Source organism: Dactylosporangium sp. NPDC005572 (assembly GCF_040605515.1).
Lineage (GTDB): Bacteria > Actinomycetota > Actinomycetes > Mycobacteriales > Micromonosporaceae > Dactylosporangium.
The window spans coordinates 54,761-109,544 of record NZ_JBEXCY010000012.1 but is presented as its reverse complement, the minus strand read 5'-3'; the positions used below and the strand labels follow the sequence as shown (position 1 = coordinate 109,544).

Sequence of the window (54,784 nt, the reverse complement as noted above, 5' to 3'; positions counted from 1 at the left end):
GGCAAGCCGGAAGCCCGAACGAGACGGCCGCAGTTCGCGGCGGTCGAACCTACGCGGAGGCGCACAGGGTGTCCGACACCAGCGGGTCCAACGGTTCGACACCGAGCGATGACGCGCTCGAAGCGATCGTGACGGCCTGGCGCGAGCCCGCCACCGGTGCTATCGCCGGCCGTGCCGTGGTCAGCGGTGGTGTGAACGGTGCCGCTGGATCGCGCGGCCGGGCCGAGGTGCGTTCGCCGTTCTCCGACATGCTGGCCCCGGTGAGCCCGCCCGTCTCGGCGCCGCCGCCCGTTCAGCCATCGACGTCGACCCTTCACTACGGTCATTACGGGCCGGACGGACAGGGTTGGCCGACGTCCACCCACGCGGGCGAGCCGCCGCAGGCCCTCCAGGCCGCCCCCGGCACCGTCTACGGCGCCCAGCCGCCCGCGGAGCCCCAGCGCCCGGTGTCCCCGGCGCCGTATGAGCAGCCGTACGAGCAGCCCCACCAGCAACAGCCCCACCAGGCCTACGAACAGCAGCCCCACCAGGCCTACGAGCAACAACCCCACCAGCCCCACCAGGCCTACGAACAGCACCAGCAACACCAGCAGCACCAGCAGGCCTACGAACAGCCGCATCAACAGGCCTACGAGCAGCCGCACCAGCCGGTCTATCAGCAGCCGTACCAGCACCAGGCCTACCACCCACAGGCGTACGAGCAGCAGGCCCGCGACGACTGGGCGGCCTACCAGGAGCAGCAGTACCAGGAGCAGCAGGCGCCCCAGCTCCAGCCGCAGTGGGGCCCGCCGCAGCAGCAGCCGCAGCAGCCCGAGGACTTCGACTGGGCCGCCGCCCCGTCCCAGCCGCTGCCGGCCCAGCGCGCGCCCGCCGACGACCCGCTGGTCGGCCCGCTGCCGGCGCAGCTGCTCGGCTCCGGCACGCAGATGGCGGCCGAGCCGGCGATGCCCAGCCTTGCCGACGCCCTGCCCACCCCGGCGTACGACCCGCCGGAGCTGCCGCAGCGCGTCCCTTCCCAGCCCGACGTCCCGCAGGTACCGGAGACTGAGCCCGTGATGTCCGAGGCGGGCGCGCCCGACCTGGCCCGCATCGCCACCTACCTGCGCGAGGACGAGGACGAGGAGCCGAGCCCCGACGGGCGGCCCGACGGCTTCGACATCCCGGCCGTGCTGCGGGCCGTGCAGGGCGTGTCCGGCGTCCGCGAGGCGACCGTGCGCAAGAACCCCGACGGCGTGCACACACTGCGCCTCGAGCTGCTCGACGAGGCCGACCCGGGCCAGGTCAGCCGGGCCGTCGCGCGCCTGCTCAACGAGCGGATGGGCCTGGCCGCCGAGCCCAACCTGCCGGGCTTGTTCGCGCCCGCGCCGGAGCCGGCGCCGCCGCGCCCGCCGGTGCGGAACACGACCAACGCGCCGCACAGCGCGCTGCCGGGGTACGGGCGGGAGGCCCGCCGCCGGCGTCCGGTCAGCGGCGTCCGTCGTGGGGCCGAGGTCGTCCCGGCCGAGCAGGCCCAGCCGGTCCTGGTCGGGCCGCAGCCGGCCTCCGCGATCTCGTCGGCGCGGGTCGTGATCGACTCGGTCGACGTCAACACGCAGGGCATCGACGCCATGGTGGAGGTCCGGCTCATCGCCGACGGCCAGCCCGCGGTCGGCGTCGCGAGCGGCCCCAACGTCGACGGCTACATGTTGCGGCTCGCCGCCGCGGCCGCCGGCTCCGCGGTCGACCAGCTCCTGATCGACGCCGACGGCACGGCGCGGGGGCGCTGTTACATCGAGCACGCCGCCGTTGTACCGATGGGTGGTTGCGAGGTCGCCGTCGTTGTGCTCCTGCTGATGTACGACGGCGCGGTCGAGCAGCTCACGGGCTCGGCGGTGGTCACCGGCGACCCCCGGCAGGCCGTCGTGCGGGGCACCCTGGCCGCGGTCAATCGCCGGCTGGAGGCCCTTCTCCCGTGACCCGCTGGGGCACACTGGGAGTATGAAGAGAGCTTCTCTTGTCCCGGAGTTCACCGTCCCGTCACCTGAGAAGCTCCCGGAACACTGGCCCGGCCGGGCCGTCGACCTCGACGGCCGGGTCGCCTATGTGCGCGACACCCCGGCGACGGCGCCCGGCGCCCAACCGGCGGTCTACGTCCACGGCCTGGGCGGCTCGTCGACCAACTGGACCGACCTGGCGGGCGTGCTCGCCCCGCGGCTCGACGGGCAGGCGATCGACCTGCCCGGCTTCGGCTACAGCGGGCGGGCCCGCAGCTACTCGCTGAGCGCGATGGCCGACCACGTCGTGCGCTGGATCGAGTTCAGCGAGCGCGGCCCGGTCCACCTGTTCGGCAACTCGATGGGTGGCGCCGCCGCGGTGAAGGTCGCCGCCACCCGGCCCGACCTGGTCCGCTCGCTGACGCTGATCTCGCCGGCGATGCCGTTCCTCGACCCGCGCCGCTCGCTGCAGGGCCGGGTGGTACCGCTGCTGCTCCTGCCCAACGCGGCCCGCCTGGCCCGCACGCGGATGTCGGCGATGGACCCCGAGGTGCTGGCCGACATGGTCATCGAGTCCTGCTACGCGGATCCGGCGCGCTACCCCGAGCAGCGCCGCACGGAGGCGATCGAGGAGGCGCGCCTGCGCCACACGGTGCCGTGGTACGCGGAGGCGTACGTCGGCAGCCTGCGCGGCCTGGTCGGCTCGTTCCTGCGGGCGTACCTGCCGGGCGAGGGCTCGATGTGGCGCGCGGCGGCGAAGATCACGGCGCCCACGCTCGTCATCGCCGGCCGGCAGGACCGGCTGGTCGACATCCGCACCGCGCCGCAGGTCGCCCAGCTCATCCCCGACAGCCGGCTGATGATGCTGGAGGGCGTCGGCCACGTGGCCCAGATGGAGGTGCCGCGCACCGTCGCCCGTGCCGTGCTCGGGCTGCTCGACGAGCTGGCGCAGACGGCGCAAGCGGCCACCGAGCCGGTTGCAGAACGGTTGCGGACCGGGGTCCGGGCAAAGCGGGCACAGGTGCGCATGGCAAGCTGAGCGTCGATGGCGAGCGAGCTGAGGTCACGCACCGACCGGCGCCGAGCCCCGGTGTCACTGCCCAGCGACCCCGGCGAGGCGCGCAACGTCGTCCGGGCCGCTCGCCACCGCCGCCGCCTCAAGGCCCGCCACCGCCGCTACGTGGTGGCCGGCGTCATGGCGTTCGCCGGCCTGCTCGCCCTGCTGGGCCTCGGCCGGCAGTTCCTCCTCGACGGCGACGACGCCCCGTCGCCCGTGGTCCGGGCGGCCGCGACGCCCATGCTCGCCCCGCCCTCCCAGCCGGCCAACCCGCCGCCCGACGCCGGCCCCGCCGCGGGCGAGGGCACGTTCACGTACGCGACGGCCGCCGGTCCGGTCGCGGGCGGCGCCGGGACGCTGAAGAAGTACCGCGTGGCCGCCGAGCGCGGCTCGGGCCAGGAGGCGGACCCGTTCGCCGCGGTGATCGAGCAGACGTTCGCCGACCCGCGCGGCTGGACGGCCGGCGGCCAGGTGCGCCTGCAGCGGGTCGCCGGCGAGGGCACCGCCGACTTCACGATCTTCCTGGCCACGCCCGCGACGTCCGAGAAGATGTGTGGTACCGCCGGGCTGCACACCGACGGCTACAGCTCCTGCCGGATCACGGGCAAGGTGATCATCAACCTGGCGCGCTGGCTCACCGCCGTCCCGAAGTACGGGGCGCCGGTCGCGGACTACCAGCAGTACGTCATCAACCACGAGGTCGGTCACGAGCTCGGCAACGGCCATGAGGCGTGCCCGGGGCCCGGCAAACCGGCACCTGTGATGCAGCAGCAGACCTACGGGCTGCAGGGCTGCGTGGCCAACTCCTGGCCGTACCTCGACGGTCAGCGGTACGCGGGGACCAAAGTGCCGTAGCTCACGCGGAATTGTCGGTCGGGCGCGGCAGAATGAGAACCATGTCGCTGCCTCCTCTGGTCGAGCCCGCCGCCGACCTGTCCGTCGACGAGGTCCGTCGCTACTCCCGGCACCTGATCATCCCCGACGTGGGTGTTGCCGGACAGAAGCGCCTCAAGAACGCCAGGGTGCTGTGTGTGGGCGCCGGCGGCCTCGGATCGCCGGCACTGATGTATCTCGCGGCCGCCGGTGTGGGCACGCTGGGCATCGTCGAGTTCGACACCGTCGACGAGTCCAACCTCCAGCGCCAGATCATCCACGGCCAGTCGGACATCGGCCGGCCGAAGGCGGAGTCCGCGCGCGACTCGGTGCTCGAGATCAACCCCTACGTCAACGTCGTGCTGCACAACGAGGCGCTGTCCAACGACAACGTCATGGAGATCTTCCAGCAGTACGACCTCATCATCGACGGCACCGACAACTTCGCCACGCGCTACATGGTCAACGACGCGGCGGTGCTGCTCGGCAAGCCCTACGTGTGGGGTTCGATCTACCGCTTCGACGGCCAGGCGTCGGTGTTCTGGGCCGAGCACGGCCCCTGCTACCGCTGCCTCTACCCGGAGCCGCCCCCGCCCGGTATGGTCCCGTCCTGCGCCGAGGGCGGCGTGCTCGGCGTGCTCTGCGCCTCGATCGGCGCGATCCAGGTGACCGAGGCGATCAAGCTGCTGACCGGCGTGGGCGACACCCTGCTGGGCCGACTGATGGTCTACGACGCCCTGGAGATGAGCTACCGCAAGATCAAGCTGCGCAAGGACCCGAACTGCGCGATCTGCGGCGAGAACCCGACGGTCACCGGCCTGATCGACTACGACGACTTCTGCGGCGCCGTCTCCGACGAGGCCCAGGCCGCGACGGTCGGCTCGACGATCACCGCGAGCGAGCTGAAGGACTGGATCGACTCGGGCAAGCCGATCGACCTCGTCGACGTGCGCGAGCCCGCCGAGTGGGAGATCGTCCGCGTGCCGGGCGCCCGCCTGGTGCCGAAGGGCGAGATCCTCAACGGCAACGCGCTCGCCGGGCTCCCCCAGGACCGCCAGATCGTCCTGTACTGCAAGAGCGGTGTCCGCTCCGCCGAGGCATTGGCCGCCGTCAAGGCCGCCGGCTTCAAGGACGCGGTCCACGTGCAGGGTGGGGTGGTTTCCTGGGTGAAAACCGTCGATCCCTCACTGCCGGTGTACTAGGTCAACACGCGGGGCGGTGGAGCGGGCGGTACCGTACGGCCCATGGTCGACCTTGATGCCGCGATCGGCTACGTCGTCGCACACGGCGACGCCGTGGACCGCGCTCGCCTCGCCCACCTGCGTACCGGGCAGGCGCCGCCGGCCGACGTGCTGGACAAGGCCGAGATCGGCCAGGTCACCGGCGGCGGCTGGCCCGCCTACTGGGGCGCCGACATCCCGTCGGTCGACGCGACCTGCTTCCGCCTGGCCGAGCTCGACGACCTGGGCGCGATCGGCCGCCCGGCGGCCCGCAAGGCCGTCGGGTGGCTCGGCCGTAGCCAGCGACCCGACGGGATGTGGGAAGAGGACGCCAAGCTTGCCGGCATCGCGCCGCCGTGGGCCCAGCCCGGCGACGCCGAGGCCCGCCTGTACCTGACCACCAACGCCGCGTACTGGCTCGTCGTCGGCGGCCCGCCGGACGGCGACGACGGCGAGCACGCGACCCGCATCGCCCGCGCCGCCGAGGCGTTCCGCGCCTCGCTGCGCCCCGACGGCTCCTGGCCGTCGTTCCTGGTCACCGGCTGGCTCGGCTGCGCCCTGCTGTACCACCTGGGCTGGTTCTACGAGTCGGCCCAGATCCAGGTGGCCCTGGCCGACCGCGTCCCGGAGATGACCGCGGCCGACACGGCGTCGCTGTTCTCCACCCTGCGCCGCATCGGCATGTCCACAGAGGACTGGCTGCTGACCGCCGCCCGCCGCCGCCTCGCCGAGACCCAGCGCAGCGACGGCGGCTGGGAGAGCGACGACGGCGACCAGTTCAACGTCCACACGACGCTGACCGCGATCCGCGCCCTCAGATAAGCCCGTCGAGCGCGTCGTCGAGCGCCACCCTGAGCGCCGTGGAGTCCCCGGTGGCCAGCAACAGCGCCACCCCTCCCTGCAACGCGGCGAGAATGATCATCGCTCGGTTGCGGGCGTCCTGGACGCCGGCCCTGCGCAGCCCGTCCTCGATCCGCTGCTGCCAGGTGGTCAGCAGCTGGGCGACGACGGGCCCGACCTCGGGGTGGCTCGGCGCGAGCCGCCTGGTGAGCGCGCTCATGGGACACCGCGTCCCCTGCCGCTCGTACTTCTCGACGACGACGTCGCGCCAGCCGGCCCACGATCCCGGCGGCCCGAGCTCACTGAGCTGGGGCTCCTGATCCAGCAGTACCTGTTGAGCCTCATGCTCCGCGACGGCGAGCAACAGCTGGGACCGCCCGTCGGGGAAGTAATGGAAGAGCTGGCTCTTGCTGGTGGCGGTCAGGTTCCGGATGTCGTCGAGCGAGACCTCGTCGATGCCCTGTTCACGCAGGAGTTGCGCCGCCCCGGCGACGATCCGCTCCCGGGTAGCGGCCCCCTTCTTGGTCAGGTTCCCCACCACGGCAACAACCCTACCGACCTGGACCGCCCAGTCCACCGGGCCGTTCCCATGATCAAGGGAACGATGTGGCTGTCCAGGCAGCCATATCCTTCCCACGATCATGGGAGCGCACCGTCAGAGGAGCACCAGGTCGTCGCGGTGGACGACCTCGCGTTCGTACGCCGGGCCCAGCGCCGCCGCAAGCTCGCCCGTCGAGCGGCCCAGCAGCGGTGGGAGCTCCGTCGCGTCGTAGTTCACCAGGCCCCGGGCCACCGGCACGCCCGCCAGATCCACCAGATCCACCGGGTCGCCGGCCGCGAACCGGCCGTCCACGGCCGTGATGCCCGCCGGTAGCAGGGACGCCTTGCGGCCCACCACCGCCTGCACCGCGCCCGCGTCCAGGTGCAGGCGGCCGCGCGGGGCGGTCGCGTGGGCCAGCCAGAACAGGCGCGCCTGCGGGCGCTCGCGCAGGCGGTGGAACAGGGTGCCGATCTCCTCGCCGGCCAGCACGCGAGGCGCCTGCGGGGCCGAGGCCAGGACCACCGGGATGCCGCTCGTGGTGGCGATCCGGGCCGCCTCCACCTTCGTCACCATGCCGCCGGTGCCGACGCCGGCCTTGCCGGGGCGGCGGATGTCGACGCCGGACAGGTCCTCGAGCGAGCGGACGTCCGTGATCGGGACGGACGTCGGCCGCGAGGGGTCGCCGGTGTACAGGCCGGGGACGTCCGAGAGCAGGACCAGCAGGTCGGCGTGGACCAGCGCGGCGACCAGGGCGGCCAGGCGGTCGTTGTCGCCGAAGCGGATCTCCTCGGTGGCCACGGTGTCGTTCTCGTTGACGATCGGGACGGCGTGCAGGTCGAGCAGGCGGCGCAGCGTCCGGTACGCATTGCGGTAGTGCGCGCGGCGGGTCACGTCGTCGACCGTGAGCAGGACCTGGCCGACCACGCGGCCGTGGCGGGCGAACGCGTCGTTGTACGCCCGCATCAGCAGGCCCTGGCCGACGCTCGCCGCCGCCTGCTGGGTCGCCAGGTCGCGCGGGCGGCGGGACAGGCCCAGCGGGGCCAGGCCGGCGGCGATCGCGCCCGAGGAGACCAGCACCACCTCGGCCCGGGTCGCGGCCAGCGCGTCCACCAGGGCGTCGACCCGGTCGGTGTCCAGGCCACCGGTCGCGGTGGTCAGCGACGACGACCCGACCTTGACGACGATCCGCCGAGCCTCGGTGACCTGTTCCCGCACGCCGACCATCTTGCCGCCTGCTCCCCGGGAAGAAGCGGTAGGTTCCCATATCGTGGCCGACGAGGACTACGCCGAACTGGTGCTCACGGTGGTCGAACGCATCCCGCCGGGGCGGGTCATGTCGTACGGCGCGATCGCCGAATATCTGGGCCAGGGCGGCCCGCGGCAGGTGGGGGCGGTGATGGCCCACTACGGCGGCGGCGTCCCCTGGCACCGGGTCGTCGCCGCGAACGGCCGGCTGGTGCCCGGTCACGAGCAGGAGGCCCTCCGGCGGCACCGCCAGGAGAACACCCCGCTGCGCGGTGACAAGGTCGACATGCGCCAGGCCGCCTGGTGGCCGGAGGACCAAGGCTGAAGCCTGTCCGGACGGTCGGTGGCAACGCCCGCAACGACCGTTTTTCGTGAGGAAATCTCGCGGTAGCATCCGTGGACCATGAGTCACCCGTCGGGATCACTGCCCGGCCGCGTGCGCGCGGGGTACGCACTCGGCTCTCTCGTCACCGGGGCCTTCGGCACCGTGCCGGGCCTGTTGCTGCTGCCCTACCTGACCGACACGCTCGGCGTGGCCGCCGGGCTCGCGGGGCTGCTGGTGCTCGCGCCGAAGGCGTGGGACGTGCTGATCAACCCGGTTGCCGGGCGGATCTCCGACCGCACCCGCACGTCGATGGGTGCCCGGCGACCGTTCCTGCTCTTCGGGGGCCTAGCGCTGGCCGTCCTCTTCGCGTTGATCTTCGCCGCGCCGGTGCGCTCGGGCGTCTACGTCGCGCTGGTCTTCCTGGCCGCCGCCACCGCGTTCGCCTTCTACCAGGTGCCCTACGTCGCGATGCCGGCCGAGATGACCGACGACTACGCCGAGCGGACCCGCCTGATGACCTGGCGGGTGGCGTTCCTGGCGTTGGCGATCCTGGTCTCCGGCGCGCTGTCGCCGATGGTCACGAAGCAGTTCGGTGACGGCATCCCGGGCCATCGAGCGATGGGCGTCTTCGTCGCCATTTTGATTCTCATCGGTACCGTCGGATCTTTCGTCGGCACCAGGAGCGCACCCACCGGCAGGGTCCTGCCGAGCGAGCCGTCGTTCGGCGCGCAGTTGCGGGTCGTGCGGGGCAACCGCCCGTTCCGGCTGCTGCTCGTGTGCTTCGTCGTCCAGGCGGCCGGCATCGGCACCATGCTGGCCGGCGTCAGCTACTTCGCGACCCAGATCCTGGAGTCGCCCGACACCGGCGCGACCGTGCTGTTCGCCTGCTTCGTCGGCCCGGCGCTGCTGGTGATGCCGATCTGGACCCGGGTCGGCCGGCGGGTCGGCAAGCTGCGGGCCTACGTGCTCGCCTCGGTCATCTTCGCCGTCGCCGCCGCGCTGCTCGCGCTGGCGCCGTTCCTGCCGGCCGTCGCCGTGTACGTGATCACCGGCCTGGTCGGCGGCGGGTACGCCGGCCAGCAGGTCTTCGGCCTGGCCATGCTGCCGGACTGCATCGCGTACGACGCCGAGCGCACCGGCCGCCGCCAGGCCGGCGTCTTCACCGGCCTGTGGACGGCCGGCGAGACACTCGGGCTCGCGCTCGGGCCGGGCGTCTTCGCCGTGCTGCTCGCGGTGTTCGGCTACGTCTCCAGCGAGACCGGCGAGGCGGCCCTGCAGACCGGCACGGCCAAGCTCGGCGTGCTGCTCGGCTTCACCGTCGTGCCCGCGGTCGTCGTCGCGGTCGCTCTGTTCGCTTTACGGGGATACGACCTGGACGAGCGGCGGCTCGTCGAGGTCAACGAGGGGGTACCAGCATGACAGCGCTGCCGGAGCACGGAGTGCCGGCCGAGGAGGTCCTGCGGGAGCTGGCGAAGCTGCGGGAACGCGACCTGCCGACCCACGGCGGGCGGCTCTTCGCCTACGTCTACGACCCGGGCTCAGCAGGCCCTGCCGGCCTCGACGAGCTGGCCACCGCCGCGCACGCCACGTCCGCGCACGTCAACGGCCTCGACCCGACCGCGTTCCCGTCGCTGCTGGCGATGGAGAACGACCTGGTGGCGGCCGCGGCGCGGGTGCTGTCCGGCCCGCCGTCCACGGTCGGCAGCGTCACCAGCGGCGGCACGGAGTCGCTGATCCTCGCGGTCAAGGCCGCCCGCGACGCCCGCCCGGACGTCGACCGGCCGCGACTGGTCATGCCGGTGACCGCGCACGCCGCGCTGGCGAAGGCGGCCTCCTACCTTCGGGTGGAGCTGGACACGGTACCGGTGGATCCGTCCACATTGCGGGTGGATCCCGCGGCGGTCGCGGCCGCGATCCGGCCCGAGACGGTGCTCGTGGCCTGTTCGGCGCCGTCCTACGCCCACGGCCTCATCGATCCGGTCGAGCCGATCGCCGCCGCCGCTGCCGCGGCCGGGGTCCGCTGCCACGTGGACGCCTGCTTCGGCGGCTGGACGCTGCCGTACCTGCGCCGCCTCGGCGAGCCCATCCCGCCGTTCGACTTCGCGGTGCCGGGCGTGACGAGCATGTCGGTCGATCTCCACAAGTACGCCTATGTACCGAAGGGCGTCTCTGTCCTGCTGCACCGCGACGAGGAGCTGCGGGCGCCGCAGTACTTCGGCTACGCGGACTGGCCGGGGTACACGATGGTCAACCCGGTCATCTCGTCGACCCGCTCCGGGGGGCCGATCGCGGCGGCCTGGGCGGTGATGCGGCACATCGGCGACGCCGGCTACCTGTCGCTGGCCGCCACCACGCTGCAGGCGACGCGGGGCCTGGCATCCGCGGTGGCCGCTGTCGACGGGCTTCAGCCGGTACCGGTGGAATCGACCGTCGTCGCCTTCATGTCCACCGACGTGAACCTCTTCGTGCTGGCCGACGAGCTGGCGGCGCGGGGCTGGCACACGCAGCCGCAGTTCCGGCACGGCTCGCTGCCGGCGTCGGTGCACCTGACGGTGACGGCCGCGGTCGCGCCGCGGGTCGCCGAGTTCGCGTCGGACCTGGTCTCCGCCGTCGCGGCGGCGCGCGCCTTCGGACCGGTCGCCCTCCCCGACGGGGTGCTCGACCTGGTGGGCTCGGCGTCGGCGGCCGACCTGGCCGGCTTCCTGGGCTTCTCTCCCGACGGCGGCCTGCCGGACCGGATGGCCGTGATCAACACGCTGCTCGACGCGGCCCCGCCGGCGGTCCGCGAGCGGCTGCTCGTGTCGTTCCTCAGCCTGCTCCAGCGCCCGTCCTGGTGAACCGCATCGGGGGACCGGGCTGATGCCCGGCCCCCCGATCCCCCGATATACCAGTCCGACGAACCAACGGGCTGGATATCGACAACACGCGCTGGACGCCCAGGACGTTGTGGCGGGAATCCGACAGACGATCCTGGGAGTAGGCTGAAGGTCATGTCGAGCGTGCTGGGTGAGCCGATCAAGTTCGTGCTCAACTGGGGTCGGCGCTACTCCCTGTGGGTGTTCAACTTCGGGCTGGCCTGCTGTGCCATCGAGTTCATCGCCACGTCCATGGGGCGGCACGACTTCATGCGGCTCGGCGTGATCCCGTTCGCCCACGGCCCCCGCCAGGCCGACCTCATGGTCGTCTCGGGCACCGTGACCGACAAGATGGCGCCGGCCGTGAAGCGGCTCTACGACCAGATGCCGGATCCGAAGTACGTGATCAGCTTCGGCGCCTGCTCGAACTGCGGCGGTCCGTATTGGGACTCGTACTCGGTCACCAAGGGCGTCGACCAGCTCATCCCGGTCGACGTGTACGTGCCCGGCTGCCCGCCGCGGCCCGAGGCGCTCCTGCACGGGATCATGCGGCTCCAGGAGAAGATCGCCGGCGAGCAGTCCGGCCTCGGCGGGGTGCCGCGCCCGGACGTGCGCGCACTGTCCGCGCCTCCGGTGCGCCCGTAGGATCGGCGCATGACGCCCGAGGAGATCGGCGCCCGCCTCGCCGATGAGCTGGGCGAGGGTGTGACGGCCGGCGAGTCCGCCGGGGGCCGCTTCAGCCGCGCCACCGTCGACGTGCCCGCTGCGCGCTGGGTCGATGCCGTGCGCGCGGCCCGGGACTCGCTGTCGTGCGACTTCTTCGACTGGCTCTCGGCGGTCGACGAGCTTCCTTCGGGTTTCACGGTGGTCACCCACGTGTGGTCTTCCACGGCCCGCCACGGCGTGCTGCTCCGCGCCGCGCTGCCGCGCACCGAATCGGTCATCTCGTCGATTGTCGGTGTCTATCCGGGTGCCGCGTGGCACGAGCGCGAGACCCACGAGATGTTCGACATCGACTTCGAGGGCCACCCGGGGCTGCAGCCCCTCCTGCTGCCGCCGGAGTTCGAGGGCCACCCACTGCGCAAGGAGTTCGTCCTCGCCTCCCGCGTCGCCAAGCCGTGGCCGGGCGCGAAGGAGCCGGGCGAGAGCGAGCACACGGTGAGCAAGCGCGCCCCGATGCGCCCGCCGGGCGTGCCCGACCCGAGCGAATGGCCGGGAGGACGCAGCTGATGCCGATCTGGCTGGAAGTGGCCCTGCGGGTCGTCCTGGTCGTGGTCGCGTTCCTCACCCTGCCGCTCATCGTCGGCCAGGCCGAGCACAAGGTGATGGCCCACATGCAGGGCCGCCTGGGCCCGATGTACGCCGGCGCCTTCCACGGCTGGGCCCAGCTCATCGCCGACGGCGTGAAGTTCGTGCAGAAAGAGGACATCACCCCGCGCGCGGCCGACCGCCCGGTCTTCCGCCTGGCGCCCGTCGTCGCCCTCCTGCCCTACCTGGCCGTCCTCCTGGTGATCCCGATCGGCCCGCACGGCCTGGTCGCCCAGCCGCTGGACATCGGCCTCTTCTTCGTCCTGGCGGTCGTCGGCATCGGCGTGGTGGCGGTCCTGATGGCCGCCTGGTCCTCGGCCAACAAGTACGCCCTCCTGGGCGGCCTGCGCGCGGCGGCCCAGCTGCTGGGCTACGAGCTCCCGTTCATCCTGGCCGCCCTCTCGGTCGCGATGGCCGCGGGCAGCCTGTCCCTCAGCGGCATCGTCGAGGCCTGGCGCCCGTGGTGGCTGCTCTGGCAGCTCCCCGCGCTGGTGGTCTTCTTCGTGGCCGGCCTGGCGGAGATCCGCCGCCCGCCCTTCGACATGCCGATCGCCGACTCCGAGCTGGTCTTCGGCTACATGACCGAGTACACGGGCCTGCGCTTCGCGTTCTTCCTCCTGGCCGAGTACGTCGGGATCGTGGTGATCGCGGCCCTGACCACGGTCCTGTTCCTGGGCGGCTGGAAGGGCCCGTTCGGGCTGGACGCGGAGCTGGGCTGGCTGTGGACCCTGATCAAGGTCTTCGCGGTGTCGTTCGTGGTGATCTGGCTCCGCGTCTCGTACCCCCGCCTGCGCGAGGACCAGCTCCAGCGCCTCTGCTGGCTGGTCCTGGTCCCGGTGGCCCTGGCCCAGCTGATCCTGACGGCAGGCGTCAAGATCGCCCTGTAGGCGCTCGCCGCTCCTCGAACGCGACGCAGGCTTTCAACTGACTGGTGTACTCGGTATGCAGCCACCCGTCGGTGGTGGCTCCACCTGGCAACACCAGCCGCACGAAGTAGGTCCGCCCGCTGCCGTCCATGGGGCTCCCGGAGTCCTGGGCCCGCTCGATCGCGAACTCGCTGACGGTCTCGAACCGCGCGTGCTCGACGTCTGCGTCGGCACACATGAGCCCCCGCGCCGTCGTGCTGTCACCCCGGCGCAGCGCCTCGAAGTACTCCCGCGCGACCCGGTCACTGCCTTCCCGCTGCCGCTCCCCGTTCCACCGCACAGCGAGCACCGCCCCACCACACACGGCGACCACACCGGCAAAGATGCCCACGCCGACGCCAACCCGCCTCAGCCACCCCACGCCAACGGATGATGCCGGTGGTTGCCGTCGCCCGGCAACCGCGTATTGCTAGTAGCGCGAACTGGTTTGTTGTGGAAACCTATTTGCATGACTTCCGATGCGGTTCCTGCCGGCGGTGATCCCCGCCGGCTGCTGGCCGACGTGCGCGACCTCGCGCGCCGGGTGCGTCTCGCGCAGCGGGTGACGTGGCTGCCGCTGCTGGTGTTCGCCACGGTGATCTTCGGGGCGATTCCGGTCTACCTGTTCGGCCACTGGAGCACCAGCGACTGCCGGCCGGTCGACGACGGTCAGGTGTGCAGGGCCTGGTTCCCGGCCGCGAACGTCTACTGGCTGGCGGCCGTGGTGCTGGCCTACGTGGTGATCGCCGGCGGGTACCTGCGGGTCGCCCGGGCCCGGGGACTGGGCGCGCGGGTGCTGCCGTACGTGCTCACCGGCGTCGCGCTCCTCGTGCTCTTCGCCGCCGTCCCGGCGGACTGGGTCCTCCCCGCCGCCGACGCGCGCACGCTCGTCCCCCCGCCCACCTTCGCCCAGGTCATGTTCCGGCTGCTCGCCCCGGCCGGCGCGATCGGGCTGGCCCTGCTGGTGCTGGCCTGGTTGGAGCGGCACGTCGCGCTGCTGTTGTTTGCCCTCGGGTATCTTGCGGTGGTGCTGGTCCCGATCAACTTCGGCTGGGGAGACCACTGGGGCAGCCAGTGGCAGTTCGTACCGATGCTGGTCATCACCGGCGGCGTGCTGCTGCTGGGCAGCGCCGGCTTCGCGCTGGCGCAACGGCTGCGGCGGTCCCGATGACCGGCTCCGACGCGCCGGCCGGGTCCCCGCATCCGGTCACCGGCCTCGATGACGTGGTGCACCAGCGGGTCCGGCTCGGCATCCTCACCCTCGCGCACGAGGCCCGCCGGGTGGAGTTCGGCTTCCTGCGCACCCAGCTGGAACTGACCGCCGGCAACCTCTCCCAGCACCTGGGCGTGCTGGAGACGGCCGGCCTGATCGAGGTCGAGAAGGGCTACGCCGGCCGGCGCGGCCGGACCTGGGTCACCCTCACCCCGGCGGGCAATGCCGCGCTGGCGGCGGAGATCACGCGACTCAAGCAGCTGATCGCCCGCGTCGAGACGCCGAACGAGCCAGCCGCGACACCAGCCGACCGCCGGCGCAGGCCGCCCGCCCGGCCGGCCATCGCGCACCCATCCTGACGCCGGACCGCTGTGGCTATCGCGCCGGACCTACCGCCCCAGCACCGTGGCGGACACGGCAAGGAAGCCCGCCACGCCGAGCAGCCATCCACCCAGCAGCCCGACGCCGATCCCGCGATCCAGATGCGGCCGGCTGACCCAGTTGGCGCCGACGATGAGGGAGCCGTACATCAGCCCGACCTGGAGGGGCAGTTCGATGATGATGTAGGTGCCCGGCGGGTTGAAGCGCTCGGATGTCATCCCGAACAGCCCCAGCCCAATGGCCACCGCCTGCCCGGCGAGGGCGATCCCGGCGCCAATCGCGACACTCGCCGGCCGGATCGGGCGCATCACATGCGCCGGACGCGGCAACGGCACGGTCCATTCGGACTCGAACGGCCCCCGCGGGGGCGGCCCATCGCTCACGAACAGATCCTCCAAGTACATCGCAGGGTCGGCGACGTTCCGCGTCCGAGCGGGTCGGTCTTGTCTCCTTGAGCTGCCGCGATGTTCGTCGTGGGCCAGTCCGTGGCTCCCGCGGCCTCGCCCTCCGCCGCTGGTTGCGCTCTTTACGTCCGGCGGGACGCTCCGGGAAGCCCGCTCCCGGACTCGTCGTCCAGGTCGAGCCCGGCAGACCGCCGCAGCCGCCCGGCCAGCTGGCGGCGGGCGGACACCTGGCTCAAGGTTCTCATGACCGGAGCCGCAGCTCCACGCAGCGCGGACAAGATCGACCTGCCCACAATCAGCCGTGACCGGCCGGATTCGACCGGACGGGGCCGGACATACGAAGAAGGCCCCCGTCCAGAGTCTCCCCTGGTCGAGGGCCTTCCTTCTTGCCGGTGGCGGGTAGAGGATTCGAACCTCTGTAGCTTTCGCGACGGATTTACAGTCCGCTCCCATTGGCCGCTCGGGCAACCCGCCTGGCGCAAGCAAGAATAGCGGTACGCCCCCGGGGCAACGCAAACGGGTACCCTCGCAACGCCCGGAACACGACATCACAAGGTTTACAGGGAGCATCCGCCATGGCTTCGGCACCCTCGTTCGACATCGTCAGCAAGGTCGACCGGCAGGAGGTCGACAACGCGCTCAACCAGGCCGAGAAGGAGCTGGCTCAGCGGTTCGACTTCCGCGGGACCGGGGCTGAGATCAAGTGGGCCGGGGAGGAGGCCGTCGCGCTCCAGGCCGAGACCGAGGAGCGGGTCCTGGCGGCGCTCGAAGTCTTCAAGGAGAAGCTGGTCAAGCGCAACATCTCGCTCAAGTCCCTCGACGCCGGCGAGCCGCGGGCGTCGGGCCGGACCTACAAGATCGACGCGAAGATCATCCAGGGCATCGAGGCGGACAAGGCCAAGGCCATCTCGAAGAAGATCCGCGACGAGGGGCCGAAGGGCGTTCAGGCCCAGATCCAGGGCGACCAGCTGCGCGTCACCGGCAAGAAGAAGGACGACCTCCAGGCGGTCATCACCCTGCTCAAGCAGGAGGACTTCGGTATCGCCCTGCAGTTCACCAACTACCGGTAGTCCCGCGGCGAGCGCCGTCCCGTCCGCGAGGGCGGGACGGCGCGGATGCGCACGAAGCTGTCGGCGTGGCGGATCTCGACGTCGTACCCCGCGGCGAGATCACCACGAAACGGGTCGGTCGGGACGAATGTCATGGGACCCTACACAACGGCCTTGAGCTCGTCGCCCGAGTGGGTGACGGCGGTGGCGCGCGCGATCGAGCCCCGTGGCAGCAGCGCCACGACCGCGCCGGCGGCCACGGCGGCGCCGCCCAGCAGGAACGCCCACATGACGCCGCCCGGGTGGTCGACGACCATGCCGGTCACCGCCACCCCGGTGGCGCTGGCGGCCACCGAGACGGTCACCAGCCAGGTGTACGCCTCGTTCAGCATCGAGCGCGGCACGATCGAGCCGACGAGCGAGTTCTGCACGGTCAGGGTGGGGGCGATCGTCGCCCCGCCGATGATGAGGGCGGCGCCCAGGGAGACCGCGTTCGGCATGGCGGCGAGGACGGCCAGGCTGGCGGCGACGCCGGCGAGCATCCAGCCGAGCCGTGCGCCGACCCGGTGGCGCGCGCCGAACCAGATGCCGCTGACGGCGCTGCCGATGCCCCACACGCCCAGCAGGATGCCGCCGACGCTCTCCGGATCGGTGGACACGTGGGCGGTGGCGTAGGCGGGGACGGCCACACCGGTACCGCCGAATGCAAAACCCAGCCCGAAGGCCGTGACCAGCAGGGCGGCGAAGCCGGGCACCCGCAGCGGGCCCAGGCCGCGGGCGGGTGCGTGGTCCTCGTGGCGGCGCCAGGAGCGGATGGCCCGGCCGCGGGCCACGATGAGCGTGCCGACGAGCGTGATCGCCGCCGCGGCGACGAGTGCGACCGCGGGCTGCCAGAGGGCGACGCACAGGGCGACCAGCATCGGCCCGGCGACGAAGACGATCTCGAAGAGCGCCGTCTCGGCGGCCAGCGCGGTCAGCCTGACCTGCGGCTGGTCGGCGGTCAGCGCGTTCCAGGTGCCGCGTATCGCGGCGGTCAGCGGCGGGAACGTCGCCCCGGCGAGGGTCGCGGCGGCCAGGATCAGCGGCAGCGATGCGTGCCGCAGGCCGGAGGCCAGCAGCAGGAGCAGCATGAGCGGGTGGGCGACGCCTGTGACGAGGAGCACCGGGGCCGGGCCGGCGCGGTCGGCCAGGCGGCCGACGACGGGGCTGGCGACGGCGGTGGCGATCGCGTACACCGAGCAGGCCAGCGCCGCCTCGGTGTACCGCCCGGTGGTCCGCTGCAGCAGGAGCAGCAGCGACAGCGAGATCATCCCGATGCCGAGCCGGGCGGCGACGCCCACGACGAGCAGGACAGGCGCTCCGGGGAGCCGCCAGACGGAGGCGTACTGCCGGAGCACCACTACCCCTTTCGGTAAGGACTGAAGGGCCCGCCGATACTAACGGCAGGCCCTTCGCGATCCGAAGGGGATTTAGCTGTACTGCACCCCGGCCATCTGCTCGAGACGCGCCACCCGCTGCTCCATCGGCGGGTGCGTCGAGAACAGGGACGCGAGCCCACCGCCCTTGAGCGGGTTGTCGATCATGAGGTGGGCCTGGCTGGCCAGCTGGCTGTCGGCCGGCAGCGGCAGCGCCTGGGTGCCGCGGTGGATCTTCCGCAGGGCGCTGGCCAGCGCGAGGGGGTCGTTGGTGAGCCGCGCGCCCGACTCGTCCGCCTGGTACTCGCGGTTGCGGCTGATCGCCATCTGGATGACCATCGCGGCCAGCGGGCCGAGGATGAGCATCATCAGCATGCCGACGATGCCGGGGCCGTCCTCGTCGTCGCTCGAGCCGAGCGGCAGGAAGATCGCCAGCTGGGCAAGCATGGTGATCATGCCGCCGAGGGCGCCGGCGACGCTGGAGATGAGGATGTCGCGGTTGTAGACGTGCGACAGCTCGTGGCCGATCACGCCGCGCAGCTCACGGGTCGTGAGCATGCCCAGGATGCCCTGGGTGACCGCGACGGCGGCGTTCTTCGGGTTGCGGCCCGTCGCGAACGCGTTGGGCTGCATCGTGGGGCTGATGTAGAGCCGAGGCATGGGCTGCCCGGCCTGGGTGGCGAGCTCGCGGACCATGGCGTACAGCTCGGGAGCCTGCGCCTCGGAGACCGGCTGCGCGTTCATGGCACGCAGGGCGATCTTGTCCGAGTAGAAGTAGCTGAACGCGTTCATTGCCAGCGACAGGAAGACGGCGATGACCAGACCGGTGCTACCGCCGAGCCAGTAGCCGACAAGCAGGATCAGTGAGGTCAGCAACCCGAGGAGGGCCGCTGTCTTCAGACCGTTGAAATGCCTGTGCTGCATGCCACCAATAACACCGCGACTGCCCGTGTGCCTTCCCGGTGCTAGCTGTGAGCTAGCTGAACGTCCCGGCCGCCCGCATGATGAGCTCCGGCGCGAAGCCGACGAGGACGGCCACGACGGCGGCCACCGCCACCGCGACGGCGACCGGCCAGCTCACCCGCGGTTTCACCAGTTCGGGTGAGGCGCCGTCGGTTGCAGCGCCTTCGGGCGTGGCGCCTTCGAGCGCAGCGCCTTCGAGCGCAGCGCCTTCGAGCGCGGGGCCTTCGGGCGGCGCGCCGAAGAACGTCGCGGCCGCGCGGACGTAGTACGCGAGGCCGATCACGGCGTTGAGCGCGACCACGACGGCCAACCAGACCGCGTCGCCGCCGAGCAGCGAGCGCACCACGGCGACCTTGGCGAACAGGCCCGCGAGCCCCGGCGGCAGCCCGGCCAGGCCGGTGAGCGAGATCACCAGGACGGCGGTCAGCCAGGGGGAGCGGCGGGCCAGGCCCCGGTAGTCGGCGACCTCGCCGCCGTCGCCGGCGCCCCGGACCGCGACGAGCGCCCCGAACGCGGAGAACTCCAGCACGACGTAGAAGAAGGCATAGGCGACGGTGGCGGCGACCAGCAGCTCGACGGCCGGCCCGGTGCGCCCGCCGGCGGCGAGCAGCGCACCGAGCGGGGCGAGCAGATAGCCGGCCTGGGCGACCGACGACCAGGCGAGCAGCCGCACCATGCGCCGCTGGCGCAGCGCGACCAGGTTGCCGACGGTCATGCTCAGCACCGCGAGCACGGCCAGGGTGAGGCCCGACGTGCCGAGCACCGGCCGGGCCGCGGACACGCCGACGAGCAGCAGCGCGACCACGCCACCGAGCTTGGACGCCGTCGACAGGTAGGCGGCGACGGGTAACGGCGCCCCGTCGTAGGTGGCCGGCGCCCAGGCGTGCGCGGGCACCGCGGCGACCTTGAACGCCAGGCCCGTGAGCAGCAGGATCACACCCACCTTGAGCAGCGGCTCGGCGGCCGGCGCGACCTGGGCGCCCGCGATGTCGGCGAAGTGGACGCCGCCGGTGGCGGTGAAGACGAGCGCGGCGCCGAGCAGGGCCACCGCCGTCGACACGACGCTGACCACGAAGAACGTGACCGCGGCGGCGCCGCCGGCCCGGTTGCCCCGGCGCAGGCCGACCAGGAGGTACAGCGGAAGCGTCAGCGTCTCGAGCGCCACCACCAGCGTGATCAGGTCGCGGGCGCCGCCGAGCACGACGGCGCCGGTCATCGAGCAGGCGAGGAGGAAGCAGTACTCCCCGGCCGGCACCTCGCCGGTGCGCAGCAGCGGCACCGACAGCGCCAGCGCGCCCAGGGCGAGCGCGGCGAACACCCCGGCGACGATCGCGGTCGCGGGGTCGAACACCAGCGAGCACTGGTCCGGGCCGAGGCAGAACGCGGTGCGCCGCCCGCCGTCGTCGAGCCCCTGGCCGACGGTGATCGCCGTCGCGATGGTGCCGAGCATGCCCAGCGCGGTGACCCCGGCGACCGCGCCCCGCCGCCCCGGGACCACCAGGTCGGCGAGCAGCGCGAGGACGGCGGTGGCGGCGGCGACATACGTCGGCAGGAGCGCGACCTGGTCGATCCTCATCGGCCGAACACCTCCGCGAGGGCCGCCACGGGATCGGCGGAGTACGACAGGACGAGCGGCGGCAGGATGCCCAGCGCCAGGGTCAGCACCACGAGCGGCGACCAGGCGACGAGCTCGCCCGGCCCGAGCCGGGCGTGCGCGCCGAGCCCGGCGACCGCCGAGGTGGCCGGGCCGTGGGTGACCCGGCGCAGCAGCCGCAGGAAGTACGCGGCGGCGAGGGCCGCGCCGACCGCCGCCAGGACGCCCAGGGTGATCCACAGCGGGCCGCCGCGCTCGAACGCGGCCACGACGGCGAACGCCTCGCCCCAGAAGCCGGCCAGGCCGGGCAGGCCGAGCGAGGCGATCGCGGCGTAGGCGAGCACGCCGCTGAGCGCCGGCGCGGTCTCCCGCAGCCCGCCCAGGCGGTCCAGTTCGCCGGTGTGCAGCCGGTCCTTGATCCCGCCGGCGATGAAGAACAGCAGGCCGGTGACGATGCCGTGGGCGATGTTGCCGATGAGGGCGGCCTGCAGGCCGGTGGCGGTCAGGGTCGCGATGCCGAGCAGCACGAAGCCCATGTGGCCGACCGACGAGTAGGCGATGAGCCGCTTGAGCTCGGTCTGGGCCAGGCAGATCAGGCCGCCGGCGATGATCGCGGCCGTGGCCAGGATCGCGAGGACCGGGGCGCTGCGCGCGGCGCCGTCGGGCGCCACCCCGACCGCGACCCGCAGCAGCCCATACGTGCCCATCTTCAGTAGCACGCCGGCCAGGATCACCGAGCCGACCGTCGGCGCCTCGGTGTGCGCGGCCGGCAGCCAGGTGTGCAGCGGCCACAGCGGGCTCTTCACCGCGAACGCGACGGCGAGCAGCACGAACGCCAGCAGTTGCATGCCGGCGGTCATCGGGCGGACGGCCGGGTCGCCGAGCGCGACCAGGTCGCCGGTGCCCGACGCCGACACGACCACGAAGACGCCCACGAGGAGCAGCACCGAGCCGAACAGCGTGTAGAGGACGAACTTGCGGGCCGCCCGCCGCCGGTCGGGGCCGCCCCAGACGGCGATCACCGCATACATCGGCAGGAGCACGACCTCGAAGAACACGAAGAAGAGCACCAGGTCGAGGGAGAGGAACACGCCCTGGATGCCGACCTGGAGGACGAGCAGGAGCGCCACCAGCAGCCGGCCGCGGCCCGGCTCCGGCACCCGCCAGAGGCAGTAGGCGCAGCACAGCATCGTCAGGAGAGCGGTGAGCACCACCAGCGGGTAGGAGATGCCGTCGATGCCCAGGTGGAACCGCAGGCTGAGGGCGGGCGCCCAGGGCAGGTCGAGCTCGGTCCACGGCGCGATCCGCGCGTCCGTCGCGGGTGCCGCGTCCGGCGGGCGGAACAGGAGCGTGACGCCGAAGGTGGCGGCGGCGAACACGGTGCCCGTCACCCGGCCGGCGCGGTCGAGCCGGGCCGGCAGGCCGGCGGCGGCCAGCGCGCCGATCGCCGGCAGCAGCAGGGTGGCCAGCAGCAGCGTCTGTCCGGTGGTCATCAGGCCACTCCCACGACGATCGCGACAACTGCGGCGATGACGACGGCGCCGCCGAGCACGGCGGTGGTCGCCCGGGGCAGCGCGGCCGCGTGGACCCGGGCGAGCAGCCCGCCCGCACCGCGAGCGCCGGAGCCGACCCCGTCGACCGCGCCGTCGACGAGCCGCTCGTCGGCCCGCCGCCCGGCCCGGGCCAGCGCCGCGACCGGCCGGGTGACGAGCGCGTCCTGCACCGCGTCGAGGTAGAAGGCGTTGGCGAACAGGCGGGTGGTCGCGGTGTCGGGCAGCGGTGCCGCCGGGTCGCGGCGCCAGGCGAGCCAGCCCCCGGCGACCAGCAGCGCCAGCGGGACGAGGGCGAGCCAGGTCAGGTGAGCGACCGGCGTGGCGGCCCGCAGCGGCATCGCCCCTTCCGCGTCGCCCCACCCGCCGCCAACCAGCCGGTCGCTGAAGCCCACGGCCAGCCCGGCGAAGCCCAGCAGCACGGTGGGCACGGCCAGCACCAGCAGCGGCCCGCGCATCGCCCACGGCGGCTCGTGCGCCGCCCGGGCCTCGGCCGAGCGGGGCTCGCCGCCGAACGTGCGCCGCCACAGCCGCACCACGTAGGCCGCGGTGACCGCGACGGTCAGGCAGGCGGAGACCAGCACCACGGCGGCCACGCCCCGCGGCAGCGGCCCGTGGCCGTCGCCGGTCGTCGCGTGCCAGGCGGCCTCCACGATCGCGTCCTTGCTCCAGAACCCGGCGAAGACCGGCACCCCGGCCAGCGCCGCGAGTGCGGCGGTCATGGTCCAGAACGTGGCCGGCATCCGCTCGCGCAGCCCGCCCATCGACGCCATGAGGTTGGTGCCGACGGCGTGGATCACCGCGCCCGCGGCGAGGAACAGCAGCGCCTTGAACGCGGCGTGGGTGAGCAGGTGGAACAGCGCGGCGGCGGGCGCGCCGACGGCGAGGGCGCCGGTCATGTAGCCCAGCTGGCTGACCGTCGACCAGGCCAGGACCCGCTTGATGTCGTCCTGGCCGAGGGCGGACAGCGCGCCGAGCAGCATCGTGACCGAGGCCATCAGGGCCAGCACGACCAGCGCGGGAGCGGACCGCTCGAACAGCGGGAACAGCCGGGCCACGACGTAGACCCCGGCCGCGACCATCGTCGCGGCGTGGATCAGGGCCGAGATCGGGGTCGGGCCGGCCATCGCGTCGGGCAACCAGGTGTGCAGCGGGAACTGCGCGCTCTTGCCGGCGACCCCGGCCAGCAGCAGCAGGCAGGCGGCCGTCACGGTGCCCGCGGACAGGTCGGCGGCGAACACGTCGGCGATGCGGAAGCTGCCGGCCCGCACCCCGAGCAGCACGATGCCGAGCAGGAAGCCGACGTCGCCGACGCGGGTGACCAGGAACGCCTTGACCGCCGCCCGCGGTGCCTCGGGCAGCCGCCGGTCGTGGCCGATGAGCAGATAGGAACAGATGCCCATGACCTCCCAGCCGACGAGCATCACGATCAGGTCGCCGGACGCGACGACCAGCAGCATCGCGCCGGTGAAGAGGCTGACCTGGGCGGCGTAGGGCGCGTAGCGGTCGTCGTCGTGCAGGTAGGCCACCGAGTAGACCTGGACGCAGAGGGCCACCACGGCGACGGCGACCGCCACCAGCCCGGCCGGGCCGTCGAGCCAGGTGCCGAACGTGACGGCCAGTCGGCCGAACTCGGCGATCACGTGACCGCTATCGGGCCCGTGCGGGCCCCGCGCGGCGGCGGCGATCGCGACGCCGAGCGCCGCGGTGGCGCCGCCGACGCCGAGCACCGCGGCCGGCACCCGCCTGTCCCCGCGCAGCAGCAGCCCGGCGAGGCCGAGGGCGAGGGGGATGGCCGGCAGGGCGGCGCCGAGGGGGTCGACGGTCACGCCGACACCTCCTCGTCGAGCTCCAGCTCGTCGACCACGACACTGCGGCGCAGCCGGTAGAGCTGGAGGATCAGCGCGAGTCCGACGCCGACCTCGGCCGCGGCGAGCACGATCACGAACAGCGTGAACGACTGCCCGGCGTGCGGCACCGCGGCCCGGATGGTCGCGTCGGCGGTGACGAAGATCAGGTTGACCGCGTTGAGCATCAGCTCGACGGCCATGAGCAGCAGCACGGCGTTGCGCCGGACGACCACGCCGTAGACCCCGATGCCGAAGAGCAGCGCGGCGATCGTGAACGGCAGCACGGGATGCATCAGCCCCGCCTCCTCGCGCCGATGTCGGGCCGGGAGACGACGATCGCCCCGACCAGCGCGGCCAGCAGCAGCACGGAGATCAGCTCGAACGGCAGCACCCAGGTGCGGAACAGGGCCGCGCCGAGCCGCTCGGCGGTGCCCGGCTCCGGCAGGTCGGTCCGCGTCCAGCGGAACGCGTCGATCAGCAGGGCCGCGAGCCCGGCGCCCGACCCGGCCCCGACCAGCAGCCCGGGCCAGCGAACCCGGTCGAGGTCGTCGCTCGCGCCGATCGGGGCCCGGGTGAGCATCACCGCGAAGAGCAGCAGCACGACGACGGCGCCGACGTAGAGCAGGACCTGGACCCAGGCGACCAGCTCGGCGGTGAGCACCAGGTAGAGCCCGGCGATCGCGCCCAGCGCCACGACCAGCCACAGCCCGGCCCGCACGACGTGCCGCGTCGTCACGACCAGCAGGCCGGAGCCCAGCGCCACCGCGCCGAGCGCGCCGATCAGCACATCGGCCGTGGTCATCGCTGAGCCAACCTCATGGCGACATCCTGCCACCAAGGTCCGACAGGAATCGACCACCGGGCCTAAGCGCGCTTGGCCGCTGCCGTCTGTTCCTTGGCCGGTTCGCCCCGGGGGTCGTGCGCGGGCGGGGCGGGCACGGTGGGCACCCACTCGTCCAGGCGCTCCTTCTCGTGGAGCAGGTCGCGGATGTCGTGCTCGGCGTACTCGAACTCGGGGGACCAGTGCAGCGCGTCGAAGGGGCACACCTCGATGCAGATCCCGCAGTACATGCAGAGCGAGAAGTCGATCCCGAAGCGGTCGAGGACGTTGCGCTGGCGCGGCCGGGCGGCGCCCGGGACCAGCACCTCCTCCTTGTGGGAGTCGATGTAGATGCACCAGTCGGGGCACTCCCGGGCGCACAGCATGCAGACCGTGCAGTTCTCCTCGACGAGCGCGATGACCCCCCGGGTGCGCGGCGGCAGCTCGGGCTCGACGTCCGGGTACTGCTGGGTGGTCGACCGGCGCGTCATCGTGCCCAGCGTGACGGCGAGACCCTTGGCGAGACCCTTCCCGGGGAACTCCATGAGTTCATCGTACGGCTCCGAGAATTGTCGTACACCAGTTCTAAGATGGAGGCATGAACGAGCGGCGGTGGTGGAACGGTCGTTGGTCCCGGCTGGTCCGGCGGGACGTCTTCGTGCGCAACGCGGCCGACGGCCGGTGGCAGGTCGAGCTCCTCCGGGGTGGGCCGGCGGGCCGGCGGCGGGTCCGCAGCTTCCTGTCCGAGGACGAGGCGGTCCGCTGGATCGAGTCGGCGGTCCTCGCGGACGAGGGCTGGCGGGAGATCTCCGACTCCCGACGGGCCGGAAAAGTTGCCCCGAAACTGCGTAGGGTGAGCTGATATAGCCGGTTCGCCAGAGTTGAAATCGGCCGAAAGGTCGATTCTTACGATCGAGCGAGTCATCCTGGGTGCCGCACTGTTGGTAACGACGTGGGCTGTGGCACGATCGTGGGTAACCAAACCGGACCTGGTGTCACTGCGATCGCATGGGAGCGACTGATGCGCGACAAGATGCTTGGCCGGTGGATGGTTCGTCTGGCGGTGACGATGGGGACTGGGGCCGTCGCTCTGGGCCTCTCGGGAACGACCGCACAAGCCGATATCGTCTCCGGCAGCGGGTTATCCGCTGTGCCCGGTGCTGTCACAGTCGTCGGCGTGCCCGCCGCGCCGCGGCCCGCACCGACCGAGGGCATGGCCGTCATCATGGACTGGGGTTGGACCTGAGTCGCACCAGCTGGCTCGTCCCCTCGACCGGCTGACGGCTCCATGCCTGTGTGATTGGGGAACGGGTGCCCGCTCCGAAGCCGCCGGTGAGCCGCGACGAGAAGCACGCGTGGTTGATCACCGGCCCGCTGTTCCTGCTGGGCATCCTCCTCTCGCTGCCGCTCGTCCTGTCTGACGAGACGCGGCCGTTCGACTACAACATCGGCTACGCCCCGGTCCTGTTCGCGCTGGCCGTCGTGGCCACGCACATGCAACTGCGCTTCGACGCCCGGCGGCAGGCGTTCGTCTTCTGGATGAACGACGTCCCGGTGCTGCTCACGCTGTTCTACCTGTCGCCCGAGCTCGCCATCATCATCCGGTTGGTGGCGGGTCTGGTCTGGAACACGTTCACCGGCCGGCTCGGGCCGCACAAGGCCGCGTTCAACGCCGCCGGTCACATTGCCGGCGTCGCGGCGGCCAATCTCGTCGTGTTCAAATTCGGGCTCGGCGAGGCCAGTGATCCGCGCACCTGGCTCGTTCTCGGCGCCGCGATCGTCGCCCTGAATGTCATTACTTTGGCGGGCATTTCCGGCGTAATGGTCCTGCTGCAGGGCATCGGCTGCCTGCCGCAGTTCCTGCGCAGTTCGGTGCCGGGCACCGCGGTGATGGGCGTCAACATTGTCCTCGGCCTGGTCATGCTGGTGACGCTGCAGGCCAGCGAGTGGGCCGCCGTGCTGCTGGTCGCCCTGACCGCCGTGCTCGGCCTCGTCTACCGGGCCTATGCGCAGTTCCTCCAGCAGCACAAGAGCCTGACCTCGATCTACTCCCTCACTCAGGACATCGCGGCCAGCAACCACACCGGCGCGCTGCCCGACGTGCTGCTCGGGCGGGTCCGGATGCTGCTCTCCGCCGACTCGGCCACCCTGTGGCTGCCCGACCAGGGCCGCTACGACGAGGTGCTGCTCTCTGCGCGGTACGACTACCAGGGGCTCCTCGACAGCGCACCGACCCCCGACCGGTTCCGCCAGCTCGCGATGCGCACCGGCGAGACGATCGCGGTCGGCCCGAAGGTCGGCGACCCCGAGCTGCGGTCCGTCCTGCAGAACGTCGGCGTGAAGGACATCATCGTGGTGCCCCTCCGCTCGGGCGGTGTGACGATCGGCACCCTGGAGGTCGCCGGGCGTCTCGGCGAGCGCACGGCGTTCGGGACCGACGACGTGCAGGTGCTCGAGACGCTGTCCGCCCACGCGGGCGTCGCGGTCGAGAACAGCCGCCTCGTCGACCGCCTCCAGTTCGACGCCAACCACGACACGCTCACCGGCCTCGCCAACCGCCGCCGCATGCTGGAGGCCCTCGGCGAGGCGATGAGCGGTCGCGCGCCCCGCGAGGTCGTGGCCGTCCTGCTCTTCGACGTCGTCGCGCTGCGCCAGGTCAACGACTCGCTCGGCTACGCCGCCGGCGACAAGGTGCTCATCGAGGTGGCCCGCCGGCTGCGCGACCTCGCCCCACAGGGCGCCCTGGTCGCCCGCGTCGGCGACGACGAGTTCGCGGTCGAGCTGCGCACCGCCGGTGCCGACGCGGCGGTCGCCGTGGCCGACACCCTGCGGTCCGGGCTGCGCGACCGGATGGTGATCGAGATGCTCACCATCGACATCGACACCAACGTCGGCGTCTCGATCTACCCCGACCACGGCTCCGAGCCCGAGGTGCTGCTCCAACGGGCGCACGTGGCCACGCACGTCGCCAAGTCCCGCGGGATCGTCCAGCTCTTCAACGCCGGGCTCCAGTCCCGCTCCGTCCGGCGGGTCGGGCTGGCCGCCGACCTGAAGGCCGCGCTGACGTCCGGGGAGCTGGAGGTGTACTTCCAGCCGAAGGTCGCCCTCAAGGACCGCCGGCTGGTCGGCGTCGAGTGCCTCGCCCGCTGGGAGCACCCCGTCCACGGGCAGGTCGCCCCGCCCGACTTCGTGGCCGTGGCCGAGCACACCGGCCAGCTCGCCCGCCTCAACGGCGTGGTCCTGCGGGAGGGCATCCGGCGGGCCCGTGAGTGGGCCGACGCGGGCCGGTCGCTGTCGGTCTCGGTCAACCTGTCGGCCCGAACGCTCAGCGACGCCGACTTCCCGTTGTACGTCGCCGAGATGCTCGACGAGTACGGGGTGCCGGTCGACCGGCTCATGCTGGAGATCTCCGAGGGGGACGAGCTGCTCGGCGGCGGGCGCAGCCTGCCGACCCTCAACCGGCTCCGCGACCTCGGCGTGCGGCTCTCCGTCGACGACTTCGGCGCCGGCCGCTCCTCGTTCGCCGACCTGAGCCGGCTGCCGGTCCAGGAGGTCAAGATCGACCGTACCTTCGTGCAGGGCATGGCGACGTCGCCGAGCGACCTCGCGATCGTGCGCACGATCGTCGACATGGCCCGCAACTTCGGCCTCGACGTGGTCGCCGAGGGCGTTGAGAGCGAGCTCACCCTCGGGCTGCTCGAGGACATGGAGTGCGGCATGGGGCAGGGCTTCCTGTTCAGCCGCGCGCTGCCGTACGAGCGGTTCGAATCCTGGCTCCAGGCACAGACCGACGCCGACCCGACGGTCGCCCCGGAGGGCGAAGTGCGCTGGTTGCGGGCGGTTCCGTAGAAACCGGGGAAGTCGATTTCGTGCCGGGGCGAGGGCCGTGTACGCTTAGCGAGCGCATGTGCGGGATCGCACGTGATGCGCCCCCTTAGCTCAGTCGGCAGAGCGTCTCCATGGTAAGGAGAAGGTCTACGGTTCGATTCCGTAAGGGGGCTCGAGACCGGGCTTGAGGCATCGAGTCCGCCGCGGCGGTGTAGCTCAGATGGCAGAGCAAGCGGCTCATAATCGCTGTGTCGCCGGTTCAAGTCCGGCCACCGCTACAGAAGCACCATAGGACGCCCGATTGGGCGTCCGTCTGTGTGAGCCGCTATGCTGGTTCGCTGGATCTGACTCCCGTTGAAGGAAGGCACTTCGCCATGGCCAAGGCGACCGACGTTCGTCCGAAGATCACGCTGGCGTGCACGGAGTGCAAAGAGCGCAACTACATCACCAAGAAGAACCGTCGCAACGACCCGGACCGCATCGAACTGAAGAAGTTCTGCCCCCGCGACGGCAAGCACACGGTGCACCGCGAGACGCGGTAGTAGTAGTAGCAGCGCGCCACCGACGTGTCACAGCGCCCCGGCCCACCGGCCGGGGCGCTGTTTGCTTCCAGGTAAGTTGCACTGCATGCCGCTCGATCAGTCGTACCTCGGCCGGGTGTTCCCGCCGACGCCGCCCTACGAGGTGGGCCGGGAGAAGATCCGCGAGTTCGCCGACGCGGTCTTCGCCGCCGACCCGGTGCACCGTGACCTCGCCGAGGCCCGCGCCAAGGGCTACCGCGACGTGATCGCGCCGCCCACCTTCGCGATCATCCTCAGCCAGCACGCGGGCCAGCAGCTCGTCGACGACGAGGCGTTCGGCATGGACTACAGCCGCGTCGTCCACGGCGGCCAGACGTTCCGCTACGAGCGGCCGATCGTCGCCGGCGACCACCTGGTCACCGTCATGACGGTGGAGGAGATCAGCAGCCGGGCCGGCCACGCGTTCCTCACCACCCGGCACGAGGTGTCCACCGTCGAGGGTGAGCCCGTGGTGACCATCTGGACCCGGCTCGTGATCCGAGGGGAAGGCTGAGATGCAGGTCGGCACCGAGTTCCCGCCGCAGACCTTCCGGGTCACCCGGGCGGACCTGGTCCGCTACGCCGGCGCCTCCGGCGACTTCAACCCGATCCACTGGAGCGACCGCCGGGCGACCGCCGTCGGGCTCCCGGGGGTCATCGCCCACGGCATGCTCACGATGGGCCTCGCGGGCCAGGCCGTGGCCTGCTGGGTGGGGGGGACCGCATCGATCGTGGAATATTCCACGCGCTTCGCCAACCCGGTCGTGGTGCCCGACGACGACAAGGGCACCGAGGTCGTCGTCGCCGGTGTGGTGAAGAAAGTCCTGGATGAAGGCCTGGTGCAGATCGACGTCACCGCCACCTGCCAGGGGGACAAAGTGCTCGGTGCGGCGAAGGCGATCGTTCGCCCGGACGTGTAGGAGGGGGGTGGTTGGGGAATCCCCGCCCGAACCCGTACACTGGTCCGCCGTGGGGTGAGCAACATGCGTGTTGCGATCGTCACGAAGGGGTGTGGCGCAATTGGTAGCGCAGCGGTCTCCAAAACCGCAGGTTGCAGGTTCGAGTCCTGTCGCCCCTGCGCCGAAGGCCTGACCTGGGTCTGGTGCGCCCGATCGACACGATCGGGACGACGACCGCAGCGGTCACGGTTGGTCAAACCGTGTGCCACCGGCTCTCCGCCGGTGGTCCGGCGGCACCAAGCCGAAACCGCACGAGGCCCCGGGTCTTGCTGACGGTCGTGCACGGACCGAGCACTCGCGAGATCACGGAAGAGGGCGAAAGTGGCCGAACGCAGGCGACGCGGGACCGACCCCGCCGACGATCGCCGTGAAGAGGAGCTCAGCGCCGAAGACGCCGCCATCGAGGAGGAGTTCGCCGACGAGCTGGACGACCTCGAGGTGACCGAGGACGACGAAGCCGACGGCGACGCCGACGAGGACGACGAAGAGCGCGCGAGCAAGAACGGCCGTGCCAAGGACACCAAGTCGAAGGACCTCAAGACCAAGGACTCGGACAAGAAGAAGACCAAGTCCAAAGAGGGACGTTCGAACAACATCTTCGCGCGGCTCATCAACTTCATCCGCGAGGTTGTCGCCGAGTTGCGTAAGGTTATCTGGCCGACCCGCAAAGAGCTGACCACCTACACGCTCGTCGTCGTCGTGTTCGTGATCGTCATGCTCGCGATCGTCGCCGGACTCGACTACGGCTTCGCCAAGGCGGTGCTCTGGGCCTTCGGGAACGGCAGCGCGGACGAGTAGCACCGAACCACGGGGCGAGGACAGACAGACGGAAGTGAGCAGCGTGCAGGATTTCGACGAGACGCCCGAGACCGACGACGAGCAGCGCGAGGAAACGTCGACGGTGCTGACGGCTGCCACCGCCAGCGTGGTGTCCGACAGCGAGGACCCCGTCGCCGAGCTGCGTGCCGCCCTGCGCTTCGCGCCCGGTGACTGGTATGTGGTGCACTCCTACGCCGGTTACGAGAACAAGGTCAAGACGAATCTCGAGACCCGCATCACGAGCCTCGACATGGAAGAGTTCATCTACCAGGTCGAGGTCCCGACTCGTGAAGAGGTCGAGATCAAGAACGGCAAGCGCACCCAGGTGCAGAACAAGGTCTTCCCCGGCTACATCCTTGTCCGGATGGAGCTGACCCCGGAGTCGTATTCCTGCGTCCGGAACACCCCCGGGGTGACCGGCTTCGTGGGCGCGACCGACCGTGCCGACCGCCCGGCCCCGCTCTCGCTCGACGAGGTGCTGAAGTGGCTGGCCCCGGCCGTGCAGCAGGAGGGCGGCAAGAAGGCCGGCAAGCCCGAGGTCAAGGTCCTCGACTTCGAGGTCGGCGACTCGGTCACCGTCACCGACGGCGCGTTCGCCTCGCTGCAGGCGACCATCAGTGAGATCAACGCCGACCAGCAGAAGCTGAAGGTGCTTGTCTCGATCTTCGGTCGCGAGACCCCGGTCGAGCTCAACTTCAACCAGGTCACGAAGATCTAGTTCGCCTGCGGTACGCTTGAGCGTCCGGCTCCGAAGCCGGACGCATCGGCGTGCCTGCGAAACGGCACGAACCAATCCAGCCCAGGAAGACGAAAGCAGCCATGCCTCCGAAGAAGAAGCTCGTCAAGACCTTCACGCTTCAGTTGCCGGCAGGCCAGGCCACCCCGGCGCCGCCGGTCGGCCCCGCCCTCGGTCAGCACGGTGTGAACATCATGGAGTTCGTCAAGGCGTACAACGCCCAGACGGAGTCCTCGCGCGGCGACATCATCCCGGCGCAGATCAGCGTCTACGAGGACCGGACGTTCACGTTCATCCTCAAGACCCCGCCGGCCGCCCGCCTGCTGCTCAAGGCCGCCGGCGTGCCGAAGGGCTCCGGCGTCCCGCAGAAGGACAAGGTCGGCTCGATCACCAAGGCCCAGCTGCGTGAGGTCGCCGAGAAGAAGATGGCCGACCTCAACGCGAACGACATCGAAGAGGCCGAGAAGATCATTGCCGGCACCGCCCGCTCCATGGGCATCGTCGTCAAGGACTGAAGCACCGTCGACTAAGTGGGAGGACGCCCTGACGGCGTCCGCACTGAGACCACAGGAGTAATCAGCGACATGTCGCAGCACGGCAAGAACTACCGCAAGGTCGTCGAACTCGTCGACCGCAACGCGCTCTACAGCCCCGCCGCCGCCGTCAAGCTGGCCAAGCAGACGTCGACCGTGAAGTTCGACCCGACGGTCGAGGTGGCCATGCGCCTGGGCGTCGACCCGCGCAAGGCCGACCAGATGGTCCGTGGCACGGTCAACCTGCCGCACGGCACCGGCAAGACCGCCCGCGTCATCGTCTTCGCGCAGGGCCCCAAGGCCGCCGAGGCCGAGGCCGCCGGCGCCGACGCGGTGGGCACCGACGACCTCGTCGCCCGGATCCAGGAAGGCTGGCTGGACTTCGACGCGGCGATCGCGACGCCCGACCAGATGGCCAAGATCGGCCGGATCGCGCGGATCCTGGGCCCGCGCGGCCTGATGCCGAACCCGAAGACGGGCACGGTCACGATGGACGTCACCAAGGCGGTCAACGAGATCAAGGGTGGCAAGATCACCTACCGCGTGGACAAGCACTCGAACCTGCACCTGATCATCGGCAAGCTCAGCTTCACCGAGCAGCAGCTGGTCGAGAACTACGCGGCGGTCCTCGACGAGATCAACCGGGCCAAGCCTTCGGCGGCCAAGGGCAAGTACCTCAGGAAGATCTTCCTCACCACCACCATGGGCCCGGGCATCCCGGTCGACCCGAACAAGATCCGCAACCTGCTCGAGGACGACTCGGTCACCACGAGCGCGGCCGAGTAGCACCGGCGAAACGGGTAACACCGGGACAGCGTGCCTGTGGCACGCTGTCCCGGTGCGTTTGCAGGACGTCTGGTTCCGATACGCGCGCGGTGCCGCGTGGACGCTCCGCGGTGTCAACCTGACCCTCCCGCCCGGCGAGGTCGCGGTGGTCGAGGGTCCCAACGGCGCCGGCAAGTCGACGCTCCTGCAGCTCGCTGCCGGGGTCCTGCGACCGGCCCGGGGCACCGTCGAGGCCCGCCCGCCGGTCGTCGGCTGGGTGCCCGAGCGCTTCCCGGCCGACCAGCCCTTCACCGCCCGCGCGTTGCTGCGCCACACCGCCCGGATCCGCGGCGGTGACGAGGCCCAGATCGAGCGGTGGGCCGAGCGCCTCGGCTTCACCGGCTTCCTCGACGTCCGGCTGAGCCGCCTCTCGAAGGGCTCCGCCCAGAAGATCGGCCTGGTCCAGGCCCTCCTCGTGCCACCCGGCCTGCTGGTGCTCGACGAGCCGTGGGAGGGCCTCGACGCGCAGACCCGTGAGCACGTCCCGCGGATCGTCGGCGAGGTGGTGGCCCGGGGTGGCGCGGTGCTGATCAGCGACCACCTGGGCGAGGTCGGCCGGCTCCCCGGCGCCCGCCGCTGGCACGTGCGCGACGGCGAGGTCCGCGAGGACGCCCGGCTCGAGGCCAGGCGGGTGATCGAGGTGGCCGTCGCGGCCGCCGACACGCCGGAGGCCCTGGAGCGGCTGCGCGCCGGCGGCTTCGAGATCCTCGCCGTGCGGGACGAGGTCGCACCCCGATGACCGCACTGATCCGGATGCGGCTGGCCGGCTTCGTGCAGACCGGCCGGGCCGCGGCGCCACTGTTCGCGGCGCTGGTGGTGCTGTCGATCCTCTACGGCGGAGGCCAGGCCCAGGCCGGCGAGGCCTATGGGGTGTCCGCCGCCGTGCTGTTCGGTGTCCTGGCCTGGCAGACGAAGATCCTGCTCGACGTCGAGCCCGACGTCCAGCGGCGGCTCAATCGCGTGGCGGTCGGCGGTGCCTTTCGCGAGACAGCGGCCGCCATCCTGGCGTCCCTCCTGGCCGGCCTGCCGGTTGTCCTGATCGCGTTGGTGCTGCCCTGGGTCGTCGGCGGGGTGACCGGCCCGCAGAAGCCGGGCGATCCGCCGCTCGGCACCGGTATCGCCCTCGGCGTCTGGGCCCACCTGCTGCTCCTGCTGCCGGCGGTGGCGCTCGGCGCCCTGGCCAGCCGCGCGGTGTCCGGCCAGGCGGCCCGCGGCCTGGCCGTGCTCGTCGGCGGGATCGTCCTGGCGATCGTCCTCGGGCTGAAGAGCTCACCGGCGCCGTGGCTCATGCCGCCCGTGATGGCGGCCGCCCGCGAGACGGTCGGCGGGGCCGACCTGGCGGCGATCGCGCTGGCGACCGGCTGGGGCGTCGCGTGGACCGCGATCGTGATCGTCTTCTACGCGAGACTGCGCCTGACCAGGCCCTGATTTGGTGCGCCCGGGCGGGCCGTGTATAAATGAGGTCGAAACCCGAAGACCGCTGGTCACGCCCTCCTGTCCAAAAACAGGCGGACGTCGAAGGTCCCGCATCAACGCGGGCGACCCGCGCAGGGCCGGACCAGCAAGACTCGGCGCCACCGTGCGCCGCATCGAGCCCCGTGCGCCCCTGCGCCGGGGCGTTTTTCGTTGCTGTGGGCGTTCCGATCGTGTGACCAGCACCGAAGCAAGGAGAGAGGAGGGACATGGCGGACAAGCCGGTTCGAGACGACAAGGCCACCGCGGTCGCGGAGCTCACCGAGCACTTCCGGGGCTCGACGGCCACCGTGCTGACCGAGTACCGCGGCCTGACCGTGGCGCAGCTCAAGACGCTGCGCCGCAGCCTGGGGCGCGAGACCACGTACGCCGTCGCGAAGAACACGCTCGCGAAGCGTGCCGCGACGGACGCTGGCATCAGCGGTCTCGACGATTTGTTTGCCGGTCCTACCGCGCTCGCCTTCGTCTCCGGCGACCCGGTCGAGGCGGCGAAGAGCATTCGCGAGTTCGCGAAGGCCAACCCGCTGCTCGTGATCAAGGGCGGCGTGTTCGAAGGCAAGGCCATCAGCGCGGACGAGGTCCGTCGCCTGGCTGACCTGGAGTCGCGTGAGGTGCTGCTGGCGAAGCTGGCCGGCGCCATGAAGGGCAACCTCAGCAAGGCCGCGGCGCTGTTCCAGGCGCCGCTGTCGAAGGCGGCCCGCACCGTGGCTGCTCTGCAGGAGAAGCGCGAGAAGGAATCCGGCGGCGCGGCCGAGTAGGCCGGTGCCCCACATCACACTTTCGGAAAGGAAACCGCCACCATGGCGAAGCTGAGCACCGACGAACTGCTCGACGCGTTCAAGGAGATGACCCTGATCGAGCTCTCCGAGTTCGTGAAGGAGTTCGAGAAGGTCTTCGAGGTCACCGCCGCGGCTCCCGTCGCGATCGCCCAGGCCGGCCCGGCCGCCGCGGTCGAGGAGAAGGAAGAGCAGAGCGAGTTCGACGTCATCCTTGAGGGTGACGGCGGCAAGAAGATCCAGGTCATCAAGGTCGTGCGCGAGCTGACCGGCCTGGGCCTGAAGGAGGCGAAGGACCTCGTCGAGGCCGCGCCGAAGGCCGTCCTCGAGAAGGCCAACAAGGACGCCGCCGACAAGGCCAAGGCGAAGCTCGAGGCCGAGGGCGCCAAGGTTACCCTCAAGTAACCTGCTGCAACGCGACAGGGACGGCCGCCGGTTCGCCGGCGGCCGTTCGTGTTTCCCCGGACCGCCCCGGCGGTCGCGGAGTGGTAAGGACCCAAGATCTAGGGGTCACCACCACAACACTTAGTGGTCGTACTGCGAGATATCTGTCACGGCGGTCCGACGCGCGTGGGAACCCTTGACGCGATGACCGGCGGGCAGGCACGCTAATCAGGCACTGCCCTTCCGCGGACGCGGCGGCCAGCGGCCCGACCGATGTGCCCCGGCCCTTCTTGGGTCCGGCTCTGAGCGCATCGACTGGTGAGCTGCAGGCCACGACCGACGCGAGCGGCTCGGCCGGTGGAGAAACGATCTTCGCGAAAGATCGTTTGAAACATCGTGCACGGGGCCGCTCGACAGCGGTTAGCCTTTCGGCTACACTGCTAGTTTGCGCTGTCTTCTGACTTCACCTCTGGCGTGAGGTGCCTCTTCGTGGGCACTCTTCACATCGGAGGTCGTCAGGCTGCACGCAAAACGGCCTGTCTGCACCACCGGTCCTCGGAAGGACGCATCTTGGCAGCTTCCCGCCCTGCGAAGACCAGTCAATCGAGCGCTTTCGCTCCCCGCCGGATCTCCTTCGGCAGGATCACCGAACACCTTGAGGTTCCCAACCTCCTTGCAATCCAAACCGACTCGTTCGACTGGTTGGTTGGCAACGAGAATTGGCAGAGCCGCTCGGCCGGTGATCAGCACGCCCGTTCCGGGCTGGCGGAGATCCTCGACGAGATCAGTCCCATTGAGGACTTCTCCGGCACGATGTCGCTGTCGTTCTCCGCTCCACGCTTCGACGAGGTCAAGGCCCCGATCGAGGAGTGCAAGGAGAAGGACCTCACCTACTGCGCGCCGCTGTTCGTGACCGCGGAGTTCACCAACCACACCACTGGCGAGATCAAGAGCCAGACGGTGTTCATGGGTGACTTCCCGATGATGACGCCGAAGGGCACGTTCATCATCAACGGCACCGAGCGCGTCGTGGTGAGCCAGCTCGTCCGTTCTCCGGGCGTCTACTTCGACAAGCAGCCGGACAAGACCTCCGACCGCGACCTCACCAGCGTCAAGGTGATCCCGAGCCGGGGCGCCTGGCTGGAGTTCGACATCGACAAGCGCGACACCGTCGGTGTCCGCATCGACCGCAAGCGCCGGCAGGCGGTCACCGTCCTGCTCAAGGCCATCGGCTGGTCCGCCGAGCGCATCCGTGAGAAGTTCGGCTGGTCCGAGCTCATGATGACGACGCTCGAGAAGGACCACATCGCCGGCCAGGACGAGGCGCTGCTGGACATCTACCGCAAGCTGCGGCCGGGTGAGCCGCCGACGCGGGAGAACGCCCAGAACCTGCTGGACAACCTCTTCTTCAACCCGAAGCGCTACGACGTCGCCAAGGTCGGTCGATACAAGTTCAACAAGAAGCTCGAGCTGGACGTCCCGATCAACCAGGGCGTGCTGACCGAGGAGGACGTCGTCGCCACGGTCGAGTATCTCTGCCGCCTGCACACGGGCGAAGAGGGCTACGAGGCCGACGACATCGACCACTTCGGCAACCGGCGCCTGCGCACGGTCGGCGAGCTCATCCAGAACCAGGTCCGCGTGGGCCTGTCCCGGATGGAGCGCGTCGTGCGCGAGCGCATGACGACCCAGGACGTCGAGGCGATCACGCCGCAGACCCTGATCAACATCCGTCCCGTCGTGGCGGCGATCAAGGAGTTCTTCGGCACCTCCCAGCTGTCGCAGTTCATGGACCAGACCAACCCGCTGGCGGGCCTGACCCACCGGCGCCGGCTGAGCGCGCTCGGCCCGGGTGGTCTGTCGCGTGAGCGGGCCGGCTTCGAGGTTCGTGACGTGCACCCGTCGCACTACGGCCGCATGTGCCCGATCGAGACCCCCGAGGGTCCCAACATCGGTCTCATCGGCGCGCTCTCGACGTTCGCGCGGGTCAACCCGTTCGGTTTCGTCGAGACGCCGTATCGCAAGGTCGTCGACGGCCGGGTGACGGACCAGATCGACTACCTGACCGCCGACGAGGAGGACCGGTTCGTCAAGGCGCAGGCCAACGCTCCGCTGAAGAGCGACGGCAACTTCGCCGAGGACCGCATCCTCGTCCGCCGGAAGGGCGGCGAGGTCGACAACGTCCCCGCCGACCAGGTCGACTACATGGACGTGTCGCCGCGGCAGATGACCTCGGTCGCCACCGCGATGATCCCGTTCCTCGAGCACGACGACGCCAACCGGGCACTGATGGGCGCCAACATGCAGCGCCAGGCCGTGCCGCTGGTCAAGGCCGAGTCCCCGCTCGTCGGCACCGGCATGGAGTACCGTGCCGCCGTCGACGCCGGTGACGTGGTCGTGGCCGAGGTGGGCGGCATGGTCGAGGACATGTGCGCCGACTACATCACGATCCACCAGGACGACGGCCACCGCCGGACCTACCTGCTGCACAAGTTCCGCCGCTCCAACTCCGGCTCCTGCGTCAACCAGAAGCCGGTGATCTTCGAGGGCGACCGGGTCGAGGCGGGGCAGGTCATCGCCGACGGTCCGTGCACCGACGAGGGCGAGATGGCGCTCGGGCGCAACCTGCTCGTGGCGTTCATGCCCTGGGAGGGTCACAACTACGAAGACGCCATCATCCTGTCCCAGAAGCTGGTGCAGAACGACGTCCTCACCTCGATCCACATCGAGGAGCACGAGGTCGACGCCCGCGACACCAAGCTGGGGCCGGAGGAGATCACCCGCGACATCCCGAACGTCAGCGAGGAAATGCTCGCCGACCTCGACGAGCGGGGGATCATCCGGATCGGCGCCGAGGTCGTGACCGGCGACATCCTGGTCGGCAAGGTCACCCCCAAGGGTGAGACCGAGCTGACCCCGGAGGAGCGACTCCTCCGGGCGATCTTCGGCGAGAAGGCCCGCGAGGTCCGCGACACCAGCCTCAAGGTGCCGCACGGCGAGACCGGCACGGTCATCGGCGTGCGGACGTTCAGCCGCGAGGACGGCGACGAGCTGTCCCCGGGCGTGAACGAGCTGGTGCGCGTCTACGTGGCCCAGAAGCGGAAGATCCAGGACGGCGACAAGCTCGCCGGCCGCCACGGCAACAAGGGTGTCATCTCCAAGATCCTGCCGGTCGAGGACATGCCGTTCCTGGAGGACGGCACCCCGGTCGACATCGTGCTCAACCCGCTCGGCGTGCCGAGCCGGATGAACATCGGCCAGGTCCTGGAGACCCACCTCGGGTGGGTCGCCAAGACGGGCTGGAAGATCGACGGCGACGACGCCGAGTGGAAGCGCGCGCTGAAGTCCATCAACGCGGGGGAGTCCGAGGCGGACACCAACGTGGCGACCCCGGTCTTCGACGGCGCGAAGGAAGAGGAAATTGCGGGCCTGCTGAGCAGCACGCTGCCCAACCGGGACGGCAAGCAGCTCATCGGGGCCAGTGGCAAGGCGCGGCTGTTCGACGGCCGCTCCGGTGAGCCGCTGCCCGACCCGATCGCGGTCGGCTACATCTACATCCTCAAGCTCAACCACCTGGTCGACGACAAGATTCACGCCCGGTCCACCGGTCCGTACTCGATGATCACCCAGCAGCCGCTGGGCGGTAAGGCGCAGTTCGGTGGCCAGCGCTTCGGTGAGATGGAGTGCTGGGCAATGCAGGCCTACGGCGCGGCCTACGCGCTGCAGGAGCTGCTGACGATCAAGTCCGACGACGTCCTCGGGCGTGTCAAGGTCTACGAGGCGATCGTCAAGGGCGAGAACATCCCCGAGCCGGGTATCCCGGAGTCCTTCAAGGTGCTCCTCAAGGAGCTGCAGTCGCTGTGCCTGAACGTCGAGGTGCTCTCCAGCGACGGCGTGGCGCTTGAGATGCGCGAGACGGACGACGAGGTGTTCCGCGCGGCCGAGGAGTTGGGTATCGACCTCTCGCGGCGCGAGCCGAGCAGCGTCGAGGAAGTGTGATTCGCGGGCGGCGCCGGTCTGACAGCCGGCGCCGCGCCCCGCGGCCTAGCAATTACCCGAGCAACTGAATCGTGAGGACATAGACGAAGTGCTCGACGTCAACTACTTCGACGAGCTCCGCATCGGCCTGGCCACGGCCGACGACATCCGCCAGTGGTCGCACGGCGAGGTCAAGAAGCCCGAGACGATCAACTACCGCACCCTGAAGCCGGAGAAGGACGGGCTCTTCTGCGAGAAGATCTTCGGCCCGACCCGCGACTGGGAGTGCTACTGCGGTAAGTACAAGCGGGTCCGCTTCAAGGGCATCATCTGCGAGCGCTGCGGCGTCGAGGTGACCCGGGCGAAGGTCCGCCGTGAGCGCATGGGCCACATCGAGCTCGCCGCGCCGGTCACGCACATCTGGTACTTCAAGGGCGTGCCCAGCCGGCTCGGCTACCTGCTCGACCTGGCGCCGAAGGATCTCGAGAAGATCATCTACTTCGCGTCGTACGTCATCACCAGCGTCGACAAGGAGGCCCGCCACCGCGACCTCGCCACCCTCGAGAACGAGGTGTCGGCGGAGAAGCGGCAGGCGGAGAACGCCCGCGACTCGGAGATCGAGAAGCGCGCCGCCAAGCTCGAGCAGGACCTGGCCGAGCTGGAGGCGGAGGGCGCGAAGGCCGACGTGCGCCGCAAGGTCAAGGAGGCCGGCGAGCGCGAGATGCGGCAGATCCGTGACCGCGCGCAGCGCGAGATCGACCGCCTCGACGAGGTCATGGACACGTTCCGCAAGCTGGAGCGCAAGAACCTCATCACCGACGAGCTGCTCTACCGCGAGCTGCGTGACCGGTTCGGTGAGTACTTCTCGGGCGCCATGGGCGCCGAGGCGATCAAGGCGCTGCTGGAGAACCTGGACCTGGACGACGAGGCCGAGCTGCTGCGCGAGACCATTCGCAGCGGCAAGGGCCAGCGCAAGATCCGGGCGCTCAAGCGACTCAAGGTCGTCGCCGCGTTCCTCAACACCAGCAACTCGCCGCTCGGCATGGTGCTGGACTGCGTCCCGGTCATCCCGCCGGACCTGCGCCCGATGGTGCAGCTCGACGGTGGCCGGTTCGCGACCAGCGACCTCAACGACCTGTACCGGCGGGTGATCAACCGGAACAACCGGCTCAAGCGCCTGATCGACCTGGGTGCCCCCGAGATCATCGTCAACAACGAGAAGCGGATGCTGCAGGAGGCCGTCGACGCGCTGTTCGACAACGGCCGCCGCGGTCGTCCGGTCACCGGCCCGGGCAACCGGCCGCTGAAGTCGCTGTCCGACATGCTCAAGGGCAAGCAGGGCCGCTTCCGGCAGAACCTGCTGGGCAAGCGCGTCGACTACTCCGGCCGTTCGGTCATCGTCGTCGGCCCGCAGCTCAAGCTGCACCAGTGCGGCCTGCCGAAGCAGATGGCGCTGGAGCTGTTCAAGCCGTTCGTGATGAAGCGCCTGGTGGATCTCAACCACGCGCAGAACATCAAGTCGGCCAAGCGCATGGTCGAGCGTCAGCGCCCGGTCGTGTGGGACGTGCTGGAGGAGGTCATCGCGGAGCACCCGGTGCTGCTCAACCGCGCGCCGACCCTGCACCGTCTGGGCATCCAGGCCTTCGAGCCGCAGCTGGTCGAGGGCAAGGCGATCCAGATCCACCCGCTCGTCTGCACCGCCTTCAACGCCGACTTCGACGGCGACCAGATGGCCGTGCACGTGCCGCTGTCCGCCGAGGCGCAGGCCGAGGCCCGCATCCTCATGCTGTCCAGCAACAACATCCTCAAGCCGGCCGACGGCAAGCCGGTCACCATGCCCACGCAGGACATGGTCATCGGCCTGTACCACCTCACCCACATCCAGAAGAACCTGCTGGGCGAGGGGCGCACGTTCAGCTCCGACGCCGAGGCGCGGATGGCGTTCGACCAGAGCGAGCTGCACCTGCAGGCCCCGGTCCGGATCCGCCTGAAGGGCATCGTCGGGGTCGACAACGGCGCCGGCGCCGCTCCGTGGGAGGCGCCGGAGGGCTGGCAGCCGGGCGAGACGGTGACCGTCGAGACGACCCTCGGCCGGGTGCTCTTCAACGAGACGCTCCCGGTGGGGTACCGCTTCGTCAACTACGAGATCCGCAAGGGTCAGCTGTCGGCGATCGTCAACGACCTCGCCGAGCGGTTCCCGAAGGTCTCCCTGGCGGCGACCCTCGACGCGCTCAAGCTGGCCGGCTTCCACTGGGCCACCTGGTCGGGCGTCACCATCGGCATGGAGGACGTCATCCAGCCGCCTCGCAAGCGCGAGATCCTCGAGCGCTACGAGAAGGAGGCCGAGCGGATCGACAAGCAGTACCAGCGCGGTCTCATGACGGCCGAGGAGCGCCGCGGTGAGCTGATCGAGATCTGGACCAAGGCGACCGGCGAGGTCGCCAAGGAGATGGAGAGCGCGCTGCCGCGCGAAAACCCGCTGTGGAAGATGATCAACTCGGGTGCCCGCGGTAACCTCCTCCAGCTCCGCCAGATCGCCGCGATCCGTGGCCTGGTGGCCAACCCGAAGGGCGAGATCATCCCGCGGCCGATCAAGGCCAGCTACCGGGAGGGTCTGTCCGTGCTGGAGTACTTCATCTCCACGCACGGTGCCCGCAAGGGTCTGGCCGACACCGCGCTGCGGACCGCCGACTCGGGTTACCTGACCCGTCGTCTGGTGGACGTCTCGCAGGACGTCATCATCCGCGAGGAGGACTGCGGCACCGACCGCGCCATCCCGATGGCGGTCGGCGAGCTCATCGACGGCGAGCTGCGGATCCACCAGCACGCGGAGACGGGCGTCCACGCCCGCACGCTGGCCGACGACGTGCGCGGCAAGGACGGCCAGCTCGTCGCCGAGCGCGGCACGGACATCAACTCGATCGTGGTCGACCTGCTGGTCGCCGGCGGGGTCGAGACCGTCCGGGTGCGCAGCGTGCTCACCTGCGAGTCGAAGCTGGGCGTCTGCGGCGCCTGCTACGGCCGGTCGCTGCCCACGGGCAAGACCGTCGACGTCGGCGAGGCGGTCGGCATCATCGCCGCCCAGTCGATCGGTGAGCCGGGCACGCAGCTGACGATGCGTACCTTCCACACCGGTGGCGTCGCGGGTGAGGACATCACCCAGGGTCTGCCCCGTGTCCAGGAGATCTTCGAGGCCCGTGTGCCGAAGGGTAAGGCGCCCATCGCCGACACCCCCGGTCGCGTCCGCATCGAGGACGGCGAGCGCATGCGGAAGATCATCATCGTGCCGGATGACGGCAGCGACGAGATCGTCCACGACAAGCTCAGCCGGCGCGTCAAGCTGCGGATCCAGGACGGCGAGCACGTCGAGGTCGGCGAGAAGCTCACCGAGGGCACGATCGACCCGCACGAGCTGCTGCGCATCATGGGCCCGCGGGCGGTCCAGGTCCACCTGACCTCCGAGGTCCAGGAGGTGTACCGCTCGCAGGGCGTGCTCATCCACGACAAGCACATCGAGATCATCATTCGCCAGATGCTCAAGCGGGTGACGGTCATCGACTCCGGCTCGACCGAGTTCCTGCCGGGCGTGCTCGTGGACCGGGCGATGTTCGAGGCGGAGAACCGCCGCGTCGTCGCCGAGGGCGGCGAGCCGGCGGCCGGCCGTCCCGTGCTGATGGGTATCACCAAGGCGTCGCTGGCGACGGAGTCGTGGCTGTCCGCGGCCTCGTTCCAGGAGACGACCCGGGTGCTGACCGACGCGGCGATCCACGCGCGCAGCGACTCGCTGATCGGTCTGAAGGAGAACGTCATCATCGGCAAGCTCATCCCGGCCGGTACGGGCATCAGCAAGTACCGCAGCATCCGGGTCGAGCCGACCGAGGAGGCGAAGGCGAAGGTCTACTCGATGACCGGCTACCCGGAGGCCGATTACGGCTTCGGCCCGGCCAGCGGGCAGGCGGTTCCGCTCGACGACTTCGACCTGGGCTCGTTCCGCTAGGCCAGCATCGAACGTCCGTGAAAGAGGGCGGGGGCCCCGTGCCCCCGCCCTCTTCGCGTCCCGCGGGATAAGGTCGTCTGGTGACATCTGCGACCCGGCACCCGCTCGACCCGGATCCGGTCCGCGCGACGAAGTCCTCGGCCGTGCTGGGCCTGGGGCTGCTCTCCGTCGTGACCGGGCCGTTCCTCGGCGGGGTGATTCCGGCGACGATCGCCCTGCTGATGGCCAGGGAATCGCGCGGTGAGCTGGTCGCGGCCGAGGGGTTCCTGCTCGGCGCGAAGCGGCTGCGCACCGGCGTCCGGCTGGCCTGGGCCGGCATCGTGCTCGCCATCGCCATGGTGGTCGTGCTGGCGATCGTCGGCCTGCTGACCTACGCGCGGCAGCGCGGCACCGACTTCGACCCGACGGTGAACTGACGTGGTCCACGGTCCCTCACAGCCGCCGATGCGCCCGTCCCATCCGCCACCCCCGGGTCACCCGGGCTACCCGGGGTACGCCATGGGATTCCCTCCGCCGCCTCCGCCGCCCGTCTCGCCCGTGCTCCCGGCCATGCGGGTCGATCTCGTTCAGGGGACCCCGTTCGGGGTTGCCTACCCGCTGGTCCAGTCGGCGCCGAGCGGCCCGTCGATCGGCGCCCTCGTGGCCGGCATCGCCTCGATCCTGGTCTCGCTGTTCGTGACCTGCCTCGGCGTGACCGGCGCGCAGGACGGCTGGGGCCCCGCGGCCGGCGGCGCGTTCACCGCCCTGTCGGTGTTCCTCGGGCTCGGCGCGATCGGGCTGGGCCTGTTCGGCATGCGGCAGATCCGGCTGGCCGGGCGGGGGATCAGCGGCAAGGGCATGGCGATCACCGGGCTGGTGCTCGGCTCGGTCGGCGCCGGGTTTGCCCTGCTGTCCCTCTTGATCGCGTTCCTGCTGGCGGCCTGATGGCCACTATCTCGGCCCCCGGGGACGCTTCGATCCGCGACCAGGTACTCTTAGCATGAAGAGTGTTCCGTCGTAGGGTCGGGTCCTCGTTTTGACCAGCGTCCTCACGGTGGGTACTCTTTCCCCTCGTGCCCGGCGTTGCCGGGCAACTCGTGCGTGCGCCCACATCGGCCCGCCTCCGCGGGAGTTGAGGGTGGGAGCGGACCACAACCCCGGGCTGGGATCAATCGGGCCGGGTCGCGGATTGGGCGACACGCCCGACCGCGGGTGCCGGTCCAAGCCGTGGAGACAGCGAAGAGAAGACGTGCGGCCGGGAGGCCGAAGGGAGATGCAGGCCCAGTGCCTACGATCCAGCAGCTGGTCCGCAAGGGCCGCCAGGCGAAGCTGAGCAAGACGAAGACGCCGGCGCTCAAGGGAAGCCCGCAGCGGCGGGGCGTCTGCACGCGTGTGTACACGACCACGCCGAAGAAGCCCAACTCGGCGCTGCGCAAGGTTGCCCGTGTCCGGCTGAGTAACAGCATCGAGGTCACGGCCTACATCCCGGGTGTCGGTCACAACCTCCAGGAGCACTCGATCGTCCTGGTGCGTGGCGGACGGGTGAAGGACCTCCCCGGCGTGCGCTACAAGATCATTCGCGGCTCGTTGGACACGCAGGGTGTCCGCAACCGCAAGCAGGCTCGCAGCCGTTACGGCGCGAAGAAGGAGAAGAGCTGACATGCCGCGTAAAGGCCCCGCGCCGCGTCGGCCGCTCGTGGCGGACCCGGTCTACAACTCCCTGCTCGTCACCCAGCTGATCAACAAGATCCTGGTCGAGGGCAAGCGCCAGCTCGCCGAGCGCATTGTGTACAGCGCGCTCGAAGGTGCGCGGGAGAAGACCGGCACCGACCCCGTCGTGACGCTGAAGCGTGCCATGGACAACGTGAAGCCGACCCTCGAGGTCCGCAGCCGCCGTGTCGGTGGCGCGACCTACCAGGTGCCGGTCGAGGTCCGCCCTCCCCGGGCCACCACGCTGGGCCTGCGCTGGCTCGTCACCTACTCGCGGGCCCGCCGTGAGAAGACCATGGTGGAGCGGCTCATGAACGAGCTGCTCGACGCGAGCAACGGTCTCGGTGCTTCGGTGAAGCGCCGCGAAGACACCCACAAGATGGCGGAGTCCAACAAGGCCTTCGCGCACTACCGCTGGTAAGCGACGCTTCCCCAGCATCCGACGAGAGACGAAGTAGGGATTCGAAGTGGCTGCCGCAGACGCCGCCCTCGCCAAGGTGCGCAACATCGGCATCATGGCGCACATCGACGCCGGTAAGACGACGACGACCGAGCGCATCCTCTTCTACACCGGCATCACGTACAAGATCGGCGAGGTCCACGAGGGCGCGGCGGTCATGGACTGGATGGAGCAGGAGCAGGAGCGGGGCATCACCATCACTTCCGCCGCGACCAAGTGCGAGTGGAAGGGCCACACGATCCAGATCATCGACACGCCCGGCCACGTCGACTTCACGGTCGAGGTTGAGCGGTCGCTGCGCGTTCTGGACGGCGCGGTGGCGGTCTACGACGGCGTGGCCGGCGTGGAGCCGCAGACCGAGAACGTCTGGCGTCAGGCGGACAAGTACAACGTCCCGCGTATGTGCTTCGTCAACAAGCTCGACCGCACCGGTGCCGACTTCTTCCGCTGCGTGCAGATGATGGTCGACCGGCTCAACGCCACCCCGCTGGTGCTGCAGATCCCGATCGGGCTCGAGGGCGACCACATCGGCGTCGTCGACCTGCTGGAGATGCGTGCGCTGACCTGGCGCGGCGAGACCCAGAAGGGTGAGGACTACGCGATCGAGGAGGTGCCCGCCGACCTGGTCGACCAGGCCAACGAGTGGCGGGAGAAGCTCCTCGAGACGCTGTCCGAGGCCGACGACGACATCATGGTCCGCTACCTCGACGGCGACGAGATCGACGTCAAGGACCTGAGGTCGGCGATCCGCCGGGCGACCATCGCCGGCAAGCTCAACCCGGTCGTGTGTGGCTCGGCGTTCAAGAACAAGGGCGTCCAGCCCATGCTCGACGCCGTCGTGGAGTTCCTGCCGTCGCCGCTGGACATCCCGGCGATCGAGGGCATCGCGACGGACGGCGAGACGCCGCTGCAGCGCAAGCCGTCGGTCAGCGAGCCGTTCTCCGGCCTGGCCTTCAAGATCCAGACGGACAAGCACCTCGGCAAGCTCACCTACGTGCGCATCTACTCCGGCACGCTCGACTCCGGCACCCAGGTGGTCAACTCCACCAAGGACCGCAAGGAGCGGATCGGCAAGATCTACCAGATGCACGCGAACAAGCGTGAGGAGCGCAGCAGCGCCGGCGCCGGCGACATTATCGCCGTGCAGGGTCTCAAGCAGACGACCACCGGTGACACGCTGTGCGACCCGGGCAACCCGGTCATCCTGGAGTCGATGACGTTCCCGGAGCCGGTCATCGAGGTCGCGATCGAGCCGAAGACCAAGGCCGACCAGGAGAAGCTGGGTGTCGCCATCCAGCGGCTGGCGGAGGAGGACCCGACCTTCCGCGTCAAGAACGACGAGGAGACCGGGCAGACGGTCATCGCCGGCATGGGCGAGCTGCACCTCGACATCCTCGTCGACCGCATGCGGCGCGAGTTCAACGTCGAGGCCAACATCGGCAAGCCGCAGGTTGCGTACCGCGAGACCGTGAAGTCGGTCGCGGACAAGGTCGAGTACACCCACAAGAAGCAGACGGGTGGCTCCGGCCAGTACGCGCGGGTCATCGTCCGGCTCGAGCCGCTGGAGCAGACGGCCGACGGCCCGACCTACGAGTTCGTCAACGCCGTCACCGGTGGTCGCATCCCGAAGGAGTTCATCCCCTCGGTCGACGCCGGTGCGCAGGACGCCATGCAGTACGGCGTGCTCGCGGGCTTCCCGCTGGTGGGCCTGAAGCTGACGCTCCTCGACGGCCAGTACCACGAGGTCGACTCCTCGGAAATGGCCTTCAAGATCGCCGGCTCCATGGTGCTCAAGGACGCGGCTCGCCGGGCCAACCCGGTGCTCCTCGAGCCGCTGATGGCCGTCGAGGTGACGACGCCCGAGGAGAACATGGGCGACGTCATCGGCGACCTCAACTCCCGGCGTGGCACCATCCAGGCGATGGAGGAGCGTGGCGGCGCCCGTGTCGTCCGCGCCACCGTGCCGTTGTCGGAAATGTTCGGCTACGTCGGCGACCTGCGGTCGAAGACTCAGGGCCGGGCGAGCTACTCGATGCAGTTCGACTCCTACGCCGAGGTTCCCGCGAACGTGGCGAAGGAGATCATCGCGAAGGCAACCGGGGAGTAAATCCCCCGGTAGTGGCCGTGAGGCTGTGTCAGCGGGCCTGAGGCTTCCGCCGCCAGACCCAAGTCGACAGGGTGCGTCGGCGCTTCCAGCGTCGGCGTACCGCGAACCAAGAAGTCCACAGGAGGACACCAGTGGCGAAGGCGAAGTTCGAGCGGACTAAGCCGCACGTCAACATCGGCACCATCGGTCACATCGACCACGGTAAGACGACGCTGACTGCGGCCATTACCAAGGTGCTGCACGACCAGTACCCGGACCTCAACCCGTACACGCCGTTCGACGAGATCGACAAGGCGCCGGAGGAGAAGGCCCGCGGTATCACGATCTCGATCGCGCACGTCGAGTACCAGACCGCGAACCGGCACTACGCGCACGTGGACTGCCCGGGTCACGCCGACTACATCAAGAACATGATCACCGGTGCCGCGCAGATGGACGGCGCGATCCTGGTGGTGGCGGCGACCGACGGCCCCATGCCGCAGACCCGTGAGCACGTGCTGCTGGCCCGCCAGGTCGGTGTGCCGTACATCGTCGTGGCGCTCAACAAGAGCGACATGGTCGATGACGAGGAGCTCCTGGAGCTCGTCGAGCTCGAGGTCCGTGAGCTGCTGTCGAGCCAGGAGTTCCCGGGCGACGACGCTCCGGTCGTGCGGGTCTCGGCGCTCAAGGCGCTCGAGGGTGACGCCAAGTGGTCCGAGGCGCTGCTGGAGCTGATGAACGCGGTCGACACCGCGATCCCGCAGCCCGAGCGCGAGACCGAGAAGCCGTTCCTCATGCCCGTCGAGGACGTCTTCACGATCACCGGTCGTGGCACCGTCGTCACCGGCCGGGTCGAGCGTGGCATCCTCAAGCCGAACGAGGAGGTCGAGATCGTTGGCATCAAGGCCAAGTCGATGAAGACCACCTGCACGGCGATCGAGATGTTCCGCAAGATCCTCGACGAGGCGCGCGCCGGCGAGAACGTCGGTCTGCTCCTGCGTGGTATCAAGCGCGAGGACGTCGAGCGCGGCATGGTCGTGGTGAAGCCGGGTAGCAACACCCCGCACACCGAGTTCGAGGCGACCGTCTACATCCTCTCCAAGGAGGAGGGTGGCCGGCACACCCCGTTCTTCCAGAACTACCGTCCGCAGTTCTACTTCCGCACCACCGACGTCACCGGCGTCGTGACGCTGCCGGAAGGCACCGAGATGGTCATGCCGGGTGACAACACCAGCATGTCCGTGCAGCTCATCCAGCCGATCGCGATGGAGGAGAACCTCCGCTTCGCGATCCGCGAGGGTGGCCGCACCGTCGGCGCCGGCCGTGTGACGAAGATCATCAAGTAATTCCCTGAAGGTACCCCGATTTCACTTTGTCGCAGTTGATGCGGCATAATGGTCGGGTTGCGTCGCGGGGCGGTCGAGACTGCTCAATCGGTCTCGGCCGCTTCCGCGCGGCGTCGGTCTTGCGGCTGGCGCGCATCTCCGCGTTCCGGGCGTGGCACGCCCTGGGGTAGGTCTCCGAAGCCACCGGCGGTCCCGCAGAGGACGACGATGGCGGAGCCTGGCCCTTGGCCGCGACACGCCCGACCGCGGGGGTCGGACAAACACCTATAGCGGCACCGGACCCTGCGGGGTTCGCGGGGTTGTGAAGCCCCGCATGAGAGAAGGAACTGAAGCCACCATGGCGGGACAGAAGATCCGCATCCGGCTCAAGGCCTACGACCACGAGGTCGTCGACTCCTCGGCGCGGAAGATCGTCGAGACGGTCACGCGCACCGGGGCTCAGGTCGCTGGGCCGGTGCCGCTGCCCACTGAGATCAACCGCTACTGCGTGATCCGCTCGCCGCACAAGTACAAGGACTCGCGCGAGCACTTCGAGATGCGCACGCACAAGCGTCTGATCGACATCATCGACCCGACCCCCAAGACGGTCGACTCGCTCATGCGCCTCGACCTGCCGGCTGGCGTCGACATCGAGATCAAGCTGTAGGGACTCGGACTTATGGACAGGCAAGTCAAGGGCATCCTGGGTGAGAAGCTCGGCATGACCCAGGTCTGGGACAACGGCAAGGTTGTCCCGGTGACCGTGGTGCAGGCCGGCCCGTGCGTCGTGACCCAGGTCCGCACGCCCGACAACGACGGCTACTCGGCGGTCCAGTTGGCGTGGGGTCAGATCGACCCCCGCAAGGTCAACAAGCCGCGCTCCGGCCACTTCGCCAAGGCTGACGTCGCGCCGCGCCGGCACATCGTCGAGCTGCGCACGACCGACGCCGGTGAGTACGCGCTGGGCCAGGAGATCACGGCCGACGCCTTCGCGGCGGGCCAGCGGATCGACGTCACCGGCCGCAGCAAGGGCAAGGGCTTCGCGGGTGTCATGAAGCGGCACGGCTTCCACGGCCTGCGGGCCAGCCACGGTGTCGAGCGCAAGCACCGCTCGCCCGGCTCGATCGGCGCCTGCGCGACCCCCGGTCGCGTCTTCAAGGGCGTCCGGATGGCCGGCCGCATGGGTGGCGTCCGCTTCACCGTGCAGAACGTGACCGTGCAGCGGGTCGACGCCGAAGAGGGTCTGATCCTCGTCAAGGGCGCGATCCCGGGCCCGAAGGGCAGCCTCGTGCTGCTGCGCACCGCGGCCAAGACCGAGACGAAGTCGCAGAAGGGTGGGATCACCAAGTGACCACCGTTGACATCAAGACGGTCGACGGCGCGACCAACGGCAGCGTCGAGCTGCCGGACGACATCTTCGACGCCCAGGCCAGCATCCCGCTGATGCACCAGGTCGTCGTGGCGCAGCTGGCCGCGGCCCGTCAGGGCACGCACAAGGCCAAGTCGCGCGGCGAGGTCGCCGGCGGCGGCAAGAAGCCGTACAAGCAGAAGGGCACCGGCCGCGCCCGTCAGGGCTCGATCCGGGCGCCGCAGTTCACCGGCGGTGGCGTCGTGCACGGCCCTGTGCCGCGCGACTACACCCAGCGGGTGAACAAGAAGATGAAGGCGGCCGCCCTGCGTGGCGCGCTCTCCGACCGCGCCCGCGACGGCCGCATCCACGTCGTGGAGACCTTCATCGAGGGCGAGACCCCGAAGACCAAGGAAGCGCTCAAGGTGCTGCGCGGCATCACCGAGGCGCGCCGGGTCCTGGTGGTCCTCGCGCGCGACGACGAGGCCAACTGGCTGAGCCTGCGCAACGAGCAGTCGGTGCACCTGCTGGTCGCCGACCAGCTCAACACCCACGACGTGCTCGTCTCGGACCAGGTGGTCTTCACGACCTCGGCGCTCAACGAGTTCCTCGGGGTGCCGGCCGAGTTCGGTGCGGACAGCGCCGACGCCGACAGCAACGAGGAGGGCTGAGCCATGGCGACGATCGCAGACCCGCGGGACGTGATCATCCAGCCGGTGGTCTCGGAGAAGAGCTATAGCGAGCTCAACCGCAACTGGTACACGTTCCTGGTGCACCCGGACGCCAACAAGACGGAAATCAAGATCGCTATCCAGCAGATCTTCAACGTCCGCGTCCTGACGGTCAACACCATCAACCGCGAAGGCAAGCGCAAGCGGACCCGCACGGGTTGGGGCAAGCGCAAGGACACGAAGCGGGCGATGGTCAAGCTCGCCGAGGGTGACCGGATCGAAGCCTTCGGCGGACCGGTCAGCTGAGGGGTATAGACGATGGCTATTCGTAAGTACAAGCCGACGACGCCCGGTCGTCGTGGTTCGAGCGTCGCCGACTTCGCCGAGGTCACCCGATCGACGCCGGAGAAGTCGCTCCTCGAGCCGCTGCCGAACAAGGGCGGTCGCAACGTCCACGGGCGGGTGACCGCGCGCCACCAGGGCGGCGGCCACAAGCGCCAGTACCGGCTGATCGACTTCCGCCGTGCGGACAAGGACGGGATCCCCGCCAAGGTCGCGCACATCGAGTACGACCCCAACCGGACCGCGCGCATCGCGCTGCTGCACTACGCAGACGGCGAGAAGCGCTACATCATCGCCCCGAAGGACCTCAAGCAGGGCGACCGGGTCGAGGCGGGTGCCGGCGCGGACATCAAGCCGGGCAACAACCTGCCGCTGCGCAACATCCCGGTCGGCACCACGGTCCACGCCGTGGAGCTGCGCCCGGGCGGTGGTGCCAAGCTGGCCCGCTCGGCCGGCGTCGGCATCCAGCTGCTGGGCCGCGAGGGCCAGTACGCCACGCTCCGCATGCCCTCGGGTGAGATCCGGCGCGTCGACGTGCACTGCCGGGCCACCGTCGGCGAGATCGGCAACGCCGACCAGTCGAACATCAACTGGGGCAAGGCCGGTCGCATGCGGTGGAAGGGCAAGCGCCCGACCGTCCGTGGTGTCGCGATGAACCCGATCGACCACCCGCACGGTGGTGGTGAGGGCAAGACCTCTGGTGGCCGCCACCCGGTCAACCCGAAGGGCAAGCCGGAGGGCCGCACGCGGCGCAAGGGCCAGCCGAGCGACCGTCTCATCGTCCGTCGGCGTTACGCCACCCGGAAGCGCGGCTAAGGAGCCTGAGCAATGCCTCGCAGCCTCAAGAAGGGCCCGTTCGTTGACGACCACCTCATCAAGAAGGTGGAAGTCCAGAACGCCAAGAACTCCAAGAACGTCATCAAGACCTGGTCGCGCCGGTCGACGATCGTCCCCGAGATGCTCGGTCACACGATCGCCGTCCACGACGGACGCAAGCACGTGCCCGTGTTCGTGACCGAGGCGATGGTCGGGCACAAGCTCGGCGAGTTCGCTTTGACCCGCACGTTCAAGGGTCACGAGAAGGACGACCGGAAGAGCCGCCGCCGCTAAGGCAGCCGATAGGAATCAAGAGGATTTCCCGATGCCAACGAAGAGCGAGGCGGCGCTGCCCGGTGCCCGGGCGATCGCGCGTCACGTGCGCGTGTCGCCGATGAAGGCGCGCCGTGTGGTGAACCTCGTGCGCGGCCTGCCCGCGCGCGAGGCGCTCACGGTGCTGCAGTTCGCGCCGCAGTCGGCGAGCGAGCCGGTCTACAAGGTGCTCGCGAGCGCGATCGCCAATGCAGAGAACAACGAGCGTCTCGACCCCGATTCGCTTCTGGTCGCCGAGGCCTACGTCGACGAGGGCCCGACGCTCAAGCGGTTCCGTCCGCGGGCGCAGGGCCGGGCGTACCGGATCCGCAAGCGGACCAGCCACATCACGATCGTGGTCGAGAGCGTCCCGGCCGCCCAGGCCCGCGCGGCGAAGGCCGGCGTGGCGAAGGCGACCAAGGCCGCCAAGGCCGTGACGCCGGAGGTCGACGAGGTCGACGAGGTCGACGAGGTCGAGGCGCCCCCGGCCAAGAAGGCCGCGGCGAAGAAGGCTCCGGCCAAGAAGGCGGCGGCCGACAAGGCTGACGCCGAGGAAGGGACCGAGTAATGGGTCAGAAGGTTCACCCGCACGGGTTCCGGCTCGGCATCAGCACCGACTGGAAGTCCCGCTGGTACGCCGACAAGCTCTACAAGGACTACATCGCCGAGGACGTCAAGATCCGTCGGATGATGTCCAAGGGCCTGGAGCGGGCCGGCATCGCCAAGGTCGACATCGAGCGCACCCGCGACCGGGTCCGCGTGGACATCCACACGGCCCGCCCGGGCATCGTCATCGGCCGCAAGGGCGCCGAGGCCGACCGCATCCGCGCCGAGCTGGAGAAGCTCACCGGCAAGCAGGTGCAGCTCAACATCCTCGAGGTGAAGAGCCCCGAGTCGGACGCGCAGCTCGTCGCCCAGGCGGTCGCCGAGCAGCTGTCCAGCCGGGTCAGCTTCCGCCGCGCGATGCGCAAGTCGATGCAGTCGGCGATGAAGAACACGCTGGTGCGCGGCATCCGGGTGCAGGTCTCCGGCCGCCTCGGCGGCGCCGAGATGAGCCGCACCGAGTTCTACCGCGAGGGTCGCGTGCCGCTGCACTCGCTGCGCGCGAACATCGAGTACGGCTTCTTCGAGGCCCGTACGACCTTCGGCCGCATCGGCGTGAAGGTCTGGATCTACAAGGGCGACGCCGTTCCGGGTCGCGAGGCGCCGGCCGAGGCCGCGCCTCCGCGTGGCCGTCGTGAGCGTGCCGACCGGCCCGAGCGGCCGCGTCGCGGACGTTCCGGCTCCTCCGGCACGACCGCCGGTGGTACCGAGGCGGGCCGGGCCGCCGCTGCGGCGCACGCCGCGGAGGCCGCCGGCGAGAGCAGCGCGCCCGCCGCTGAGCCGACGCCGGCTCCGGCAGAGACGCAGCAGGAGGGCTGACGAATGCTGATCCCACGCAAGCCCCCGAAGGGCTTCCGCAAGCCGCACCACCCGGACCGTCACGGCCCGGCCAAGGGCGGCACGCGCGTGGTCTTCGGTGAGTTCGGTATCCAGGCCCTCGAGCCCGCGTACATCACCAACCGGCAGATCGAAGCGGCCCGTATCGCCATGACCCGGCACATCCGTCGTGGTGGCAAGGTCTGGATCACGATCTTCCCGGACCGCTCGATCACGAAGAAGCCGGCCGAGACCCGGATGGGTTCCGGCAAGGGTTCGCCCGAGTGGTGGGTGGCCAACATCAAGCCGGGCCGGATCCTCTTCGAGATGTCGTTCCCGAACGAGCAGATCGCCCGGGAAGCAATGCGGCGCGCGATCCACAAGCTTCCGCTGAAGTGCCGGATCGTCACGCGTGAAGGGGCTGATGTCTGATGGCCGCCGGTATCAAGGCGACCGAGCTGCGTGAGCTGTCCGACGAGGGCCTGGTCGAGAAGCTGCGGGAAGCCAAGGCGGAGCTGTTCAACCTCCGCGTCCAGTCGGCCACCGGCCAGCTGGACAACCATGGGCGACTGCAGGTCATCCGCAGGGAGATCGCCCGGATCTACACGATCATGCGCGAGCGCGAGCTGGGTCTTTCGGCTGCGCCCGACGCTGTGGCTGAGGTGGCATGAGCATGAGCGAGCAGACGACCGAGTCGGGCACCGAGGTGCGCGGCCGCCGCAAGGTCCGCGAGGGCCTCGTGGTCAGCGACAAGATGAACAAGACCGTCGTCGTGGCGGTCGAGGACCAGGTCAAGCACCCGCTGTACGGCAAGGTCATGCGCCGCACCAGCAAGCTGAAGGCGCACGACGAGCAGAACGCGTGCGGCATCGGCGACCGCGTGCTGCTCATGGAGACCCGGCCGCTGTCGGCGACCAAGCGCTGGCGGGTCGTGGAGATCCTCGAAAAGGCCAAGTAAGGCCGTCGTTCCGCCAAGCTCGGCGCCGCTCAGGCGGCGCCGAGAACTGGCAGACATTAGGAGATAAGCGTGATTCAGCAGGAGTCGCGGCTGCGCGTCGCCGACAACA

General features: G+C 70.3%; 62 protein-coding genes and 4 tRNA genes (1 of these 66 only partly in view). 51 read left to right on the top strand and 15 right to left on the bottom strand.

Annotation, left to right across the window (positions count from 1 at the left end):
- Positions 1-68 precede the first annotated feature (68 nt).
- The 5 genes from ABZS66_RS09590 to ABZS66_RS09570 are packed head-to-tail and all read left to right on the top strand — an operon-like array spanning position 69 to position 5,945.
- Positions 69-1,955: a hypothetical protein gene (locus ABZS66_RS09590; RefSeq protein ID WP_354756650.1), complete on the top strand. Its 1,887-nt coding sequence runs from the start codon at positions 69-71 to the stop codon at positions 1,953-1,955.
- Positions 1,956-1,977: 22 nt separating this feature from the next.
- Positions 1,978-3,012 (top strand): alpha/beta hydrolase, encoded by a 1,035-nt coding sequence (locus ABZS66_RS09585; protein WP_354756649.1) that lies wholly within the window; start codon positions 1,978-1,980, stop codon positions 3,010-3,012.
- Between the two features lie 6 nt (positions 3,013-3,018).
- Positions 3,019-3,885 carry a DUF3152 domain-containing protein gene (locus ABZS66_RS09580; protein ID WP_354756648.1) on the top strand — a complete coding sequence of 289 codons (867 nt, stop codon included), beginning with the start codon at positions 3,019-3,021 and terminating at the stop codon, positions 3,883-3,885.
- A 41-nt stretch (positions 3,886-3,926) separates the two neighbouring features.
- The gene (gene moeZ, locus ABZS66_RS09575; protein ID WP_354756647.1) at positions 3,927-5,105 is read left to right on the top strand and encodes an adenylyltransferase/sulfurtransferase MoeZ; all 1,179 of its coding nucleotides are present in this window, start codon (positions 3,927-3,929) and stop codon (positions 5,103-5,105) included.
- A 42-nt stretch (positions 5,106-5,147) separates the two neighbouring features.
- Entirely contained in the window at positions 5,148-5,945 is a 798-nt protein-coding gene (locus ABZS66_RS09570; RefSeq protein ID WP_354756646.1) for a squalene--hopene cyclase, read from the top strand.
- On the opposite strand, the gene ABZS66_RS09565 is transcribed toward ABZS66_RS09570, so the two are convergent.
- Together ABZS66_RS09565 and proB are read right to left on the bottom strand one after the other, a co-directional pair.
- The gene (locus tag ABZS66_RS09565; RefSeq protein ID WP_354756645.1) at positions 5,938-6,504 is read right to left on the bottom strand and encodes a TetR/AcrR family transcriptional regulator; all 567 of its coding nucleotides are present in this window, start codon (positions 6,502-6,504) and stop codon (positions 5,938-5,940) included. The two genes, ABZS66_RS09570 and ABZS66_RS09565, sit on opposite strands and share 8 nt — an antisense overlap.
- A 114-nt stretch (positions 6,505-6,618) precedes the next feature.
- Positions 6,619-7,719 carry a glutamate 5-kinase gene (gene proB / locus ABZS66_RS09560; RefSeq protein ID WP_354756644.1) on the bottom strand — a complete coding sequence of 367 codons (1,101 nt, stop codon included), beginning with the start codon at positions 7,717-7,719 and terminating at the stop codon, positions 6,619-6,621.
- Between the two features lie 52 nt (positions 7,720-7,771).
- Here proB and ABZS66_RS09555 point away from each other — a divergent pair, with 52 nt between their 5' ends.
- The 6 genes from ABZS66_RS09555 to nuoH all read left to right on the top strand — a co-directional run bounded on the left by ABZS66_RS09555 (position 7,772) and on the right by nuoH (position 13,124).
- Positions 7,772-8,074, top strand: a complete 303-nt coding sequence (locus ABZS66_RS09555) for an MGMT family protein (RefSeq protein WP_354756643.1) — start codon at positions 7,772-7,774, stop codon at positions 8,072-8,074.
- A gap of 78 nt (positions 8,075-8,152) precedes the next feature.
- Positions 8,153-9,493, top strand: coding sequence for an MFS transporter (locus ABZS66_RS09550; protein ID WP_354756642.1), 1,341 nt, complete (start codon positions 8,153-8,155; stop codon positions 9,491-9,493).
- Complete coding sequence (locus ABZS66_RS09545; RefSeq protein ID WP_354756641.1) at positions 9,490-10,911, top strand: aminotransferase class V-fold PLP-dependent enzyme; 1,422 nt, start codon at positions 9,490-9,492, stop codon at positions 10,909-10,911. The genes ABZS66_RS09550 and ABZS66_RS09545 overlap by 4 nt, the downstream gene beginning before the upstream one ends.
- Positions 10,912-11,064: 153 nt before the next feature.
- Positions 11,065-11,574, top strand: a complete 510-nt coding sequence (locus tag ABZS66_RS09540) for an NADH-quinone oxidoreductase subunit B family protein (RefSeq protein ID WP_354756640.1) — start codon at positions 11,065-11,067, stop codon at positions 11,572-11,574.
- A gap of 9 nt (positions 11,575-11,583) precedes the next feature.
- Positions 11,584-12,159, top strand: coding sequence for an NADH-quinone oxidoreductase subunit C (locus tag ABZS66_RS09535; protein WP_354756639.1), 576 nt, complete (start codon positions 11,584-11,586; stop codon positions 12,157-12,159).
- Positions 12,159-13,124: an NADH-quinone oxidoreductase subunit NuoH gene (gene nuoH, locus ABZS66_RS09530; RefSeq protein ID WP_354756638.1), complete on the top strand. Its 966-nt coding sequence runs from the start codon at positions 12,159-12,161 to the stop codon at positions 13,122-13,124. Before ABZS66_RS09535 ends, nuoH begins: the two co-directional genes overlap by 1 nt.
- On the opposite strand, the gene ABZS66_RS09525 is transcribed toward nuoH, so the two are convergent.
- On the bottom strand, positions 13,108-13,452 hold the full coding sequence (locus tag ABZS66_RS09525; protein ID WP_354756637.1) for a hypothetical protein: 345 nt from the start codon (positions 13,450-13,452) through the stop codon (positions 13,108-13,110). The two genes, nuoH and ABZS66_RS09525, sit on opposite strands and share 17 nt — an antisense overlap.
- A gap of 159 nt (positions 13,453-13,611) precedes the next feature.
- Between ABZS66_RS09525 and ABZS66_RS09520 the strand changes: the two genes are divergently transcribed.
- Together ABZS66_RS09520 and ABZS66_RS09515 are read left to right on the top strand one after the other, a co-directional pair.
- On the top strand, positions 13,612-14,313 hold the full coding sequence (locus tag ABZS66_RS09520; RefSeq protein ID WP_354756636.1) for a hypothetical protein: 702 nt from the start codon (positions 13,612-13,614) through the stop codon (positions 14,311-14,313).
- On the top strand, positions 14,310-14,714 hold the full coding sequence (locus ABZS66_RS09515; protein WP_354756635.1) for a transcriptional regulator: 405 nt from the start codon (positions 14,310-14,312) through the stop codon (positions 14,712-14,714). Before ABZS66_RS09520 ends, ABZS66_RS09515 begins: the two co-directional genes overlap by 4 nt.
- A gap of 30 nt (positions 14,715-14,744) precedes the next feature.
- Here the strand turns inward: ABZS66_RS09515 and ABZS66_RS09510 are convergent, their stop codons facing one another.
- The 3 genes from ABZS66_RS09510 to ABZS66_RS09500 all read right to left on the bottom strand — a co-directional run bounded on the left by ABZS66_RS09510 (position 14,745) and on the right by ABZS66_RS09500 (position 15,614).
- Complete coding sequence (locus ABZS66_RS09510) at positions 14,745-15,134, bottom strand: hypothetical protein (RefSeq protein WP_354756634.1); 390 nt, start codon at positions 15,132-15,134, stop codon at positions 14,745-14,747.
- Positions 15,135-15,262: 128 nt separating this feature from the next.
- The gene (locus ABZS66_RS09505; protein WP_354756633.1) at positions 15,263-15,385 is read right to left on the bottom strand and encodes a hypothetical protein; all 123 of its coding nucleotides are present in this window, start codon (positions 15,383-15,385) and stop codon (positions 15,263-15,265) included.
- Positions 15,386-15,533: 148 nt separating this feature from the next.
- Positions 15,534-15,614 (bottom strand) — tRNA-Tyr (locus tag ABZS66_RS09500).
- A 101-nt stretch (positions 15,615-15,715) separates the two neighbouring features.
- On the opposite strand from ABZS66_RS09500, the gene ABZS66_RS09495 reads away from it, so the two are divergent.
- Positions 15,716-16,210: a YajQ family cyclic di-GMP-binding protein gene (locus ABZS66_RS09495; RefSeq protein WP_354756632.1), complete on the top strand. Its 495-nt coding sequence runs from the start codon at positions 15,716-15,718 to the stop codon at positions 16,208-16,210.
- On the opposite strand, the gene ABZS66_RS09490 is transcribed toward ABZS66_RS09495, so the two are convergent.
- The 9 genes from ABZS66_RS09490 to ABZS66_RS09450 form a co-directional block, all read right to left on the bottom strand.
- Entirely contained in the window at positions 16,201-16,344 is a 144-nt protein-coding gene (locus ABZS66_RS09490) for a hypothetical protein (protein ID WP_354756631.1), read from the bottom strand. The genes ABZS66_RS09495 and ABZS66_RS09490 overlap by 10 nt on opposite strands.
- A gap of 6 nt (positions 16,345-16,350) precedes the next feature.
- Positions 16,351-17,586: an MFS transporter gene (locus tag ABZS66_RS09485; RefSeq protein WP_354756630.1), complete on the bottom strand. Its 1,236-nt coding sequence runs from the start codon at positions 17,584-17,586 to the stop codon at positions 16,351-16,353.
- Between the two features lie 72 nt (positions 17,587-17,658).
- Entirely contained in the window at positions 17,659-18,528 is an 870-nt protein-coding gene (gene htpX, locus ABZS66_RS09480) for a zinc metalloprotease HtpX (RefSeq protein WP_354756629.1), read from the bottom strand.
- A gap of 52 nt (positions 18,529-18,580) precedes the next feature.
- Positions 18,581-20,143 (bottom strand): proton-conducting transporter membrane subunit, encoded by a 1,563-nt coding sequence (locus ABZS66_RS09475; protein WP_354756628.1) that lies wholly within the window; start codon positions 20,141-20,143, stop codon positions 18,581-18,583.
- On the bottom strand, positions 20,140-21,654 hold the full coding sequence (locus ABZS66_RS09470) for an NADH-quinone oxidoreductase subunit M (RefSeq protein WP_354756627.1): 1,515 nt from the start codon (positions 21,652-21,654) through the stop codon (positions 20,140-20,142). Before ABZS66_RS09470 ends, ABZS66_RS09475 begins: the two co-directional genes overlap by 4 nt.
- The gene (locus ABZS66_RS09465; protein ID WP_354756626.1) at positions 21,654-23,540 is read right to left on the bottom strand and encodes an NADH-quinone oxidoreductase subunit L; all 1,887 of its coding nucleotides are present in this window, start codon (positions 23,538-23,540) and stop codon (positions 21,654-21,656) included. The genes ABZS66_RS09470 and ABZS66_RS09465 overlap by 1 nt, the downstream gene beginning before the upstream one ends.
- Positions 23,537-23,854, bottom strand: coding sequence for an NADH-quinone oxidoreductase subunit NuoK (gene nuoK, locus ABZS66_RS09460; RefSeq protein WP_238007637.1), 318 nt, complete (start codon positions 23,852-23,854; stop codon positions 23,537-23,539). Before nuoK ends, ABZS66_RS09465 begins: the two co-directional genes overlap by 4 nt.
- Positions 23,854-24,363, bottom strand: a complete 510-nt coding sequence (locus ABZS66_RS09455) for an NADH-quinone oxidoreductase subunit J (protein WP_354756625.1) — start codon at positions 24,361-24,363, stop codon at positions 23,854-23,856. Before ABZS66_RS09455 ends, nuoK begins: the two co-directional genes overlap by 1 nt.
- A 62-nt stretch (positions 24,364-24,425) precedes the next feature.
- Complete coding sequence (locus ABZS66_RS09450; protein ID WP_354756624.1) at positions 24,426-24,926, bottom strand: NADH-quinone oxidoreductase subunit I; 501 nt, start codon at positions 24,924-24,926, stop codon at positions 24,426-24,428.
- Positions 24,927-24,979: 53 nt separating this feature from the next.
- Here ABZS66_RS09450 and ABZS66_RS09445 point away from each other — a divergent pair, with 53 nt between their 5' ends.
- The 37 genes from ABZS66_RS09445 to rplN form a co-directional block, all read left to right on the top strand.
- Positions 24,980-25,243: a hypothetical protein gene (locus ABZS66_RS09445; protein WP_354756623.1), complete on the top strand. Its 264-nt coding sequence runs from the start codon at positions 24,980-24,982 to the stop codon at positions 25,241-25,243.
- A gap of 159 nt (positions 25,244-25,402) precedes the next feature.
- On the top strand, positions 25,403-25,627 hold the full coding sequence (locus tag ABZS66_RS09440) for a hypothetical protein (protein WP_238007634.1): 225 nt from the start codon (positions 25,403-25,405) through the stop codon (positions 25,625-25,627).
- Positions 25,628-25,713: 86 nt separating this feature from the next.
- Positions 25,714-28,230: a sensor domain-containing phosphodiesterase gene (locus ABZS66_RS09435; RefSeq protein WP_354756622.1), complete on the top strand. Its 2,517-nt coding sequence runs from the start codon at positions 25,714-25,716 to the stop codon at positions 28,228-28,230.
- Positions 28,231-28,309: 79 nt separating this feature from the next.
- Positions 28,310-28,382 (top strand) — tRNA-Thr (locus tag ABZS66_RS09430).
- 32 nt (positions 28,383-28,414) lie between these two features.
- Positions 28,415-28,487 (top strand) — tRNA-Met (locus ABZS66_RS09425).
- A gap of 96 nt (positions 28,488-28,583) precedes the next feature.
- Positions 28,584-28,751 (top strand): 50S ribosomal protein L33, encoded by a 168-nt coding sequence (gene rpmG / locus ABZS66_RS09420; RefSeq protein ID WP_033357682.1) that lies wholly within the window; start codon positions 28,584-28,586, stop codon positions 28,749-28,751.
- An 85-nt stretch (positions 28,752-28,836) separates the two neighbouring features.
- On the top strand, positions 28,837-29,283 hold the full coding sequence (locus ABZS66_RS09415; RefSeq protein ID WP_354756621.1) for a MaoC family dehydratase N-terminal domain-containing protein: 447 nt from the start codon (positions 28,837-28,839) through the stop codon (positions 29,281-29,283).
- A gap of 1 nt (position 29,284) precedes the next feature.
- Positions 29,285-29,689, top strand: coding sequence for a MaoC family dehydratase (locus ABZS66_RS09410; RefSeq protein ID WP_354756620.1), 405 nt, complete (start codon positions 29,285-29,287; stop codon positions 29,687-29,689).
- Between the two features lie 85 nt (positions 29,690-29,774).
- A tRNA-Trp gene (locus tag ABZS66_RS09405) sits at positions 29,775-29,847 on the top strand.
- Positions 29,848-30,049: 202 nt separating this feature from the next.
- Entirely contained in the window at positions 30,050-30,526 is a 477-nt protein-coding gene (secE, locus tag ABZS66_RS09400; protein WP_354756619.1) for a preprotein translocase subunit SecE, read from the top strand.
- A gap of 43 nt (positions 30,527-30,569) precedes the next feature.
- Positions 30,570-31,265 carry a transcription termination/antitermination protein NusG gene (gene nusG, locus ABZS66_RS09395; RefSeq protein WP_354756662.1) on the top strand — a complete coding sequence of 232 codons (696 nt, stop codon included), beginning with the start codon at positions 30,570-30,572 and terminating at the stop codon, positions 31,263-31,265.
- Positions 31,266-31,366: 101 nt separating this feature from the next.
- The gene (rplK, locus tag ABZS66_RS09390; protein ID WP_238007629.1) at positions 31,367-31,798 is read left to right on the top strand and encodes a 50S ribosomal protein L11; all 432 of its coding nucleotides are present in this window, start codon (positions 31,367-31,369) and stop codon (positions 31,796-31,798) included.
- Between the two features lie 69 nt (positions 31,799-31,867).
- Positions 31,868-32,602, top strand: a complete 735-nt coding sequence (gene rplA / locus ABZS66_RS09385) for a 50S ribosomal protein L1 (RefSeq protein WP_354756618.1) — start codon at positions 31,868-31,870, stop codon at positions 32,600-32,602.
- A 52-nt stretch (positions 32,603-32,654) separates the two neighbouring features.
- On the top strand, positions 32,655-33,380 hold the full coding sequence (locus tag ABZS66_RS09380) for an ATP-binding cassette domain-containing protein (RefSeq protein WP_354756617.1): 726 nt from the start codon (positions 32,655-32,657) through the stop codon (positions 33,378-33,380).
- Positions 33,377-34,069: a hypothetical protein gene (locus ABZS66_RS09375; protein WP_354756616.1), complete on the top strand. Its 693-nt coding sequence runs from the start codon at positions 33,377-33,379 to the stop codon at positions 34,067-34,069. The genes ABZS66_RS09380 and ABZS66_RS09375 overlap by 4 nt, the downstream gene beginning before the upstream one ends.
- Before the next feature lie 254 nt (positions 34,070-34,323).
- Positions 34,324-34,872 (top strand): 50S ribosomal protein L10, encoded by a 549-nt coding sequence (gene rplJ / locus ABZS66_RS09370; protein ID WP_354756615.1) that lies wholly within the window; start codon positions 34,324-34,326, stop codon positions 34,870-34,872.
- A 42-nt stretch (positions 34,873-34,914) separates the two neighbouring features.
- Positions 34,915-35,295, top strand: a complete 381-nt coding sequence (gene rplL / locus ABZS66_RS09365; protein WP_354756614.1) for a 50S ribosomal protein L7/L12 — start codon at positions 34,915-34,917, stop codon at positions 35,293-35,295.
- Between the two features lie 549 nt (positions 35,296-35,844).
- The gene (locus tag ABZS66_RS09360) at positions 35,845-39,273 is read left to right on the top strand and encodes a DNA-directed RNA polymerase subunit beta (protein ID WP_354756613.1); all 3,429 of its coding nucleotides are present in this window, start codon (positions 35,845-35,847) and stop codon (positions 39,271-39,273) included.
- 88 nt (positions 39,274-39,361) lie between these two features.
- Positions 39,362-43,249 carry a DNA-directed RNA polymerase subunit beta' gene (locus tag ABZS66_RS09355; RefSeq protein WP_354756612.1) on the top strand — a complete coding sequence of 1,296 codons (3,888 nt, stop codon included), beginning with the start codon at positions 39,362-39,364 and terminating at the stop codon, positions 43,247-43,249.
- An 80-nt stretch (positions 43,250-43,329) separates the two neighbouring features.
- Positions 43,330-43,665, top strand: coding sequence for a hypothetical protein (locus ABZS66_RS09350; RefSeq protein ID WP_354756611.1), 336 nt, complete (start codon positions 43,330-43,332; stop codon positions 43,663-43,665).
- Positions 43,666-43,798: 133 nt separating this feature from the next.
- Positions 43,799-44,173, top strand: a complete 375-nt coding sequence (locus ABZS66_RS09345; protein ID WP_354756610.1) for a hypothetical protein — start codon at positions 43,799-43,801, stop codon at positions 44,171-44,173.
- 339 nt (positions 44,174-44,512) lie between these two features.
- Complete coding sequence (rpsL, locus tag ABZS66_RS09340) at positions 44,513-44,887, top strand: 30S ribosomal protein S12 (RefSeq protein ID WP_190249391.1); 375 nt, start codon at positions 44,513-44,515, stop codon at positions 44,885-44,887.
- A gap of 1 nt (position 44,888) precedes the next feature.
- Positions 44,889-45,359 carry a 30S ribosomal protein S7 gene (gene rpsG, locus ABZS66_RS09335; protein WP_190249390.1) on the top strand — a complete coding sequence of 157 codons (471 nt, stop codon included), beginning with the start codon at positions 44,889-44,891 and terminating at the stop codon, positions 45,357-45,359.
- Positions 45,360-45,405: 46 nt separating this feature from the next.
- Entirely contained in the window at positions 45,406-47,505 is a 2,100-nt protein-coding gene (gene fusA / locus ABZS66_RS09330) for an elongation factor G (protein ID WP_354756609.1), read from the top strand.
- Positions 47,506-47,636: 131 nt separating this feature from the next.
- On the top strand, positions 47,637-48,830 hold the full coding sequence (gene tuf, locus ABZS66_RS09325; protein WP_354756608.1) for an elongation factor Tu: 1,194 nt from the start codon (positions 47,637-47,639) through the stop codon (positions 48,828-48,830).
- Between the two features lie 337 nt (positions 48,831-49,167).
- Positions 49,168-49,476, top strand: coding sequence for a 30S ribosomal protein S10 (gene rpsJ / locus ABZS66_RS09320; RefSeq protein ID WP_018347762.1), 309 nt, complete (start codon positions 49,168-49,170; stop codon positions 49,474-49,476).
- A gap of 12 nt (positions 49,477-49,488) precedes the next feature.
- Positions 49,489-50,160, top strand: a complete 672-nt coding sequence (gene rplC / locus ABZS66_RS09315) for a 50S ribosomal protein L3 (protein ID WP_354756607.1) — start codon at positions 49,489-49,491, stop codon at positions 50,158-50,160.
- A complete protein-coding gene (gene rplD / locus ABZS66_RS09310; protein WP_354756606.1) occupies positions 50,157-50,828 on the top strand; it encodes a 50S ribosomal protein L4 in 672 nt (223 codons plus the stop codon). The genes rplC and rplD overlap by 4 nt, the downstream gene beginning before the upstream one ends.
- A gap of 3 nt (positions 50,829-50,831) precedes the next feature.
- Positions 50,832-51,134, top strand: a complete 303-nt coding sequence (rplW, locus tag ABZS66_RS09305; protein ID WP_354756605.1) for a 50S ribosomal protein L23 — start codon at positions 50,832-50,834, stop codon at positions 51,132-51,134.
- Positions 51,135-51,146: 12 nt separating this feature from the next.
- Complete coding sequence (rplB, locus tag ABZS66_RS09300) at positions 51,147-51,986, top strand: 50S ribosomal protein L2 (protein WP_354756604.1); 840 nt, start codon at positions 51,147-51,149, stop codon at positions 51,984-51,986.
- 12 nt (positions 51,987-51,998) lie between these two features.
- The gene (gene rpsS / locus ABZS66_RS09295) at positions 51,999-52,280 is read left to right on the top strand and encodes a 30S ribosomal protein S19 (protein WP_190249384.1); all 282 of its coding nucleotides are present in this window, start codon (positions 51,999-52,001) and stop codon (positions 52,278-52,280) included.
- 31 nt (positions 52,281-52,311) lie between these two features.
- A complete protein-coding gene (gene rplV, locus ABZS66_RS09290; protein ID WP_354756603.1) occupies positions 52,312-52,866 on the top strand; it encodes a 50S ribosomal protein L22 in 555 nt (184 codons plus the stop codon).
- Positions 52,866-53,720, top strand: a complete 855-nt coding sequence (gene rpsC / locus ABZS66_RS09285; RefSeq protein WP_354756602.1) for a 30S ribosomal protein S3 — start codon at positions 52,866-52,868, stop codon at positions 53,718-53,720. The genes rplV and rpsC overlap by 1 nt, the downstream gene beginning before the upstream one ends.
- 3 nt (positions 53,721-53,723) lie before the next feature.
- Positions 53,724-54,149: a 50S ribosomal protein L16 gene (gene rplP / locus ABZS66_RS09280; protein ID WP_190249381.1), complete on the top strand. Its 426-nt coding sequence runs from the start codon at positions 53,724-53,726 to the stop codon at positions 54,147-54,149.
- On the top strand, positions 54,149-54,388 hold the full coding sequence (gene rpmC, locus ABZS66_RS09275) for a 50S ribosomal protein L29 (RefSeq protein ID WP_345126367.1): 240 nt from the start codon (positions 54,149-54,151) through the stop codon (positions 54,386-54,388). Before rplP ends, rpmC begins: the two co-directional genes overlap by 1 nt.
- Before the next feature lie 2 nt (positions 54,389-54,390).
- The gene (rpsQ, locus tag ABZS66_RS09270; protein WP_238007611.1) at positions 54,391-54,675 is read left to right on the top strand and encodes a 30S ribosomal protein S17; all 285 of its coding nucleotides are present in this window, start codon (positions 54,391-54,393) and stop codon (positions 54,673-54,675) included.
- A gap of 69 nt (positions 54,676-54,744) precedes the next feature.
- Positions 54,745-54,784 carry the beginning of a 50S ribosomal protein L14 gene (rplN, locus tag ABZS66_RS09265; RefSeq protein ID WP_033357657.1) on the top strand. 329 nt of this gene lie beyond the right edge of the window, so the window shows 40 of its 369 coding nt (coding positions 1-40); it begins with the start codon at positions 54,745-54,747; the stop codon falls past the right edge of the window.

Bases quoted from the DNA above. Each gene is read 5' to 3' on its own strand.
- ABZS66_RS09585 (WP_354756649.1), top strand. From the start codon at position 1,978: ATGAAGAGAGCTTCTCTTGTCCCGGAGTTCACCGTCCCGTCACCTGAG.
- ABZS66_RS09580 (WP_354756648.1), top strand. From the start codon at position 3,019: ATGGCGAGCGAGCTGAGGTCACGCACCGACCGGCGCCGAGCCCCGGTG.
- moeZ (WP_354756647.1), top strand. From the start codon at position 3,927: ATGTCGCTGCCTCCTCTGGTCGAGCCCGCCGCCGACCTGTCCGTCGAC.
- ABZS66_RS09570 (WP_354756646.1), top strand. From the start codon at position 5,148: ATGGTCGACCTTGATGCCGCGATCGGCTACGTCGTCGCACACGGCGAC.
- ABZS66_RS09550 (WP_354756642.1), top strand. From the start codon at position 8,153: ATGAGTCACCCGTCGGGATCACTGCCCGGCCGCGTGCGCGCGGGGTAC.
- ABZS66_RS09545 (WP_354756641.1), top strand. From the start codon at position 9,490: ATGACAGCGCTGCCGGAGCACGGAGTGCCGGCCGAGGAGGTCCTGCGG.
- ABZS66_RS09540 (WP_354756640.1), top strand. From the start codon at position 11,065: ATGTCGAGCGTGCTGGGTGAGCCGATCAAGTTCGTGCTCAACTGGGGT.
- ABZS66_RS09535 (WP_354756639.1), top strand. From the start codon at position 11,584: ATGACGCCCGAGGAGATCGGCGCCCGCCTCGCCGATGAGCTGGGCGAG.
- nuoH (WP_354756638.1), top strand. From the start codon at position 12,159: ATGCCGATCTGGCTGGAAGTGGCCCTGCGGGTCGTCCTGGTCGTGGTC.
- ABZS66_RS09520 (WP_354756636.1), top strand. From the start codon at position 13,612: ATGACTTCCGATGCGGTTCCTGCCGGCGGTGATCCCCGCCGGCTGCTG.
- ABZS66_RS09515 (WP_354756635.1), top strand. From the start codon at position 14,310: ATGACCGGCTCCGACGCGCCGGCCGGGTCCCCGCATCCGGTCACCGGC.
- ABZS66_RS09505 (WP_354756633.1), bottom strand. From the start codon at position 15,385: ATGAGAACCTTGAGCCAGGTGTCCGCCCGCCGCCAGCTGGCCGGGCGG.
- ABZS66_RS09495 (WP_354756632.1), top strand. From the start codon at position 15,716: ATGGCTTCGGCACCCTCGTTCGACATCGTCAGCAAGGTCGACCGGCAG.
- ABZS66_RS09490 (WP_354756631.1), bottom strand. From the start codon at position 16,344: ATGACATTCGTCCCGACCGACCCGTTTCGTGGTGATCTCGCCGCGGGG.
- htpX (WP_354756629.1), bottom strand. From the start codon at position 18,528: ATGCAGCACAGGCATTTCAACGGTCTGAAGACAGCGGCCCTCCTCGGG.
- ABZS66_RS09475 (WP_354756628.1), bottom strand. From the start codon at position 20,143: ATGAGGATCGACCAGGTCGCGCTCCTGCCGACGTATGTCGCCGCCGCC.
- ABZS66_RS09470 (WP_354756627.1), bottom strand. From the start codon at position 21,654: ATGACCACCGGACAGACGCTGCTGCTGGCCACCCTGCTGCTGCCGGCG.
- nuoK (WP_238007637.1), bottom strand. From the start codon at position 23,854: ATGCATCCCGTGCTGCCGTTCACGATCGCCGCGCTGCTCTTCGGCATC.
- ABZS66_RS09455 (WP_354756625.1), bottom strand. From the start codon at position 24,363: ATGACCACGGCCGATGTGCTGATCGGCGCGCTCGGCGCGGTGGCGCTG.
- ABZS66_RS09450 (WP_354756624.1), bottom strand. From the start codon at position 24,926: ATGGAGTTCCCCGGGAAGGGTCTCGCCAAGGGTCTCGCCGTCACGCTG.
- ABZS66_RS09445 (WP_354756623.1), top strand. From the start codon at position 24,980: ATGAACGAGCGGCGGTGGTGGAACGGTCGTTGGTCCCGGCTGGTCCGG.
- ABZS66_RS09440 (WP_238007634.1), top strand. From the start codon at position 25,403: ATGCGCGACAAGATGCTTGGCCGGTGGATGGTTCGTCTGGCGGTGACG.
- rpmG (WP_033357682.1), top strand. From the start codon at position 28,584: ATGGCCAAGGCGACCGACGTTCGTCCGAAGATCACGCTGGCGTGCACG.
- ABZS66_RS09415 (WP_354756621.1), top strand. From the start codon at position 28,837: ATGCCGCTCGATCAGTCGTACCTCGGCCGGGTGTTCCCGCCGACGCCG.
- ABZS66_RS09410 (WP_354756620.1), top strand. From the start codon at position 29,285: ATGCAGGTCGGCACCGAGTTCCCGCCGCAGACCTTCCGGGTCACCCGG.
- rplK (WP_238007629.1), top strand. From the start codon at position 31,367: ATGCCTCCGAAGAAGAAGCTCGTCAAGACCTTCACGCTTCAGTTGCCG.
- rplA (WP_354756618.1), top strand. From the start codon at position 31,868: ATGTCGCAGCACGGCAAGAACTACCGCAAGGTCGTCGAACTCGTCGAC.
- ABZS66_RS09375 (WP_354756616.1), top strand. From the start codon at position 33,377: ATGACCGCACTGATCCGGATGCGGCTGGCCGGCTTCGTGCAGACCGGC.
- rplJ (WP_354756615.1), top strand. From the start codon at position 34,324: ATGGCGGACAAGCCGGTTCGAGACGACAAGGCCACCGCGGTCGCGGAG.
- rplL (WP_354756614.1), top strand. From the start codon at position 34,915: ATGGCGAAGCTGAGCACCGACGAACTGCTCGACGCGTTCAAGGAGATG.
- ABZS66_RS09345 (WP_354756610.1), top strand. From the start codon at position 43,799: ATGCGGGTCGATCTCGTTCAGGGGACCCCGTTCGGGGTTGCCTACCCG.
- rpsG (WP_190249390.1), top strand. From the start codon at position 44,889: ATGCCGCGTAAAGGCCCCGCGCCGCGTCGGCCGCTCGTGGCGGACCCG.
- rpsJ (WP_018347762.1), top strand. From the start codon at position 49,168: ATGGCGGGACAGAAGATCCGCATCCGGCTCAAGGCCTACGACCACGAG.
- rplC (WP_354756607.1), top strand. From the start codon at position 49,489: ATGGACAGGCAAGTCAAGGGCATCCTGGGTGAGAAGCTCGGCATGACC.
- rplW (WP_354756605.1), top strand. From the start codon at position 50,832: ATGGCGACGATCGCAGACCCGCGGGACGTGATCATCCAGCCGGTGGTC.
- rplB (WP_354756604.1), top strand. From the start codon at position 51,147: ATGGCTATTCGTAAGTACAAGCCGACGACGCCCGGTCGTCGTGGTTCG.
- rpsS (WP_190249384.1), top strand. From the start codon at position 51,999: ATGCCTCGCAGCCTCAAGAAGGGCCCGTTCGTTGACGACCACCTCATC.
- rplV (WP_354756603.1), top strand. From the start codon at position 52,312: ATGCCAACGAAGAGCGAGGCGGCGCTGCCCGGTGCCCGGGCGATCGCG.
- rpsC (WP_354756602.1), top strand. From the start codon at position 52,866: ATGGGTCAGAAGGTTCACCCGCACGGGTTCCGGCTCGGCATCAGCACC.
- rplP (WP_190249381.1), top strand. From the start codon at position 53,724: ATGCTGATCCCACGCAAGCCCCCGAAGGGCTTCCGCAAGCCGCACCAC.
- rpmC (WP_345126367.1), top strand. From the start codon at position 54,149: ATGGCCGCCGGTATCAAGGCGACCGAGCTGCGTGAGCTGTCCGACGAG.
- rpsQ (WP_238007611.1), top strand. From the start codon at position 54,391: ATGAGCGAGCAGACGACCGAGTCGGGCACCGAGGTGCGCGGCCGCCGC.